The organism is Streptomyces sp. NPDC051315 (genome assembly GCF_044455165.1).
Lineage (GTDB): Bacteria > Actinomycetota > Actinomycetes > Streptomycetales > Streptomycetaceae > Streptomyces.
Genome location: NZ_JBITEN010000032.1, coordinates 1 through 57671, shown reverse-complemented (window position 1 = coordinate 57671; position 57671 = coordinate 1). Strand labels below are relative to the sequence as shown.

At 73.1% G+C, this 57671-nt stretch carries 43 protein-coding genes (1 of these 43 running past the window's edge); 17 read left to right on the top strand and 26 right to left on the bottom strand.

Translation table 11 applies throughout. The features are described from left to right. From ACIBBD_RS37805 to ACIBBD_RS37775, 7 genes are all read right to left on the bottom strand, one after another. Positions 1–866: the 5' portion of an amidase family protein gene (locus ACIBBD_RS37805; RefSeq protein WP_399424412.1), read on the bottom strand. Its footprint begins 655 nt before the window's first position; only the first 866 of its 1521 coding nucleotides appear in the window; the start codon lies at positions 864–866; its stop codon lies off the left edge, out of view. After that, positions 859–2430, bottom strand: a complete 1572-nt coding sequence (locus ACIBBD_RS37800; RefSeq protein WP_399424411.1) for an MFS transporter — start codon at positions 2428–2430, stop codon at positions 859–861. Before ACIBBD_RS37800 ends, ACIBBD_RS37805 begins: the two co-directional genes overlap by 8 nt. Beyond that, on the bottom strand, positions 2427–3770 hold the full coding sequence (locus tag ACIBBD_RS37795) for a glutamate synthase-related protein (RefSeq protein ID WP_399424409.1): 1344 nt from the start codon (positions 3768–3770) through the stop codon (positions 2427–2429). The genes ACIBBD_RS37800 and ACIBBD_RS37795 overlap by 4 nt, the downstream gene beginning before the upstream one ends. Further along, positions 3767–4786 carry an asparagine synthetase A gene (locus tag ACIBBD_RS37790; protein WP_399424407.1) on the bottom strand — a complete coding sequence of 340 codons (1020 nt, stop codon included), beginning with the start codon at positions 4784–4786 and terminating at the stop codon, positions 3767–3769. Before ACIBBD_RS37790 ends, ACIBBD_RS37795 begins: the two co-directional genes overlap by 4 nt. A 7-nt stretch (positions 4787–4793) precedes the next feature. Continuing rightward, positions 4794–6245, bottom strand: a complete 1452-nt coding sequence (locus ACIBBD_RS37785) for a methylaspartate mutase (RefSeq protein ID WP_399424405.1) — start codon at positions 6243–6245, stop codon at positions 4794–4796. After that, on the bottom strand, positions 6242–6718 hold the full coding sequence (locus ACIBBD_RS37780; protein ID WP_399424404.1) for a cobalamin B12-binding domain-containing protein: 477 nt from the start codon (positions 6716–6718) through the stop codon (positions 6242–6244). Before ACIBBD_RS37780 ends, ACIBBD_RS37785 begins: the two co-directional genes overlap by 4 nt. A 331-nt stretch (positions 6719–7049) precedes the next feature. Continuing rightward, positions 7050–8360 (bottom strand): helix-turn-helix domain-containing protein, encoded by a 1311-nt coding sequence (locus ACIBBD_RS37775; protein ID WP_399424402.1) that lies wholly within the window; start codon positions 8358–8360, stop codon positions 7050–7052. 320 nt (positions 8361–8680) lie between these two features. On the opposite strand from ACIBBD_RS37775, the gene ACIBBD_RS37770 reads away from it, so the two are divergent. The 4 genes from ACIBBD_RS37770 (at position 8681) to rsgA (ending at position 16625) form a co-directional block, all read left to right on the top strand. Continuing rightward, positions 8681–11938, top strand: a complete 3258-nt coding sequence (locus tag ACIBBD_RS37770) for a type 2 lanthipeptide synthetase LanM family protein (RefSeq protein WP_399424400.1) — start codon at positions 8681–8683, stop codon at positions 11936–11938. Positions 11939–12035: 97 nt separating this feature from the next. Further along, entirely contained in the window at positions 12036–12269 is a 234-nt protein-coding gene (locus tag ACIBBD_RS37765; protein ID WP_399424399.1) for a hypothetical protein, read from the top strand. 196 nt (positions 12270–12465) lie between these two features. Continuing rightward, entirely contained in the window at positions 12466–15387 is a 2922-nt protein-coding gene (locus ACIBBD_RS37760; RefSeq protein ID WP_399424397.1) for an AAA family ATPase, read from the top strand. A gap of 140 nt (positions 15388–15527) precedes the next feature. Further along, positions 15528–16625, top strand: coding sequence for a ribosome small subunit-dependent GTPase A (gene rsgA, locus ACIBBD_RS37755; RefSeq protein ID WP_399424395.1), 1098 nt, complete (start codon positions 15528–15530; stop codon positions 16623–16625). Between the two features lie 138 nt (positions 16626–16763). Here rsgA and ACIBBD_RS37750 read toward each other — a convergent pair whose 3' ends face one another. After that, positions 16764–17414 carry a histidine phosphatase family protein gene (locus tag ACIBBD_RS37750; protein WP_399424393.1) on the bottom strand — a complete coding sequence of 217 codons (651 nt, stop codon included), beginning with the start codon at positions 17412–17414 and terminating at the stop codon, positions 16764–16766. A 38-nt stretch (positions 17415–17452) separates the two neighbouring features. Then, the gene (locus ACIBBD_RS37745) at positions 17453–18205 is read right to left on the bottom strand and encodes an SDR family NAD(P)-dependent oxidoreductase (RefSeq protein ID WP_399424391.1); all 753 of its coding nucleotides are present in this window, start codon (positions 18203–18205) and stop codon (positions 17453–17455) included. Positions 18206–18382: 177 nt separating this feature from the next. Here ACIBBD_RS37745 and ACIBBD_RS37740 point away from each other — a divergent pair, with 177 nt between their 5' ends. From ACIBBD_RS37740 to ACIBBD_RS37720, 5 genes are all read left to right on the top strand, one after another. Next, the gene (locus tag ACIBBD_RS37740) at positions 18383–19699 is read left to right on the top strand and encodes an aspartate aminotransferase family protein (protein ID WP_399424389.1); all 1317 of its coding nucleotides are present in this window, start codon (positions 18383–18385) and stop codon (positions 19697–19699) included. Continuing rightward, complete coding sequence (locus tag ACIBBD_RS37735) at positions 19696–21135, top strand: class I adenylate-forming enzyme family protein (protein ID WP_399424387.1); 1440 nt, start codon at positions 19696–19698, stop codon at positions 21133–21135. Before ACIBBD_RS37740 ends, ACIBBD_RS37735 begins: the two co-directional genes overlap by 4 nt. Before the next feature lie 12 nt (positions 21136–21147). After that, positions 21148–22209 (top strand): ketoacyl-ACP synthase III family protein, encoded by a 1062-nt coding sequence (locus ACIBBD_RS37730; RefSeq protein WP_399424385.1) that lies wholly within the window; start codon positions 21148–21150, stop codon positions 22207–22209. Then, entirely contained in the window at positions 22206–27590 is a 5385-nt protein-coding gene (locus ACIBBD_RS37725; protein WP_399424383.1) for a type I polyketide synthase, read from the top strand. Before ACIBBD_RS37730 ends, ACIBBD_RS37725 begins: the two co-directional genes overlap by 4 nt. A 126-nt stretch (positions 27591–27716) precedes the next feature. Beyond that, positions 27717–28487 (top strand): alpha/beta fold hydrolase, encoded by a 771-nt coding sequence (locus ACIBBD_RS37720; RefSeq protein WP_399424381.1) that lies wholly within the window; start codon positions 27717–27719, stop codon positions 28485–28487. Positions 28488–28494: 7 nt separating this feature from the next. Here ACIBBD_RS37720 and ACIBBD_RS37715 read toward each other — a convergent pair whose 3' ends face one another. Genes ACIBBD_RS37715 through ACIBBD_RS37685 form a run of 7 tightly spaced genes read right to left on the bottom strand, consistent with a single transcriptional unit; the run spans position 28495 to position 37842 of the window. Further along, the gene (locus ACIBBD_RS37715; RefSeq protein WP_399424379.1) at positions 28495–29460 is read right to left on the bottom strand and encodes a Gfo/Idh/MocA family protein; all 966 of its coding nucleotides are present in this window, start codon (positions 29458–29460) and stop codon (positions 28495–28497) included. Positions 29461–29464: 4 nt separating this feature from the next. Continuing rightward, positions 29465–31201: a B12-binding domain-containing radical SAM protein gene (locus ACIBBD_RS37710; protein ID WP_399424377.1), complete on the bottom strand. Its 1737-nt coding sequence runs from the start codon at positions 31199–31201 to the stop codon at positions 29465–29467. A 49-nt stretch (positions 31202–31250) separates the two neighbouring features. Beyond that, positions 31251–32978, bottom strand: coding sequence for a B12-binding domain-containing radical SAM protein (locus ACIBBD_RS37705; protein WP_399424375.1), 1728 nt, complete (start codon positions 32976–32978; stop codon positions 31251–31253). Next, on the bottom strand, positions 32971–34674 hold the full coding sequence (locus tag ACIBBD_RS37700; RefSeq protein ID WP_399424373.1) for a beta-ketoacyl synthase N-terminal-like domain-containing protein: 1704 nt from the start codon (positions 34672–34674) through the stop codon (positions 32971–32973). Before ACIBBD_RS37700 ends, ACIBBD_RS37705 begins: the two co-directional genes overlap by 8 nt. After that, positions 34671–35573, bottom strand: coding sequence for a glycosyltransferase family 2 protein (locus tag ACIBBD_RS37695; RefSeq protein ID WP_399424372.1), 903 nt, complete (start codon positions 35571–35573; stop codon positions 34671–34673). The genes ACIBBD_RS37700 and ACIBBD_RS37695 overlap by 4 nt, the downstream gene beginning before the upstream one ends. Before the next feature lie 59 nt (positions 35574–35632). Continuing rightward, the gene (locus ACIBBD_RS37690) at positions 35633–35908 is read right to left on the bottom strand and encodes an acyl carrier protein (RefSeq protein WP_356564319.1); all 276 of its coding nucleotides are present in this window, start codon (positions 35906–35908) and stop codon (positions 35633–35635) included. 32 nt (positions 35909–35940) lie between these two features. Continuing rightward, a complete protein-coding gene (locus ACIBBD_RS37685) occupies positions 35941–37842 on the bottom strand; it encodes a KedN5 family methylcobalamin-dependent radical SAM C-methyltransferase (RefSeq protein ID WP_399424370.1) in 1902 nt (633 codons plus the stop codon). 563 nt (positions 37843–38405) lie between these two features. On the opposite strand from ACIBBD_RS37685, the gene ACIBBD_RS37680 reads away from it, so the two are divergent. The 3 genes from ACIBBD_RS37680 to ACIBBD_RS37670 are packed head-to-tail and all read left to right on the top strand — an operon-like array spanning position 38406 to position 40562. Then, on the top strand, positions 38406–39329 hold the full coding sequence (locus ACIBBD_RS37680) for a PIG-L deacetylase family protein (protein WP_399424368.1): 924 nt from the start codon (positions 38406–38408) through the stop codon (positions 39327–39329). A 55-nt stretch (positions 39330–39384) separates the two neighbouring features. Next, positions 39385–40017 carry a transcriptional regulator gene (locus ACIBBD_RS37675; protein ID WP_399424367.1) on the top strand — a complete coding sequence of 211 codons (633 nt, stop codon included), beginning with the start codon at positions 39385–39387 and terminating at the stop codon, positions 40015–40017. After that, positions 40017–40562 carry a hypothetical protein gene (locus ACIBBD_RS37670; RefSeq protein ID WP_399424365.1) on the top strand — a complete coding sequence of 182 codons (546 nt, stop codon included), beginning with the start codon at positions 40017–40019 and terminating at the stop codon, positions 40560–40562. The genes ACIBBD_RS37675 and ACIBBD_RS37670 overlap by 1 nt, the downstream gene beginning before the upstream one ends. Before the next feature lie 43 nt (positions 40563–40605). Here ACIBBD_RS37670 and ACIBBD_RS37665 read toward each other — a convergent pair whose 3' ends face one another. Together ACIBBD_RS37665 and ACIBBD_RS37660 are read right to left on the bottom strand one after the other, a co-directional pair. Beyond that, positions 40606–41685 (bottom strand): methyltransferase, encoded by a 1080-nt coding sequence (locus ACIBBD_RS37665; protein WP_399424363.1) that lies wholly within the window; start codon positions 41683–41685, stop codon positions 40606–40608. A gap of 58 nt (positions 41686–41743) precedes the next feature. Further along, positions 41744–42862 (bottom strand): radical SAM protein, encoded by a 1119-nt coding sequence (locus ACIBBD_RS37660; RefSeq protein ID WP_399424362.1) that lies wholly within the window; start codon positions 42860–42862, stop codon positions 41744–41746. 274 nt (positions 42863–43136) lie between these two features. Here ACIBBD_RS37660 and ACIBBD_RS37655 point away from each other — a divergent pair, with 274 nt between their 5' ends. The 4 genes from ACIBBD_RS37655 to ACIBBD_RS37640 all read left to right on the top strand — a co-directional run bounded on the left by ACIBBD_RS37655 (position 43137) and on the right by ACIBBD_RS37640 (position 47968). Further along, on the top strand, positions 43137–44843 hold the full coding sequence (locus tag ACIBBD_RS37655; protein WP_399424360.1) for a carbamoyltransferase: 1707 nt from the start codon (positions 43137–43139) through the stop codon (positions 44841–44843). Then, on the top strand, positions 44840–46039 hold the full coding sequence (locus ACIBBD_RS37650) for a DegT/DnrJ/EryC1/StrS family aminotransferase (protein WP_399424358.1): 1200 nt from the start codon (positions 44840–44842) through the stop codon (positions 46037–46039). Before ACIBBD_RS37655 ends, ACIBBD_RS37650 begins: the two co-directional genes overlap by 4 nt. Positions 46040–46152: 113 nt before the next feature. Next, positions 46153–46641, top strand: coding sequence for a glutathione peroxidase (locus ACIBBD_RS37645; RefSeq protein WP_399424357.1), 489 nt, complete (start codon positions 46153–46155; stop codon positions 46639–46641). Between the two features lie 43 nt (positions 46642–46684). After that, positions 46685–47968, top strand: a complete 1284-nt coding sequence (locus ACIBBD_RS37640; RefSeq protein WP_399424355.1) for a cytochrome P450 — start codon at positions 46685–46687, stop codon at positions 47966–47968. Here the strand turns inward: ACIBBD_RS37640 and ACIBBD_RS37635 are convergent. From ACIBBD_RS37635 to ACIBBD_RS37600, 8 genes are all read right to left on the bottom strand, one after another. Continuing rightward, the gene (locus ACIBBD_RS37635) at positions 47943–48935 is read right to left on the bottom strand and encodes a phosphotransferase family protein (RefSeq protein WP_399424353.1); all 993 of its coding nucleotides are present in this window, start codon (positions 48933–48935) and stop codon (positions 47943–47945) included. The two genes, ACIBBD_RS37640 and ACIBBD_RS37635, sit on opposite strands and share 26 nt — an antisense overlap. Positions 48936–49270: 335 nt before the next feature. Further along, positions 49271–50407, bottom strand: coding sequence for a pyrroloquinoline quinone biosynthesis protein PqqE (pqqE, locus tag ACIBBD_RS37630; protein ID WP_399424352.1), 1137 nt, complete (start codon positions 50405–50407; stop codon positions 49271–49273). Further along, a complete protein-coding gene (pqqD, locus tag ACIBBD_RS37625; RefSeq protein ID WP_399424350.1) occupies positions 50404–50667 on the bottom strand; it encodes a pyrroloquinoline quinone biosynthesis peptide chaperone PqqD in 264 nt (87 codons plus the stop codon). The genes pqqE and pqqD overlap by 4 nt, the downstream gene beginning before the upstream one ends. 5 nt (positions 50668–50672) lie before the next feature. Continuing rightward, positions 50673–51401 (bottom strand): pyrroloquinoline-quinone synthase PqqC, encoded by a 729-nt coding sequence (pqqC, locus tag ACIBBD_RS37620; protein ID WP_399424348.1) that lies wholly within the window; start codon positions 51399–51401, stop codon positions 50673–50675. After that, entirely contained in the window at positions 51398–52312 is a 915-nt protein-coding gene (gene pqqB, locus ACIBBD_RS37615) for a pyrroloquinoline quinone biosynthesis protein PqqB (protein WP_399424346.1), read from the bottom strand. Before pqqB ends, pqqC begins: the two co-directional genes overlap by 4 nt. Before the next feature lie 9 nt (positions 52313–52321). Beyond that, positions 52322–52462, bottom strand: coding sequence for a pyrroloquinoline quinone precursor peptide PqqA (gene pqqA / locus ACIBBD_RS37610; RefSeq protein ID WP_399424344.1), 141 nt, complete (start codon positions 52460–52462; stop codon positions 52322–52324). A 76-nt stretch (positions 52463–52538) separates the two neighbouring features. Then, on the bottom strand, positions 52539–53660 hold the full coding sequence (locus ACIBBD_RS37605; protein WP_399424343.1) for a PQQ-dependent sugar dehydrogenase: 1122 nt from the start codon (positions 53658–53660) through the stop codon (positions 52539–52541). Positions 53661–53951: 291 nt separating this feature from the next. Continuing rightward, the gene (locus ACIBBD_RS37600; RefSeq protein ID WP_399424341.1) at positions 53952–55106 is read right to left on the bottom strand and encodes a PQQ-dependent sugar dehydrogenase; all 1155 of its coding nucleotides are present in this window, start codon (positions 55104–55106) and stop codon (positions 53952–53954) included. A gap of 582 nt (positions 55107–55688) precedes the next feature. On the opposite strand from ACIBBD_RS37600, the gene ACIBBD_RS37595 reads away from it, so the two are divergent. Beyond that, complete coding sequence (locus ACIBBD_RS37595; protein WP_399424339.1) at positions 55689–57344, top strand: FAD-dependent oxidoreductase; 1656 nt, start codon at positions 55689–55691, stop codon at positions 57342–57344. Positions 57345–57671: the final 327 nt, after the last annotated feature.

The following is a 57671-nucleotide window of genomic DNA, read 5'->3' as shown; positions in this document are numbered from 1 at the left end:
GCGGCGCGTTCGGCGACCTCGCGCGCGTCGGGTGACATGCCCTGGACGTGCCACAGGCCCACCCGGACCGTCCCCGGCGGGGCGGGGTCACGGGGAAGCGGACGGCCGGTCAGGACCGCCAGACACAGCGCCGCGTCCCGCAGCCGCGACGCCAGCGGCCCGATGGTGTCCTGCACCGCGGAGACCGGCACGACTCCGGCAGACGGCAGGGTGCCGGGGGCCGGTTTGATCGCGGCCACTCCGCAGACGCCGGCGGGGCAGACGAGCGAGCCGTCGGTCTCGGTGCCGATCGCGAGCGGGGCCATCCCGGCCGCGACGGCGGCGGCCGAACCGGCGGAAGAGCCCCACGGGCTGCGCGTGGGGTCGTACGGGTTGCGGGTCTGGCCGCCGACGGCGGACCAGCCCTCGATACTGCGTGTGGAGCGGAAGTTGCCCCATTCCGTGAGGTTCGTCTTGCCGAGGATCACGGCTCCGGCCGCGCGCAGCCGGACGACGACCTCCGCGTCCCGGTCGGGCGGGGTCCTGGCGAGCTGCCGGGAGCCGGCGGTGCCGGCGAGTCCGGCCGTGTCGATGTTGTCCTTGACGAGGACGGGGATGCCGTCCAGCGGGCTCAGGGGACGGCCCGTGGCGTGCCGGTGGTCGGCGGCGCGGGCCTGTGCCCGGGCGGTGTCGTCGATCGCGAGGACGGCACGGACCACGGGGTCCACGGCGGTGACGCGTTCCAGGCAGGCGGTGACCAGGTCGGTGCTGGTGAGCGCGCGGGAACGCAGCAGCCGCGCCAGCTCGGCGACGGGACGGTCCTGGATGTCCGGAAGACGCCGGGTCGGGGCATCGACCGTGCCGAGGGCCGGGAGGCGGTCAGTCAAGGCGGGCCTCCCGCAGGAGGGGCGTGAGGGCCACCGTGACGACGGCGGTCAGCGCGACCAGCGCGTGCAGCAGCAGCGCCCAGGTCATTCCGGCCCACTCGGCGAGCACGCCGATGACCAGGTTGCCCAGGGGGGCGGCGCCGAAGATGAGGAGCGCTTGGATGGACACCACCCGGCCGCGCACGGTGTCGGGGGTCCAGCGCTGGACGCACGACACCAGCACGGTGCCGACCAGGGCCGAGACGAGTCCCAGGCCGGCGTAGGGGGCCAGCGCGGCGGCCATGGACGGGGCCCAGGCCAGTGCCGCCAGGCACGCGGTCTGCCCGGCGGTGCCCAGGACCATGACGCGTCCCGCACGGTGGCGGGCCGGCCACACCAGGGACAGCAGGAACCCGGCGGCGGCGCCGGCGGTGAAGGCGGTCAGCAGCAGGCCGGCGCCGGCAGCGGCCGAACCGTTGCGGTCCGCCATCAGCGCCACGCCGATGTTGATCGGTCCCGCACCGGCGAACTCGGTCAGTCCGATCACGGTGATCACGGCCCGCAGTCTCGGCTCGGCGGCCACGGCCCGGAGCCCTTCGCCGATGCGCGCCGCCAAGGACACGCGCGGCCCGGGGCGGCGGACGGTGCCGCGGCCCGCCGTGTCGGCCCCTTCGCCCTGTGCGGCGGCGTCCGCGCCGTCGACCGGGCCCACGGGAACCTGTTGCGCGCTCCCCGCCTCGGCGGTCCCGGGCGGCACCCCCGGCGTCGCGGAACTCGGGCCCGCCGGGGCGGTGTCCGGAACGGCAGGGCGCCCGCCCGCCGCCGTCTCCCGCAGGGCAGCGGGCCCGCCGGTCCCCGTCGCCGCCCCGGGCGCGGCGGAACTGCCGTCGGCACCCGGCGCGCCAGGGCGCCCGCCCGCCTCCGGCAGGGCCTTCGGTCCGTTCGCCTCCGGCGCCGTGTCCGGCGTGCCCCGTACGCGTACGCGCAGGACGGCCACCACCGACACCGCGTACGTCACGGCGTTGACGGCCGCGACCAGCGGGACGCCGCCGAGGGCCATCAGCACCCCGCCGAGCGGGCCGCCCGCCGCCTGGCCGCCGCGGAGGGCGCCCAGGTACAGCGCGTTGCCACGGACCAGGTGGTGGTGGGGCAGAAGTCCGGCGCGCAGCGATCCGGAGGCCGGGACGAAGAACGCCCCGAACAGCGCGAGCCCGGCCGCCGCCGCCACGAGCAGCGGCACCCCGGGGCCCAGGGCGAGGGCTCCGGCGGTCGCGAGCACCATGACCGCGCAGCGGGCCAGGTCGGCGCCGGCCATGACCCGGCGGGGGCCGACGCTGTCGACGACGGCGCCCGCCCCGAGCAGGGTGACCATTCTCGGCAGGGAGGCGAGAGCGAGGACCGCGCCCGCCCGTGCGGGGCCGGTGTCGGCGGTGACCGACCAGGCGAGGGTCACGTACCAGGCGGCGTCGCCGAGCGCGGACAGGCCCATGGCGAGGGCGAAGCCGAGGTAGCCGCCGCCCGTGAGGCCCGCGCCCTCCGTCCGGGTGGCGGCGGGGACCGGCCCGGTGGCCGTGGCCCCGCTCATGGCTGGGTACCCAGCGGCGCGTGCAGCGAAGGATCCGGGTGCGGGAGCCCCGTCCCGGCCGCCCACACGTCTTCGTGCCCGAGCGCGTCCGCCCGGTACTTGCCCAACGCGCTGATGAGCAGGCGCAGTTCCAGGGCCAGGGCCTCCACGAGACGGACGAGGCCCCGCTCGGGGTCCTCTTCGACCGCGAGGAGTGCCGCCCGTCCGAGTCCGACGGCGGTGGCTCCGAGGGCGAGTGCCTTGGCGGCGCGGGTGCCCTCCCACATCCGGCCGGACGCCAGCAGCCCGGCGGCGGGGCGGCCGACGCGGCGCAGGCATTCGCCCAGCGGCAGTCCGACCCCGCCGAGGAAGCCCAGCGGGGCCCAGCCGGTGCCGCCCTCCGCGCCGTCGACGGTGACCGCGTCGGCGCCGGCCGCCCAGGCGACGGCGGCGGCCTCCCCGACGTCCCGCCCGGGGTGGAGCTTCACCCACACCCGGACGCGCGGGAAGTTGTTGCGCATCAGGCGGATCTGCTGGCGCAGGATCTCCTCGGTGAAGGTGCCGGGACTGCCGCAGCGCAGGATCCGTCCGTCGCCGCCGAGGACGTCGTCGACGGTGTACTGGTCGGCGACGCGGTCGGCGGCGGCGCGGTCCAGGACGGTCATGCCGCCGAGCCCCGGCTTGGCTCCCTGACCCACCTTCAGTTCGAAGGCGAGCCGCCCCGTCTCCAGCAGCGGTCGGGCGGAGGGGTCGCTGTAGACGAGGTTCCACACCTCGGCGTCGGCGTCCTCGGTGCTCTGCTGCACGGCGACGCCGCCGGTGCCGTCGGGGACCTCGTCGAGGTAGGCGCGGATGCGGCCGAGCAGGGACCGCTCGGTGTCCTGGGACGGCGGGGTGGCGAGCCGCCCGTAGCCGTTGACGGGGACGACGTTCTCGCCGATCACCATGGGGATGCCGAGCCGTCCGGCCTGGCGGCTGGCGGCCGTGCCGAGGTCGGCACTGGCCACCTGGGTGGACCCGAAGGCGGAGAGGTAGGCGGGCAGCGGGGAGTGGAGGGCACCGACGGCGGTGGCGAGGTCCACGTCGTGGTGCATCGGCTCGCGGGCGAGGTCGATGAGTTTCTCCAGGCGCTGCGGCATGAAGACGGGCGGCACCAGGCGGAGCTCGTCCAGGAGGTCGGCGCCCGGGGCGGCGGACGCGGGCCTCGGCGTGGCGCCGAACAGGGTCCGTCCGTACGTTTCCCCGTGCGGGAAGAGGGCGGCGGTGCCGCGGCGGGCCCGGTCGCGTACGGCGTCGTCGGGGAAGCCGTCGGCCCGGAGACCGGAGCCGTCGGAGGTCCCCCCGGTGGGTCGCGGGTTCACGGGGCGACCACGCCCGGGACCTTCGGGTAGGCGCTGGCCTGCCATACGGCGTCCAGTCCCGCGAGGTAGCGGGTGAAGCGTTCCAGGCCGATGCCGAAACCGGCGCTGTCCGGTATGCCGTCGCGGACCATCTGCAGATACCAGCCGTACTTGGCGGGGTTCTCGCCGGTCTCCCGCATCCGGGCGACGATCCGGGCGTACTCGAACTCCCGCTCACTGCCGCTGCACAGTTCGCCGTAGCCTTCGGGCGCGATGATGTCGAAGTTGCGCAGGGTGCCCGGCTCGACGCGACTCTCGCGGTCGTAGAAGCCCCGGGAGCCCTTGGGGTAGTCGGTGACGAAGAAGGGGCCGCCGGACTTGGCGGACAGCAGGGCCTCCCCCTGCCAGTCGATCTCGGCGTCGGCGCTCTGGTCGTGGCCCATGTCGCGCAGTTCGGCGACGGCCTCGGCGTGCGTGCGGTGGCCGAAGGGCTCTCCCAGCAGTTCGGCGAAGGCGCCGGTGTCGCGGCCGAGCCGCTCGAACTCCTCGGAGTGGTGCTCGATGACCTCACGCACGACGTGCCGTACGAGGTCCTCGCCGAGCCGGGTGATCTGTTCGCGGGAGGCGCCCGCGACCTCCACGTCGATCTGGTGGAACTCGGCGAGATGGCGGCTGGTGTTCGCGGTCTCCAGGGGTTCCAGACGGACGCAGGGCGCGATGCAGAAGATCCTGTCGAAGGCGAGCAGGGAGGCCTGCTTGTACAGGATGGCGCTCGTCATGAGCTTGTAGCGGTGGCCGTAGTAGTCGACGTCGACCTGCTTGGAGCCGCGTACACCGGGGTCGGTGACGGGACCGATCATCGGCGGCAGCATCTCGGTGAACCCCTGCGCGCGCAGAAAGGCGCGGGCAGCCGTCAGCATGCCGTTCTGGAGCCGTACGACGGCGCGCGTCGTCGGATCGGTCAGGTGCCGTGCGGGGGCCTCGGGCAGGCGGTCCGTGACGGCGGGGCCGGCCGTCGGGTCCGTGGTGTGCGGCATGGGGTGTCTACCGTCCTTCTTCGGGGAGGGCCGCGCGGGCCGGCGGGCGGTGCCCGTCGTCGAGGGGCCGGTGGGCGGGCGAGGGGTCGAGGGCCGCGGCGTCGAAGCGCCGTTCCACATGGCTGAGGGCGGTGAGGAGACCGCTGGAGGTCAGGCGTGGCGCGTGGGCGAGTTCGGCGATGCCGCCGAGCGGCATGGCGCCGATGGCGGACCAGCGCAGCCGTCCGTCGGTGTCGAGGTAACTGCGCGTCCGCTGGGCGTTGTCGGGATGGAGGCAGTACGGGACGTCCAGGTAGCCGCGTGCGAAGGCCCGCGGCAGGGCCCGGCCGAGGTCGGGCGAGATCTCCAGGACCGCCTGGACGAGAGCGGACGCCTCGGCGTGGATACCGGTGTCGGGGACCGGTCCGGCGGCGCGTCGGAATGCCGACGCCGGCGTCTGTCCGGCGGGTCCGGCCGTCGGCCCCGCGGCCGTCGGCAGCGCGGCCGTCGGCAGCGCGCGGGCCGTCTCGGTCTCGGCGGCGCGCGCAGCGGCTTCCAGGGCCGCCACGTTCTCCCGCACGGTCGGGATGCGGTGGGCCTCGGCGACGGTCTTCACGATGAGGCGGGCCGCGCCGGTCCGGACCGCGAGCCGGGCCGACTCCTCGAGGAGGAGCCGGGCGCCGTCGGGGGTGCGCGGGTACACGCCCATGTAGGTGTAGACGACGATGTGCCAGTCGAGGTCGGGCAGGAGCCGCTCCGCGAGTCGCCGCAGGGCGTGCAGGGCCTCCTCGTCCTGACCGGGGTCGGTCTGCTGGGCGTAGCTGAGGGAGACGCTGCGCAGTCCGTGCTGGGCGAAGAACAGGGCTTCCAGCACGCTGAGCGCCACGAGCAGGCTCGGCGGGCACAACTGGCCCATCATGCAGCCGCCGAAGGTCTCCAGGTGGGGTTCGGCCCCGAGGTCGCGGGTGCGGGCGAGGAGGTCGCAGCTGCGTGCCCAGTTCTCGACGGAGGCGGTCAGCGGGGTACGGCCGTAGGGCAGGCAGTAGGAGACGGGTCCGCCCTCGGTGGCGTCGAGCCCGGCGAGGACCAGTGCGGCGACGATGTCCTGGGGGGCGGCGGAGCCGTGGCGCACCTGCACGGGGAAGGCGTGGTCCTGGATGCCGTCGAGGACCGAGCGGGTGACGGCGGTGCCGTGGGTGACGAGGGGGTAGCCGTTGAGCGGTACGCCGTCGGCGAGGGCGCGGCGGGCGGCGGCCTGGTCTCCCACGCGGGTGTAGCTGTCCAGGGTGACGGTGCCGACGGTGGTGGCGTCGGCGGCCCTGGTGGCGGCGAGACCGGCCCGCATGGCACGCGGGTCGCTCATGCCCATACGGGGCTGGACCACCAGGCGGCCGGCGTGCCGCGCGGCGGAGACGAAGGCTCCGAACGACGCCGGGGACGACGGCCGGCCCGTGGTGGCCGGGAGCTCGGCGAGGGTCATGTCGTCACGCCCGCCGGGACGGATCTCAGGAAGGACCCGAACGACGCCAGGCCCGTGCCGTCCTCGAAGACGGCGTCGAAACCGGCTTCGAGGAGGCCGGCGTGTTCGGTGCTGCCGGCGCCGCCGATGCCGAGCTTGCCGCCGATCACGACCGGGATGGCGGCGGTCTCGGGATGGCCGCGCAGTTCACGGACGACCCGCCGTCCGTCGTTGGCGCCATGACCGTTGACGCTGCTGATCACCACCAGGTCGGGGCGGTGGCGCCGGCATTGCTGGACCAGGAGCTCGTCGGGCACGCACGCCCCGAGGTTCGCGACCCGGTGCCCCAGCTCCTCCAGCAGCAGCTGCAGGAACACGAGGTTCCAGGTGTGCGCGTCCGACGCGACGCTGGAGACGACCACCGTGAGTTGGGAGTCCGGCCGTGTCTCCGCACTCGGGGTCTGTACCGGGATGACCGGGGTGCCCACTTCCATAGCCTGCCTTCGCTCGACATGACGGATGACGTCTTTTCGCCCGCGTTTCCCGGTCGTCTCCCGGCGTGGTGCGCCGGGAGACGACGTCCGGCGCCTGCCCGCCGTTTCCACGGCGTTTTCCCGGCACTTTCACGGCGTTTTCCCGGTGTGGCTTCCCGCGCTGTTCCTGACGTGTTTCTCGCGTTGTTTGCGAGGTCTCGCGTACGGGACGTGTGGCGAAGCGGCCAGATGGTCCGGTCGGGGCGTGCGTTCAACCTAGGAGGCGCCCCGGGGCGTGGGCGGAAGAACGGGCGGCAGGTGTCCGGCAGAATCGGCTGGGGCCGTGGACGCGTCAGGCCACCGCGCGGACAGTTCCGGGTGCCGGGTCGTATTCCGTCCGCATCCCGTGCCCGGTGGGGAGTTGGGCGGGGTGGCCCCCGAGGGCCGACCGGACCCGGTTCAGGACGCGGAAGCGGTCCGGGCCGTCCTCGTCGGCGGTGCGGACCAGGCCGTGGACCAGCAGGCCGTACACGGTGTCGGCGAGGGAGGCTCCGGCGAGCAGTGCCGCCTCCTCCAGCGTCCAGCTTCCGGGCAGCGCGGTCAGCGCGGTCAGCCGCTCCCGCAGCGGCGGTTCCAGTACGGCGAGGCCGCGCCGGACGGCCTGGGAGCCACTCGCGGATGCGGGACCCCAGGCGGCGGGAGGCGCCGAAAAGCGCTCGGGGTCCCGAACGAGGGAGCGCAGCAGCTCTTCCGGGGAGTGCACCAGTCCCCAGGCGGCCGTGGTCTCCAGGGCGCCGGGGACGCCGTCGAGCGTGCGGCACAACTCGGCGACGGCGGCGGTCGCGGCGGGGCGCGGGGCGTGCGGACGCAGCCGTCGCAGATGCGACAGGAACAGCCGGACGGCGGAGAACCCGGCGAGCGCGGCGGCATCGTGGTCGAGTGCGCGCCCGGGCACGGGCAGCGGGGCGACCGGCATGACCTGTTCACCGGTCAGGCAGGACGGAGTGGGCGCGGTGAGGACGATGCGCAGGCCGGGGCGGCGTTCGAGGAGGTGGTGGGCCAGGGGTCCCTCGGCTCTGTGCCCGAGACCGTCCAGGACCAGCAGGACGTCGTGGCCGTGACCGCCGCCGGTGTCGGTCACGGCCGGTTCGAGGCGGCGCAGTTCCCGAAGGTCGGGCGCGAGGCCCGCGGCCGGGACCCAGAGCACGTCCCAGCCGTGGCCGTCACGCAGGACCCCCGCCGCCTCCCGTACCAGGCGGGTCTTGCCGACTCCGCCCAGCCCGACGACGCTCACCAGTCTCTGCCGGTCCACCGTCAGCGACTCGATGAGGGAGTGGACCTCGTGCTCCCGCCCGACGGTCGTGCCGAGCAGCACGGGCGGCGGGCCGGCCACGGGTGCGGCGGCGCCGGAGCCGTCGGACGGGAGGTGGCTGCGCGCCACGTCGTGGAACGCGTCGCGGGACGTGCCGGTGAGCCGCAGGACGTCGGCGAGCAGCCGGACCGTCTCCTGCCGGGGCCGGCGGGCGCGGCCGCTCTCCAGGTCCCGTATCGCCCGGACGCTGAGTGTGGCCAGATCGGCCATCTGCTGCTGGGTCATGCCGATGCGTCTGCGGTGGGCGCGCAGCAGCCCGCCGAACTGGTCCGTGACGATGGCTGTGGTCATGGTCCCCTCCCCTGGTCGGTCCTGACGTCACCCATGGTCGGAACGGTTCGGTGCGCACCACATGGGTCGGCCGCCCCCAGATTCGGGCGGCGGTCCGCTCGGGGGTGCCGGGCGTGTTCCCGGGGCGGTACGGGTGTCGAGGGTGGCCGTCGGGGTGCGAGGGGCGCGGGCTCGCGGCGCGCGCGGGCCGGTGAGCCGGGCGGGGGGCCGGGTGTCGCGCCGGATGCGACGGGTCCGCGCGGGTGGGCGGGGACACGGGGCAAAACATGGGGGCGTTGCCCCCATGTGGAGCCGGGGTGCTCCCTGCCACCGTTGTCCACGTGACCATCACACCCTCCTCACAGGAGACCACGACGGGTCTGGCCCCGCACTGGTGGGCTCCCGCCCTCCATCTGCGGGAGCGGCTCGCGGCACCCGGCGCTCCCGCCGCCGACCCCTTCGGTCCGGCGGCGGCGCGGCTGGCGGACCGGGTGACGGCCCTGGGCCAGGACGAGGCGTTCCGGGCGCGGCTGGCCGCGCTCGGCGTCGATGTGCCGACGGTCGCCGCGCTGGCGGCGGAGCCGGCGGCACGGCTGGCCGCCCGGGCGGAGCAACCTGTGTGGGCGGAGTTCGTGGAGCGTGCCGTGGCCTCCGCACCGCCCCGTCCGGATCCGGGCGTGGGGTACGGCCCGGACGCGGCCGGGCGCCACACGCCCACGGCCCACGCACCGGACGGAGCCGGGCACCACGCGCCGCACGCGGCCGTGGCTCCCGAACCGGACACGGGGCTGGGGCACGACGCGTGGCGGCGGGCGTTCGCCGGTGCGCTGGCTCCCCTGACGCGGGCGGCCGGCCGTACGCTGGCCGAGCGGCTGCGGGCCCTGCCGGGCCTGGCCGACCAGGTCGATCCGGACTCCGTACGGGCGCGGTTCGAGCGGCAGCTCGGCCACCGGCTGGTGGGCCCGGCGGCGCGCACCCTCGTCCTGGAACTGAACCGCGCCCGCGCCGAGGGACGGCTGGACGGGGCCACGCCCGAGCGGCGCTTCGCCCGCTTCGCGGCGGACCTCGGCACGCGCGGCCCCTTGGCCGGGCTGTTCGACACGTATCCGGTGCTGGCGCGGCTGCTGGGCACCGAGTGCGTGCACGCCACCGCCGCCGTCGCCGAACTGCTCGAACGCTTCGTCACCGACCGGGCCACCCTCGTGAAGGAGCTCCTCGGCGGCATCGACCCCGGTGCGCTGACCGGTGTGGACCTCGGTCACGGGGACACCCATCAGCAGGGCCGGGCGGTGGCGCTGCTCCGCTTCACCGACGGCCGCACGGTGGTGTACAAACCTCGCCCGCTCGGCCAGCACGCCTGCTTCGACCGGCTCGTGGCCTGGCTCGACGACCGGCTGCCCGGCCTCGACCTGCGTACGGTGACGGTCGTGCGCCGCGACGGCTACGGCTGGCTGGAGTTCGTCGGCCACCGGCCCTGCCGGTCGGTCGCTGAGGTCGACCGGTTCTACCGGCGGCAGGGCGCGCTCCTGGCGCTGCTGTACGCGGTGGACGGCGCGGACATGCACCACGAGAACCTGGTGGCCTGCGGGGACCAGCCGGTCCTGGTCGACGTGGAGACGCTGCTGCACCCCTCGGTGCCGGTGGCCGCCACGGCGGGCCCCGATCCGGCCGCGCTGGCCCTCTCCTCCTCCGTGCACCGTACCTGTCTGCTCCCCCAGCTGCTCATCGACGAGCACGGGGCGCTGGACATCTCGGCGGTCGGCGGTGGTCAGGCCGCCCTGTCGCCCTGCGATGCCGTCGACTGGGCGGACGCCGGCACCGACACGATGCACCTGGTGCGCCGCCCGGTCCCGTCCGCCGGCAGTCCCAACCGTCCGTCGCTGGACGGCCGGGAGGCCGACCCGGGGGCGTACGAGGCGGCGCTGCTGACCGGTTTCCGGGCGGGCTACGACGCCTTGGTCGCGCACCGCGGAGAGCTTCTCGCGCCGGACGGTCCGCCGGCCGCCTTCGGCGCCGTGCCGGCCCGCTTCGTGGGCCGGGCGACCCGGCTGTACGCGACGCTCCTGGACGAGTCGGCCCACCCCGACGTGCTCGGCGACGCCGTCGACCGGGACGTGCTGTTCTCCCTGCTGTACGCCGAGTCCGCGGGCGACCCGGTGCGGCGGATGCTGGTCGAGCACGAGATCGCGGATCTCTGGGACGGTGACGTCCCGGTCTTCTTCCACCGGCCCGGAGGCGCCGACGTCTGGTCGTCCCGTGGGGTACGGCTGCCGGACCTGCTGGCCGCGCCCGCGCTGATCGCCGCCGAGGAGAAGATCTCCGCGCTGGGCGAGGTGGACCGCCACGACCAGGAATGGCTGATCTCCGCTGCGCTGTCCACCCGCCGGGCCCGCCGCGCCACGCACCGCGCCGACGCCGCGGGGCTGCCCACCGCGCCCGCCTCGGTGCCGGAGCCGCGGCGCCTGCTGGCGGCGGCCTGCGGCATCGCCGACAAAATCGTGGGACGCGCGGTCCACGACCGCACCCGGGCCAACTGGATCGGTCTGGAGCTGGTCGACGGCAGGCACTGGGCGGTGACCCCGATGGGGGCCGGTCTCGCCGACGGCTACACCGGGGTGGCGCTGTTCCTCGCCCAGTTGGGCCGTCTGACCGAGGTCGGCCGCTACACGGACCTGGCGTCGCGGGCGGTACGGCCGCTGCCGCGGCTGGTCAGCGCGCTCGCCGCCGACCCGGAGCTGAGCCGTGCGGTCGGGCCCGGCGGATTCCACGGCCTGGGCGGGCTCTGTTACGCGCTCGCCCGGCTGACCACCCTCCTCGGCGACGACCAACTCCGCGACTGTCTGCCGCTCGCGCTGCGGGCGCTGGCCGCCTCGGCCCGTCCGGGCGACCCGGCCGGTCCCCCGGCGGACGTCGCCACCGGGCTCGCCGGAGGACTGGCGGCGCTCCTCGCGGTGCACCGGGAGTCCGGGCTGCCTCAGGCCGCCACGCTCGCCGCGGAGTTCGCCGACCGGCTGCTCCCGGCGGCCGGGGCCCTCCCGGACGGGTTCCTGCGGGGGCGGGCCGGGGCGGGCTGGGCGCTGTGCCGCCACGAGGCGGCCGCTGCCTCGCCGGAGGGCGCGTACGCCGCCGCCGGGCGGACCCTGCTCGGCCCGGCACCGGTCGGCACCGGCCCGGACACGGACCTCGGCTGGTGCTCGGGGCTCTCCGGCACCCTCCTGGCCACGGTGACCGGCACCGGGCCGATGCGGACCCGCGCGACGACCGCGCCCGCACCCGACGCCCTCTGGTCTCGACTCGGCGCGGACCGCCCGCTGTCGAGCGATCTCAGCCTGTGTCACGGGGAACTCGGCACGCTGGAGACCCTGGCCGCCGCCGCCGCGCACGGACTCCCCGGCGCCGCCGACCGGCTCACCCACCGGGCCGGGCTGGTGCTCGGCGCGCTGGACCGGTACGGACCGCGCTGCGCCACCCCGGACGCGGTGCCCTCTCCCGGGCTCCTCACCGGACTGTCCGGCATCGGCTACTCCCTGTTGCGGCTGGGCTTCGCCCGGACCGTCCCCTCCGTACTCCTTCTCGACCCCACCCCAGGGGAGCGGTGACCCCGCCACCCCGCACGGCGCGCACACCACCCATCCCCCTCCGCCTCCGCACCGCATCCGCATCCGCATCCGCATCCGCATCCGCGAAAGGATCTTCATGAACCCGCAGACGCCGTCCCGCGAGACCGTCACCGCGCTCACCGACACGACCACCGACGGGCTTGCGGGTGACGCCCGCGCGGCGGAGCCGGCCGGGCGCATCACGCTCTCCGGGCGCGGCCGGGCCACGGCCCGCACCCGTGTGCTCGCGGGCCTCGCCCTCGGCACCGGACTCGTGGCGCTCCTCAACGACATCGACACCACCGTGAGCGTCCCCATCCTCCCGATCTGATGTCACGCCCCCGGGCCTCCCCGCTCCGCCGCCGGCCGCCTCCGTCCCTCACGGAGGCGGACGCCGCCGCCGTCGCAACGGCGCGCGGGTACACGGTCCGGGTCCAGGACATCGGTGGCGCAAACCTTTCGTGGCGTCACGGGCACCTGTGCGGAGCGGCGCTTGTGCCCTGCCATGAACAGGTAACTTCGCGGGTATGCATCCCCAAGCGCCCCTCCTCGTCGGACGTGACGCGGAAATCGCCCAGTTGGAGCGCGCCCTCGACACCGCACGCGAGCAGCGTGGCAGCACGGTGTTCCTCGTCGGCGACGGAGGCATCGGCAAGTCACGGCTGGCGGCCGAGGCGACGGGCCGGGCCTTCTCCGCCGGAATGCGGGTGCTGCGGGGCCGGGGCAGCACGATCGGGCCCATGGTGCCGTTCCGCCCGCTCACCGAGGCGCTGATGTCGCTCTTCCGCGGCGGTGAGCCGTTGGTCCAGGCCGAACTGGGCCCGTACCGGCCGGTGCTGGGGCGCCTGGTCCCCGACTGGGCGGGCGAGGCACAGAACGGCGGCTCGCTGGTGGTGCTCGCCGAGGCCGTCCTGCGACTGCTCGCCGTGGTCGCCAGGGAGCGTGGCGCCCTGCTGGTCCTGGAGGACCTGCACGACACCGACACCGAGACCCTGGTGGTGCTCGAATACCTGGTGGACAACCTGGAGCACCTGCCGGTGGTGCTGCTCGCCACCACCCGGGCGGAGCCGTGCGCCGCCCTGGACCTGGCGCACTCGGTGACCCAGCGGCGCTCCGGTGTCCTGCTCGGTCTGGGGCCGCTGGACCGGTCCGAGGTCGCCCGGATGATCGCGTCCTGTCTGGACACCGAGGCCGACCAGGTGCCCCACGAGATCGTGGCGCGGCTGTGGGACACCAGCGTCGGCAACCCGTTCGTCGTCGAGGAGCTGCTGCACAGCATGCTCGGCAACGGATCGGTGGTCCACCGTGGCGTCTCCTGGGAGGTGGTCGGCCCGCTGCGCACCGAGGTGCCGAGCACGCTGGTGCGGGGCATCGCGCACCGTACCGACCGGCTGGGGCCGCAGGGCAGGATGCTGCTGTCGGCGGCGGCCGTGCTCGGCCACCGCTTCCCGCTGTCGGTGCTCCAGCGGATGTGCGGCATCGACGACCACGGTCTGCTCAGCCATCTGCACGCCGGTGTGGCCGCCCAGTTGGTGGTGCCGGACGAACCGGCGCCCGACTGGTACGCGTTCCGGCATCCGCTGACCGCCGAGGCCCTGCTGGCGCAGCTCACCCCCACCGACCGGGCGAAGCTGTCCGGCCGGGCCGCCGAGGTGGTGGAGGAGCTCCACCCCGGACTGCCGGGTGAGTGGTGTCCGCTGATGGCCGCGCTGCGCCGGGACGCGGGTGATCCGGTCGGTGCGGCGCGGCTCTTCACGGAGGCGGGCCGTCGCGCGCTGGCGGACGGCGCCGTGGGCTCGGGAGTGTCCCTGCTGCTGGGCGCCGACGAGCTGCTGGCGAAGCGTCAGGACTGGGCCGCCCGGGCCGAGGTGCTGGAGTCGCTGCTGCCCGCGCTGGCCGAGAGCGGTGAGTTCGACCGCGCCTTCGAGCTCGCGGAGGGCCTGCACGAGCTGGTAGGCGCGGGGATGGAGGCCGGCCGGCTCGCCGCGCTGCACACCCGGCTGGCCAAGGTGGCCCACCTGGCGGGCCGCTGGGCCGACGGCAACGCACAGATCGCCGAGGCCAGGGCGCTCCTGGAGACCGTGCGCGACCCGGCGCAGCGGGCCGCCGTCGACGTGGTGGCCGCGTACCTGGCGCTGGACACGCCGGGACCGGACCGTACCGAGACGGCCGAGAGGCTGGCCCGTGACGCGGTTGCGGCGGCCGGCGCCGGTCCGCTGCCGGTGGTGGCCTGCCAGGCCTGGGAGCTGCTCGGGGTGCTGGCCCGGGAACGCGATCTGGAGGAGGCCCAGTCGTGCTTCGAACGGGCCCGGCGGATCGCCGAGCAGCACCGGCTGCCGATACCGCGCGTCTACGCGCTGGTGCGCATCGGCGGGAACGAGTGGCTGGCGGACGGGGACACGCGCTCCCTGGAGCTGGCGCGCGACGAGGCGTTGCGGCTCGGCGCGGTGACCATCGCGTACTCGATCGACGCGATCCTCGTCCTCCAGGCGGTGCTCGGCGCCCGGTTCGAGGAGGCCGCGCGGCTCGGCGACGAGGTACTGACGACGGCGGCCCGGCTGCGGCTCGCGCCGGTGGCCCGGTATGTGCTGATGGCCCGGGCGACGCTGGCGGCGCACCAGGGCGACCGGGCCGCGATGGAGGAAGCCCTGCGGGAGTTCACCGGCTGGGACGGGGCGGGCTCGCAGGAGGAGCCGCTCTGCCTCGGCCTGGCACGGGCGTTCTGCGCGCTGCTCGAGGAGAACCGGCCGCTGGCGCTCAGCGAGCTGGACCGGGCGCGCGCCCAGGAACGGGACAGTCCGACGACCTTCCATCTGAGCGGTCTGCACGGGCTGCGGCTGCTGCTGGACGTGCTGGCCGGCGAGGCCGACTGGGACCACTACCACCGGACGGCCGCCACCTCGGCGAGCCGGATGCGCTGGAACCGGCATTTCGTCCTGCTGGCCCACGCGGTGCTGCTGGGCCGCTCGGGCGAGGCGTCGGCGGCGGCGTCGGCGGTCGCCGAGGCGGAGCTGCTGGCCGCCCCCTATCCGACGGCGCTCCATCTGGGGCTGCGGCTGACGGCCGAGGCGGCACTGGAGAACGGCTGGGGTGATCCGGCCACGTGGCTGCGCCGGGCGGAGGAGCATTTCCACGCCGCGCCCGTTCCGGACGTCGCGGGCGCGTGCCGGGCCCTGCTCCGCCAGTCCGGTGTCTCGGTCCGGCAGCGGCGCAGCGGCGCGGACCGCATCCCGGCGCCGCTGCGGGCGCTGGGGGTGACGGTCCGTGAGTACGAGGTCTTCCAGTTACTGGCGGAACGTTTGAGCAACAAGGCCATCGCGGGCCGTCTCTACATCTCGCCCCGTACGGTCGAGAAGCATGTGGCGGCCCTGCTGACCAAGACCGCGCGGGCGGACCGCGAGGCGCTGTGCGACCTGTCCGCGTCGGACGCGGTGGCCGGAAACCGCTGACCCACCCCCGCGGGCGGTGCTCGCTGGGTACGCGTCCCCTCAGGTGCCCGGCGTGCGGGGACTAGACTGCGGGCCCGAGCAGCCGGTGCACGCACCCTTCGCCGGTTCCACTGCCCCCACACCCCTCTGGAGGGGCGAGCTTGACCGCATCCACTGCCTCCCATCCGCTCGACCGGTACGGCTGGAACGACGCGTGGGCCACCGACTTCGCCCCCCACGGGGCCGGCGGTCTCCGGCCCGGCCGTGTGGTGCGGGTCGACCGCGGGAGCTGCGAGACCGTCACCGCCGCCGCGGACGGGCGGGTGACGACCGTTCGGGCGGGCACGGGGCCCGTGGCCTCCTCCGATCCCCTGCTCACCCCCTGCACCGGGGACTGGGTGGCGCTCGACCCGGACCAGGAGGTCGTCCGGGTACTGCTGCCGCGGCGCACGGCGTTCGTCCGTGCCGTCTCCTCGCAGCGCTCCGACGGCCAGGTCCTGGCCGCCAACATCGACCAGGTGCTCATCGCCGTCTCGCTCGCCGACGAGCTGGATCTCGGGCGCGTCGAGCGTTTCCTCTCCCTGGCGTGGGAGAGCGGCGGGCAGCCGGTGGTGGTCCTCACGAAGGCCGACCTGGTCCCCGACCCGGTGACGCTGTCCCATCTCGTCGAGGACACGGAGAGGGTGGCCCCCGGCGCGCGCGTGCTGCCCGTCAGCGCGGCCACGGGGCAGGGCATGGACGCCCTCGCGGCCCTCGTCGACGGCACCGCGGCTCTCCTCGGCCCATCCGGTGCCGGCAAGTCCACCCTCGTCAACGCGCTCACGGGAGCGGACGCGCAGCGGGTCGTCGCCACGCGTGACAGTGACGGCAAGGGACGGCACACGACGACGACCCGCGACCTCCTGCCGTTGCCGGGCGGCGGTGTCCTGATCGACACCCCGGGGCTGCGCGGGGTGGGGCTGTGGGAGGCCGACCACGGCGTCGCCCAGGCCTTCACCGACGTCGAGTCCCTCGCCCGGGACTGCCGTTTCCCCGACTGTTCGCACCGCAGCGAGCCCGGGTGCGCGGTGCTCGCGGCGGTCGAGGAGGGCGAGTTGCCCCTGCGGCGGCTGGAGAACTACCACAAGCTGCTCCGCGAGAACGAGCGGATCGCCGCCCGGAGCGACGCGCGGCTGAACGCGGAGATCCTGCGGAGCTGGAAGCGGAAGAAGGCGCTGGGCCGCCACATGATGGAACGCAAGCGCGGCCCGCAGCAGTGAACCCTGCCCGCCCGTCGGCGGATTGGGGCGCCGCCGTCCGCTTCCGGGGCGGTCGCCGGCCGGACGGACCGGCTGTCCTCGTACGGCCGAGACGAGGTGCCACTGTCCTCGTACGGCCCCGTCGAGGTGCCGCTGTCCTCACACGGCCGTGTCGAGGTGCCGCGCGTCGTCGAACCGGAGCAGGCGCCACCGTGAGCCGTCGTGGACGAACTCGTTGATCGATGTCGCGGCGGGCGTCGAGTCCGTGAACAGCACGGGCGGGACGACGTCCAGCAGCGCGGACATCACCGCGACGATGAACCCGGCGTGGCACACCACGAGGACCGTTGCGCCCCGGTGGCGGGAGACCAGGTCGTCGACGACACGGCCGGCCCGGTCCCGGAACCGGTTCCAGGTCTCACCGCCGGGGGCGAACGGGCGGTCGGGATGGGCGGTCATGTCGAACGCCCCGTGCACACGCTGGTATTCGTCGATGGAGAGACCGTCGGCCGCCCCGAAGTCGAGTTCCCGCGCCTCCCTCTCGACGACCGGCGCCCCGAGCTCCAGCCCGCTCGCCAGGACCTCGGCGGTCTCGCGGGCTCTGCGCACCGGGCTGGTCAGCAGCGCGTGCGGCCGCGGTGGTTCGGCCGCCAGCCGTGCCGAGAGCTGTGCGGCCTGTTCCCGCCCCAGCTCCGTGAGGCCGGGACAGGTGCGGCCCCCGGCGATCAGCTTCTTCACGCTGGCATGCGACTGGGCGTGCCGCACCAGCAGTACCCGGGTGGTGGAGTTCTGTTCCTGTTCGTGCGCCATTCGCGTCATGGTTCCTTGGATCGGCCTGCGCGGGCAGGTCAGTGGAGATCCCAGCCGCCGTCGACGGTCAGACTCTGGCCCGTGATGAAACCGGCTCCGGGAGAAGTCAGAAACGCAACGGCCGCGGCCACGTCCTCGGGGCGTCCATGCCGTTTGATGCATTGCCGGGCGAATTCCCGTTGCCGCCAGGAAGGGTAATCCGGGTGGGACCTCTGCTCGGCACTCAGTTCGATCGGCCCCGGTCTGACGGAATTCACGGTAATGCCGTGCGGGCCGAGTTCGCGGGCCAGGGCGCGCACGAATGCCTCCAGGCCCCCTTTCGCCGCGATGTACGGGGCGAGTTCCACGCGCCCGATCCGTGTGAGCACCGTGGAAACGGCCACGATCCGGCCGGTTCCGCGCGCCACCAAATGGGGTGTGGCGGCACGGGCGCAGGCGATGTGCGCCAGGAGATTGACGTCCACGGCCGAGCGCACGTCGTCCCAGGTGGTGTCCTGCCAGGGGGTGTACGTGTACGCCCCGGCGTTGCAGACGAGGACGTCCAGTCTCGGCCCGCAGGAGTCCATGGCCTGTCCGAGACGGTCCACGGTCTCCTTGTGTGTGAGGTCCCCGACCACGGTGGCGACGACGTCCGCGCCGGCCGCTGACGCCTGGTCAGCGGTGTCGGCGAGCCCGGTGTCCCGGGTCAGATGGGTCAGCACCAGGTCGTGGGTGGCGGCCAGCCGTACGGCGATGGCGGCCCCGAGGCCCGATCCCGCCCCCGTGACCACGGCGACGCCCCGAGACGACATCCCATTCCCCCCTCCGCGACGCGCGCCGATCAGCCCGTCCGATACTGCCATCCAAGACAGGCCGATCACCCCCGCGATCCGGCCATTCCGGCAACGACCGCTGTCGGGTCCGAAATCCCTGGGGCATTCTGTGATGCCGGATCAGGCCGACGAAGCTGGAGGATTTCAGTGGGTGCCATGGACGCCGAACGTCGGACGAATGCTGATTGTCTGGAGGACATCAAAGAGGTCATCGCCGGTGGTGTCAGCAGCAGCATGCGTGCGGCGGCCGTGCCCGTGCCACTGGTCGTGCGGCGTGCCGAAGGCTGCCTGATCCGCGATGTCGAGGACGGCGAGATCGTGGACTTCAACATGGGCTACGGTCCGAATCTCTTCGGTTACGCCGACCGCGACGTGGCCGACGCCGTGGCCGACCAGTTCACCAAGGGCCATATGACCGGCCTGCCGCACGAATTGGACGCCGAGGCCGGATCCCTGGTGGCCGAACTGGTGCCGGGCGTGGAGCAGGTCAGGTTCGCCAACTCCGGCACGGAGGCGGTCGCCTCCGCGCTGCGGCTGGCGCGCGCCACCACGGGCCGCTCCCTGGTGGTCACCTTCGAAGGCCACTACCACGGCTGGAGCGAGACCGTCCTGCGCGCGGGCAAGACCACGCTCCAGATACAGGGCACCCGGCCGACGGACGTCGTCGCGGGCGCGCCCGGAATGATCCCCGAGGCCCTCGCCCACACCGCGCAGCTGCCGTGGAACGACGCCGAGGCGGTCGAGGAGCTCTTCGCGCGGGACGGTGACCGGATCGCGGCCGTCATCCTGGAGCCGGTTCTGGCCAACGCCGGGGTGATCGCCCCGGTACCCGGCTTCCTCCAGCTGCTGCGCGACCTGACCGCCCGCAGCGGCGCGATGCTGATCTTCGACGAGGTGATCACCGGTTTCCGGGTCGCCCGAGGAGGGGCGCAGGAGCTGTACGGCGTCGAGCCCGACCTCACGGTCCTGTCCAAGGTCATGGGCGGGGGGTTCCCGGTCGCCGCCTTCGGCGGGCGGAAGGCCGCGATGCGGATGCTCGCCACGAACGAGGCGCACCACGCCGGCGTCTACGCCGGGAACCACGCGGCCCTGCGCGCGGTCGTCACCGTACTGACCAAGATCCGCGCGCTGTCCGGCCTCTACGAGGAGCTCGAGGCCATCGGCGCCGGCGCGGAGGACGCCGTGCGCGAGGTCTTCGCCGCGGAGAAGCGGCCCGTGCACATCAACCGGGTCGGCACCCTGATGTGCGTGGCCCTGCTCAGGAAACCGCTGGAGAAGGGCGAGACCCTGCGCGACCTCGCCGAGGCCGTCGACTTCTCCCGGCACCGCCGCTTCCAGACCCTCGCCCAGCGGGAGGGCGTCTACTTCCACCCGAACGCGCTGGAGCCGTGGTTCCTGAGCACCGCGCACACCGGGGACGTCCTCGACAAGGCGGCGGGGGCGCTGCGGCGCGCGCTGACCGGTCTCGGATGACCGCCGCGCGTGCGGAGCTGCTCTCCCTGCTGCGCGCCCAGGGCGCCCGTGCCGGGGACGCGCCGCTGATCAGCGACGACTCCGGGACCACCAGCGCGGCGCAGTTGGCCGAGCGCGTCGACGCCAGGGCCCGTGCCCTGCGGGAGGCCGGCGTCGGGCCGGGCACCCTGGTGGGAACCGTCGCCTGGCCCGCGGCCGAGTTCGTCGGCGACGTGTTCGCCATCATCTCCACCGGCGCGGTCGCGGTGCCGCTCTCGCGCCGGCTGACGCCGTGGGAGCTCCAGCGGATCCAGGAACGCTGTCCGCTCGACTTCCTCTCGGCCCCGAGCTCGTCGCCGGCCTTCCCGGTCACGGCCGCGGACTGGGGGGGAAGGATCCTGAGCGTCGGCCGGGAAGGAGCCCGCCGGCCCGCCTTCGAGGAGGCGGCGACGGCGCAGATCACGTCGGGCACCACCGGCTACCCCCGGGTCGCGCTGCGCTCCGCCGCCGCTCTGCTGGCCGAGGCGGAGCACTACCGTACGGCTCTGGGGCTGGGGCCGAAGAGCCGGTTGCTCTGCCCCGTACCCCTCCAGCACGCGTACGGCTTCGGCCTGTGCGCCGTCGCCGCGACCCTGGCGGGCGCGCCCGTCCGCTGTACGACGCCGGACAAGCCGCGCCTGCTGCTGCGCGAACTCGCCGCCGGGGACGTGACGTTGTTCGTCGGCGTGCCCCCCATGCTGCGGCTGCTCGCCAAGGCCGCCCGCACCCGCCCGCACGACGGCCCCGCGATCGGTTTCCTCTCCGCCGGCATGGCGCTGGACGCGCACACCGCCGAACTGGTCGCGACCCGGCTCGGCGGGCACGTCGGCCAGGTATACGGCACCACGGAGACCGGGCCGATCTGTGTGAGCCGCCCGGCCCCGTGGCAGCCCGGCGTCTTCGGGCCCGGCGCCCCCCTGCCCGGTGTGCGGGTCGAACTCTCCCCGGTCCCGGGGGCCGGGGACGGTGCCGGCGACGCCGTGACGGGGCTGGTGACCGTCAGGTCGCCGTCGATGATGCTCGGGTACGCCGAGGGCGGGGCAGTCGACGCGACCCCGCTGCGGGACGGGTTCACCACCGGTGACCTGGCCCGCTGGGAAGGACGGGACCTCGTCCTCGCGGGGCGCCTGTCCACCAGCATCAACGTCGCGGGCGCCAAGGTCAGCCCCGAGGAGATCGAAGCCGTCCTGCTCGCCTTCCCGGATGTCGCCACCTGTCTGGTGTCCGGTGTGGACGATCCCGTGCTGGGACAGCGGATCAGCGCGACGGTGACGCCCGACACGGTCGACCTCGACAAGCTGGAGCGCTTCTGCCGGGAGCGGTTGTCGCCCTCCTGGGTCCCCCACGCCTTCGCCTCCAGGGCGGAACTGCCGACCACCGAGACCGGGAAGGTCATCAGGCCCCGGACCGGTCAGTGAGGACATGTGAGAGTGAGAACAGAGAACATCTTCCTGGCAGGGACCGGGGCGTTCATTCCGCCCAGGGTGAGCGTGGAGGAGGCGGTCCGGCGCGGCGCGTACGACCGGGAGCGGATGGAGTCCTGCGGGTGGCGGAACATCGCCGTGGCCGACGGCACCTCCGCGCCGGACATGGCGGTGGCGGCCGTCCGGCAGGCGGTGGACCGCTCGGGCCTCGGCCCTGAGGACATCGACATCCTCGTCCACTCCTGTGCGTACCACCAGGGCCCCGACGGCTGGTCGGCACCGCACTACATCCTGCGCTCCACCCTCGGCTCCCCCGTCCCGGCGCTGACGGTGGAGCAGGGGTGCAACGCGTTCCTCGCCGCCCTGGAGATGGCCACCCAGTACCTGCTGTGCGCGCCGTCCCGCACCGGCGCCGTGGTGAGCAGCGCGGACAACTTCGGCGCTCCCTCGGTCGACCGGTGGTACGCCCACCGTGACGCGGTGCTCGCCGACGCGGCCACGGCGGTCGTCCTGTCGAAGCGGTCCGGCTGGGCCGCGCTGCGCTCCGTGGAGTCGGTGTCGCTGCCCCAGTTCGAGATCCTCAACCGCGGGCACGAGCCGATCTTCCCTCCGGCGGTCACCACCGGGCGCGCACTCGACATGAACGAGCACCTGGAGGCGATGGTCGAGGAGTTGGGCCCGAAGGCGTCCGAGATCGGCCAGGAGTACGGCGCGAGCGGCGCCAAGCTGGTCGAGCAGGTGACGGGCGAGGCGGGGATCACCGTCGCGGACCTGTCGAAGGTGCTCCATCTCGGCGCGGCCACCACGGACTTCCTGGACAGCCATCTGCGGCCGATGGGCCTGGACGCGTCACTGGGCGCGGTCGACTTCTTCCGCGACGTCGGCCACGCGGGCGCCGCCGACGTCGGGTTGCAGCTCAACCACCTCGTCGAGGACGGACAGGTGAACGCCGGTGACCACCTCCTGCTGCTGAGCGCCGGGCCCGGACTCATGATCACCGCGGCCGTGGTCACAGTGCTGGAACCTCCCGCCTGGCGCGCCACGGGCGCTGAGGGGAGCCCGGTGTGACGAGCCCGCTGCCCCCGCGGGGGCAAGCCGACGGGCCCGGGGAGCCCATCGCGGTCGTCGGGCTGAGCTGCCGGTTCCCCGGTGACGCCGACTCCCCCGACGCCTTCTGGGACCTCCTCGTCCAGGGCCGGGACGGCATCGGCGACGGAGCGGAGCGCTGGGCTCCGTACGCGGACACCGGGCACGAGCACGCGGCCGTCGTACGGGAGACCCCGACCCGTGGCGGCTTCCTCGCCGACATCGCCGGTTTCGACGCGGAGTTCTTCGGTATCGCGCCGCGCGAGGCCGAACTGATGGACCCCCAGCAGCGGCTGCTGCTGGAACTGGCGTGGGAGGCCCTGGAACACGCGGGGATCCCGCCCCTCGGCCTGGGCGGGACCGACTGCGGAGTCTTCGTGGGCGTCGGCTCGGACGACTACGGGCGCCGACTGCTGGAGGACCTCGCCCGTATCGAGCCCTGGACCGGCATCGGCGCGGCCCTGTGCGCCACCGCCAACCGCATCTCCCACAGCCTCGACCTGCGCGGCCCCAGCCTCGCCGTGGACACCGCGTGCTCCGCCTCCCTGGTCGGAGTCCACCTGGCGCGACGGAGCCTGCTCTCCGGGGAGTCCGACGTGGCGCTGGCCGCGGGCGTGAACCTCATGGTCGCGCCCGGCCTCTCGGTCACCCTGGCCCGCGCGGGCGCCACCTCGCCGGACGGCCACAGCAAACCGTTCGACGCCTCGGCGGACGGCTACGGCCGGGGCGAGGGGGCGGGCGTCCTCGTCCTGAAGCGCCTCTCGGACGCCGAGCGGGCGGGGGACCGGATCCTGGCGGTGATCCGCGGCAGCGGGGTGAGCCAGGACGGCCGGACCGCCGGCATCATGGCGCCCAACGGCGAGGCGCAGGCGGACCTGCTGCGCCGGACGTACGCGCAGTGCGGCATCGCCCCGGAGACCGTCGACTACGTCGAGGCCCACGGCACCGGAACCGTCGCGGGCGACCCGCTGGAGGCCGGTGCGCTCGCCGCGGTCTTCGGCGCGGGCCGGCCGGCGGACAGCCCGTGCCTCATCGGCTCGGTGAAGGGCAACATCGGGCACCTGGAGGCCGGCTCGGGGATCGCCGGGATGATCAAGACGATCCTCGCGCTCGTCCATGAGGAGATCCCGCCCAGCGTGCACTTCTCCACCCCCAACCCGCGCATTCCCTGGGCGGAGTCACGGCTGCGGGTGACGGAGGAGCGCACCCCGTGGCGCCGTGGGGAGCGTCCCCGCCGAGCGGGTGTCTCCAGCTTCGGCTACGGCGGCACCATCGCCCACGTCGTCCTGGAGGAGGCACCGGCGGCCTCGCAGGACGCACCGACGGTCCTGGAGGAGGCACCGGCGGTCCCCGAGGACACGCGGACGGTCCTGGAGGGCGCACCGCCGGCCGCGCAGGAGGTGCCCGCACGGCACGAGCCGTCCGCCGCGTCCGAGGCCGTCCCGGCACCGCCCCGCCTGTTCCCGCTCTCCGGCCGGTCCGGTGCGGCCGTCCGGGAGGACGCCGCCCGGCTCGCCGACTGGCTGGACGGGCCGGGCGCGGGCGTTCCGCTCGCCTCCCTCGCGCAGCACCTGGGAACCCGGCGCAGCCACCTGGACCGCCGGGTCGCCGTCGTCGCCGCCGACCGCGCGGAGCTGGAGGGCAGGCTGCGCCGCTTCGCCGCCGGTGACTCGGCGCCCGGCCTCGCCGAGGGCACGGTGACCGACGAGGGCCTGGACAAGGTGGTGTGGGTCTTCTCCGGGACCGGCGCCCAGTGGCCGGGCATGGGCCGCGAACTGCTGGCCACGGACACCGTCTTCGCCGAGGTGATCGACAGGATCGGGCCGGTCTTCGCCGAGGAGTTCGGCACGACGGCCCGGGATCTGATCGAGGACGGCGACGTCAGCCGCGTGGACGTGGCCCAGACGATGATCTACGCGGTGCAGATGGGCCTGGTCGCCGTCTGGCGGTCGCTCGGGGTCCGGCCCGCGGCCGTCATCGGCCACTCCATGGGGGAGATCGCGGCCGCCGCGACGGCGGGGATCCTGTCGCTGGAGGACGGCGCCCGGCTGGTGTGCCGGCGCAGTGTCCTGCTGCGGCGGGTGGCCGGCGCGGGCGGCATGCTGATGATCGGTCTGCCCGCCGACGAGGCCGCGGCACGGCTCGGCGGCACCGACGGCGTGGTGCCGGCGGTCCTCGCCTCGCCCACCACGACCGTGGTGGCCGGCGCGGTCGCGGAGATCGACGCCCTCGCCCGGGAGCTCGCCGCGGACCCGTCCCTGCTGGTGCGCCGCGTCGACAGTGACGTGGCCTTCCACAGCCCGCAGATGGAGCCCCTGATGAAGGAGCTCGCCGAGGCCGCGGCCGACCTCACCGTGCACGCCCCCCGCATCCCCGTCTACAGCACCGCGCTGGCCGACCCGCGCGACGCGGCCGTCCGCGACGGCGCCTACTGGGCGACCAATCTGCGCAGCCCGGTACGGCTGTCCGGCGCCGTGGCCGCGGCGGCCGAGGACGGGTTCCGGACGTTCCTGGAGGTGTCGGCCCATCCGGTGGTCCGGCACTCCGTGCAGGAGACGCTGGACACGGTCGGGGCCGACCGGCACTGTCTCGCCGCCTCCCTGCGCCGTGACGCCGGGGAGCGGGAACACCTGCTGCTGAACGCGGGGCTGCTGTACTGCCACGGCGTCTCCCTCGACTGGCCCTCCGCCCCGGGCACGCGGCCCCTGTCGCTGCCGGTCCGCAGCTGGCGGCGCCAGCGGTACTGGCGCGACCTGCCGGTCCACCGGGCCGACCGGGGACGGCACGACCCGGCGAGCCGCACCCTGCTGGGGCCGCGTACCACGCTGGCCGGGACCACGCCGCTGGACCTCTGGCGCACCCGCGTCGACCTGGAGTCCCGGCCGTATCCGGGCAGCCACACCATCCACGGCGTGGAGATCGTCCCGGCGGCCGTCGTCCTCCAGACCTTCCTGGACGCGGCCCGGGGGAGCCGGGCGGCGGGCGGTCTCTCCGACGTGTCGTTCGAGCTGCCGCTGACCCTGTCCACGGCCCAGGACGTCGACGTGATCGCGCAGGACGGCGTGATCCGCCTGCTGTCCCGGGCCGCCGACCCGAAGGAGCCGGGTCCCGGCGATCCGGGCGCGGACGGGCCGGACGGGGACGAGCGGTCGTCGCTGACCCACGCGGTGGCGTCCGTGTCCGGCGACGCCTCGCCGCCACCCCTTCCGCCGGCCGCGGCCGGACCGGGGACGGCGCTCCCCCCCGACCGGATCGCCACCGGCCTCGCCTCGGTCGGCGTGCCGAGCATGGCCTTCCCCTGGCGCGTGGACCGTCTGGAGCGGGTCCCGGACGGGCTGCGCGCGGACGTCGTCGCGGCCGACGAGCCGGCGTCCGCCCCGGCGACATGGGCCCCGCTGTTCGACGCCGCGCTGTCCATGGCGGCCGTCGCCTTTCCCGGGCCCGCCGCGCTGCGGGTGGTGGCCGGCGTCGGCCGCGTGTGGACCACGGGCGAGCCCCCGTCCCGCGCCCGCCTCGAGGCGTACGTCGACGGCAGGGGCTCGGTGGGTGTGCGGATCGCGGCGGAGGACGGACGGGCCGTGGCCGTGCTGGCCGGGGTCCGGTACGCGGGCGGCGAGGTCGAGGCGCGTTCGGCCCCGCCCGGGGAACTGCTGTTCCGGACGGACTGGAAGCCCCTCCCCCTCGACGGCTCCGGCGCCCCCCGCCCGCACCGGTCCCTGGTGCTGGTCGGCGCGGACGGGGAGCTGGCGGCGGCACTGCGCGCCACGGCCGACGAGCGCGGGATCCCGTGCCTGGCGGCGGAGGATCCGGACGGTCTCGACGGCCTGCGCGGGCAGGTTCCCGGTCCCGTGGACGTGCTCCTGCTGCCCCTGACGGACCGTCCGGCCGGGGAGACCGAGGCCGCGGACCGTGCCGTGCGCGAGGCGTGGCAGCTCGCGTCGGCGGCGCGGCGGCTGGGCACGTGGCCGCCCGGTACGGCGCGGCTCTGGTCACTGACCCGCGGTGTCCGCGAGGCGGACCGGCTGGAGGCGGTGGCTCAGGCGGCCCGGTGGGGTCTCGGCCGGGTCGTCGGGGGCGAGCACCCCGGACTGTGGGGCGGCACGGTCGATCTCGGCCCGCGGCCCACCAGGGACGACCTGGTCGCCGCGCTGCGCGTGGTCGCCGCGAACCCGGGCGAGGACGTCGTCGCCGTCCGTGAGGGCGGGGCCTGGGCGAACCGGCTGGTCCGCTCCGTGGGCCCGGGTGCGGACCGCGCCCCGCTGCGGTGCCGGCAGGACGGCACGTATCTCGTCACGGGCGGCCTGGGCAGCCTGGGCGGCGAGATCGCCCGGTGGCTGGTGGAGCGGGGCGCACGCCGCCTCGTGCTGGCCGGACGCGGTGCCCTGCCGCCCCGTTCGGAGTGGGACGCCGTCACCGACGAGGTGCAGGCGCGCCGCGTCGCGACCGTCCGCAGGCTCGAGGCCCTCGGGGCGACCGTACGGGTGCTGTCCCTGGACCTGTCCGACACCGAGGCGGCGGCCGCCGCCCTGACCCCGGACGCGCTGGGCATGCCCCCGGTCCGTGGGGTGGTGCACGCGGCCGGCGTGCTGCAGGACCAGCTGGTCGACCGGCTCGACGCCGACGCCCTGGCGGCGGTGATGCGGCCGAAGGCCGGCGGTGCCCTGACCCTGCACCGGCTGTTCCCGCCGGGGACCCTGGACTTCCTGGTCCACTTCTCGTCGTGCGGACAGTACCTGGGCCTCACCGGCCAGGCCGCCTACGCGTCGGCCAACGCCTTCCTCGACGCCATGGCCGGGTACGACCACACCCTCGGTGCCGTCGGCAGCATGAGCCTGGCGTGGACGTCCTGGCGGGGCATGGGCATGGCGGCCAACGCGGCGGTGGACGCCGAGCTCCAGGCGCACGGTGTCGGCGACATCACGGCACCCGAGGCCCTCGCCGCCTGGGACCTCGCCGGCCGGACCGGCGCCGCCTCCCTCGCGGTGCTGCGCACCGTGCCGCTCCCGGACGGGGTCCGCCGTACGGGTCTGCTGCGCGACCTCGCCGACGAGGACCCGGCGGGGCCGGCGCGGGAGGGGACGGCGGCCGGGGCCCGGCCGTCCGAGGAGTTGTCGGAGGAGGCGCTGCGGGCTCTGCTGCACGAGCAGACGGTCTCCGTCATCGTCAGCGAGATGAAGCTGGACCCGGCCGAACTCGACCCCGACCGGTCGCTGTTGAAGACGGGCCTGGACTCCGTGATGGCGATCGTCATCCGCCGCCGCCTGGAACGGCTGCTGGAGCGCAAGCTGCCGGCCAACCTGGTCTGGCACCAGCAGACGGTCACGGCCATCGTGGACTACCTCGTGACCAGTTCACGCTCCTGAAGGACGGAAGGACGGATCGGTCGGCCGGGCGGACGCCCCGGCCGACCGGCCGAAATCCGCGCACCGCCGGCCGGGCCCCGCTCCTGGCCTCTGTCTGTCACGGCCCCCGGCGGATAGCATCGCGGGGTGCTGCGTGACGTGGATCAGACGCCGGGCCGGGGTGGGGCGAGCGAGGCAGCGTTGACGCTGAGCTGCCGGGTCACCGGTGATCCGGCGGGGAGACCGGCGGTTCTGCTCCACGCGCTGGGGAACACCGGACGGAACTGGGACCGGCTCGTCTCCGCGCTGCTGCCCCGGGGACGCCGGTTGTTCGTACCGGACCTTCGCGGACACGGGCGCAGCCCCCGGGCGGACGCGTACACCTTCGAGCTGATGTACCGGGACGTGCTGTCCCTGCTGGACCGGCACCGCCTGGACGAGGTGGACCTGGTGGGCCACTCCATGGGGGGTCATGTGGCCTGGCTCATCGCCCAGCGCCATCCCTCACGGGTCCGCAGGCTGGTGATCGAGGACACGCCTCCGCCGCCACGGGACGCGGCGGCGGAGGCGGAGCTGCGGGCGCGGTCGGGGCCGGCCGACGGACAGGCGCACGTCATCTCGCTGTATCAGGAGTTCCGCGAGCTGCGCCGGTCGGGAGAGCTGGACAGCGCCGCGGTACGCCCCGTCATCGACGACCTCCGGAAAGCGGACCCCGTGTGGTGGCGGCGGCTCGCCGACGTCACCGCCGAGACGCTGGTGATCAGCGGCGGACTGTCCAGTCCGGTCCCCCGCTCCCTGCTGGCCGAGGTCGCCGAGACGGTGCCCCGGGGACGGCTGCTGGCCATCGACGCGGGCCACTACGTGCATCGCACCGAACCGGAGCGTTTCTGCGCCGAAGTGGCCCGCTTCCTTGGATGACCCTCCGTCACCTGCCCTGCGGCAGGGGCGCCGCCGCGACGCCGGCGCGCCGGTAGGCCGACTCCACGACGAGCTGGACCTCCAGGGCCTCCTGGGCGGTCACCTTCGGATGCGGGGCGGGAGCGCCCGTCACCAGATCGAAATAGGCCGAGATCGCGGCGAGTTCGGGTCCCTGTCCGGCCGATTCGACCGTGCCGTCCGCCCGGCGCAGTTCGTTGCGGCGCAGGTCCAGGACGTGATCGCCGTCCGCGGTGGTGACGGTGACCGAGGTCTCCAGTCTGCGCGCGGCCCGGTCGATGCGCAGCGTCGCCGGCACGCCCTGGAACGACAGGTCCAGCCGGACCCGCTCCTCCACGCCCGGCGCGTCCACCTCGCACGCCTCCACGTCCGGCGGTCCGAAGACCGTCATGAGCAGGTCGAGGGCGTGCGGCCCGAGGTCCAGGAGCGCGCCGCCGCCGGCCCGTCGTGCGTCGCCGTACCAGGGCGTGCAGGCCCGCCACACCCTGTTGCCGGGGGTGGCGAAGGAGAAGTCGACGCGCTGCGCGCCGGGCCGTGCCGCGTCGGCGAACGCCTCCAGCAGCGGATGGAAACGGAAGGGCATGTTCACCCCCAGCAGCTTCTCGGCCGCCGGATGGGCCGCCATCCGCCGCGCCTCCTCCACCGTGGCGGCGAGGGGCTTCTCGCACAGCACCGCGATGCCGGCGTCCAGCGCCGCCAGCACCGGCTCGGCGTGGGCGTCGTTGGGCGTACAGACACTGATCAGGTCCGGCCGCGTCTCGTGGATGAGGCGGTCGACGGAGGTACCGGTCCACACCTGCGGGCGGTCCGCCGTCAGCGACCGGGCCCGTTCGACGTCGGCGTCGACCAGACCCACCAGTTCCATGGTGTCCCGGTCGTCGGCGCACGGCAGGTGGTAGCGCTGGAAGACCCTGCCGCAGCCCACGGCCGCGAACCGGATTCGCTCGCGGGTCATCGCCTCAGCCCCTCACCTGGGCGAGGGCGTGCTCGCCGCACGCCTTCGCCGTCTCGACGACGAAGTCCGGGAAGGTGTGGCCGAGGTGTTCGCGGTCGTACGCGGTGATCATGGCGCGCAGTTCGGTCTCCAGCCGGTCGGCGAGTCCGGGCGGGTTCTCGTCCGCGAGCAGCAGCCCCGCGTTGAGGAAGGCGATCAGCAGCCCGGCGAGCCCCTGGTCCCAGCGGCGCAGCCGGCCCAGCAGGGGGCGCAGGGATTCCGCGCCGGTGCCGCGTCGGGCCCGGACGGCGTCCGCGATGCTCTGCGCGAGGAACGGGACCTCGTTCTCCTTGCGGTCGTTGATCTCCGAGGAGACCCGGCTCCAGGCCGTCCAAAGGTGTTCCACCCGCTCGTCCTCGACACGGTAGTCGCGGCGGGCGTGCCGCAGCACCTCCCAGGCGGCGCCCTCCACTCCGGGGATGTCGGGCTCCTCGTACCGCGTGGCCTTGTCGTAGATCTCGGTTCCGCGCAGTGCGATGGCCCGGTTGATCAGGAAGAACGGGTTCTCGCTCTCGTGCACCCGGGCGGCCACGATGAACTTCAGGTTCTCCCAGAGCTCGTCGAGGGTCGTGCCCGGCTCGATCATGATCCAGCCGGGTTCGAGCTCGATGCCCTCCTGCTTGAACAGGCGGGCGGCGTCGAAGTTGTACTCGACGGTGGTCCCCTTGCGGAACCGCTTCATCATGCCGGGCGACCCGGTCTCCATGCCGAGGAGTGCCAGGTCCATGCCGGCCCTGCGCAGGGTGCGCAGGGCCTCCCGGTCGATGAGGCCGGTGTCGACGCGGAACTCGCAGTGGAAGGTGATCTTCAGGTCGCGGCGGAGGATCTCCTCGGCGAAGCCGACGGCGTGGTGGTAGCCGTCCTGGAAGGCGCCGCCGAAGTTGTCGTCGTTGAACCACAGGAACCGGGTGCCGAACTCCCGTTGCAGGTACTCGATCTCGTCGACCGCGTCCTCCACCGGCCGCACCCGCCAGGGTCCGTCCACCACTCCGGGCTGCCGCGGCGCGTAGCAGAAGGTGCACTTGGCGTGGCACCCGCGGCTGGTGTACGTGGACGCGCGCGGTGTGGGGATGCCGTTCTTGCGGTGGTGCACGAGCAGGTCGCGGGCCGGCCAGGGCTCGTGGGCGAGGTCGGGGAGTTTGGGCGGGCCGCTGCTGCGGACCCGGCCCTCCTGCCAGAACCACAGGCCGGGCACACCGCGCCAGTCACGCCCCGCCGCCAGGCACTCCATCAGGCCTTCGACCGTCAGCTCACCCTCACCGAAGGCCACACAGTCCGCCTCCGGGATCCGCTCGGCGATGAGCTTGGCGTTGTACGTGCAGAACGCCCCGCCGATCGCCACGAACACCGACGGATCGGCCTCCCGGACACAGCGCAGCAACCGCACCGCGTCGACGATGTGCAGGTCGTACATGATGCTGATCCCGACGAACTTCGGCCGCTCACGCCGGATCAGGTCGATGATGGCCTCGTCGCTGGGGTTGCGCCCGTGCAGGTTCAGCGCCCGCACCGAATAGCCGCACGACCTCAGGTGACCGGCGATGCAGGCCACCCCCAGGTTCTCCCGGACCCGCTTGTAGAACAGCCGCATCGCAGGGTCCAGGGACAGGTACTCCTCGTCGTTGATCAGGACGTTCTGGTTGTTCAGGCTCGCGGCGCCGGTGGGGATCTCCCGGGGGGTCAGCAGGACCACATCCGCCATGACCGGTCTCCTCTCTCGTCTTCACGTGCGCGTCCCGACACCGGCCGGGTCAGCCGGCCATGGCCTGCTCTCCGCACAGCCTCTTGGTCTCTTCGACGAACACCTGGTAGGGCTCGCCCAGGACCCTGCGGTCGTAGGCGTCGACCAGCGTGCGCAGCTCCGCCTCGAGCCGCTCGGCGAGCCGCGGCGGGTTCTCGTCCGCGAGGAGCAGCCCGACGTTGAGGAAGGCCACCAGCAGGTCCGGCAGGCCGTCGGCCCACCCGCGCAGCCGGCTCAGCAGCGGGCGCAGCCCCTGCTCCCCCCGGGACCTGCGTGCCCTGGTGGCGTCGACGATGATCTGGGCGACGAAGGGCAGCTCCTCCTTGCGGTCGGCGACCTCCGCGCTCACCTTGCTCCAGGCCGCCCACACGTCCTCGACCCGCGGGTCCGGGATGCGGTACTCCCGGCGGGCCTCCAGCAGGACGTCGCGGGCCGGCCCCTCGACGCCCGGGAGTTCCGGAGGAGTCGGGTCGGCGATCTTGTCGTACATCTCCGTGCCGCGCAGTGCGATGGCGCGACTGATGAAGGAGAACGGGTTCTCGCTCACGGCGATGTCGGCGGCCACGATGAACTTCAGGTTCTCCCAGAGCTCGTCGAGGGTCGTCCCCGGCTCGACCATGATCCAGCCGGGCTCGAGCTCGATGCCCTCCTTCTTGAACAGGCGGGCGGCGTCGAAGTTGTACTCCACCATGGTTCCCTTGCGGAACCGCTTGGCCATCCCCGGGGCCCCGGTCTCCATGCCGAGCAGCGCGGAGGCCATGCCGGCCCTGCGCAGGGTGTGCAGGGCCTCCCGGTCGACGAGGCCGGTGTCGACGCGGAACTCGCAGTGGAAGGAGATCTCCAGGCCGCGGCGGAGGATCTCCTCGGCGAAGCCGACGGCGTGGTGGTAGCCGTCCTGGAAGGCGCCGCCGAAGTTGTCGTCGTTGAACCACAGGAACCGGGTGCCGAACTCCCGTTGCAGGTATTCGATCTCGTCCACGACGTCGACCGGCGAGCGGACCCGCCAGGCGTTGCCCGTCACGACACCCGGCGCCCGGGGCACGTAGCAGAAGGTGCACTTGGCGTGGCAGCCGCGGCTCGTGTAGGTCGACGCCACCGGCGTGGGGATGCCGTTCTTGCGGTGGTGGACGAGCAGGTCGCGGGCCGGCCAGGGTTCCTTGGTGAGGTCGGGGAGTTTGGGCGGGCCGCTGCTGCGGACCCGGCCCTCCTGCCAGAACCACAGGCCGGGCACACCGCGCCAGTCACGCCCCGCCGCCAGGCACTCCATCAGGCCTTCGACCGTCAGCTCACCCTCACCGAAGGCCACACAGTCCGCCTCCGGGATCCGCTCGGCGATCAGCTTGGCGTTGTACGTGCAGAACGCCCCGCCGATCGCCACGAACACCGACGGATCGGCCTTTCGGACACAGCGCAGCAACCGCACCGCGTCGACGATGTGCAGGTCGTACATGATGCTGATCCCGACGAACTTCGGCCGCTCACGCCGGATCAGGTCGGTGATCACCTCGTCGCTGGGGTTGCGCCCGTGCAGGTTCAGCGCCCGCACCGAATAGCCGCACGACCTCAGGTGACCGGCGATGCAGGCCACCCCCAGGTTCTCCCGGACCTTCTCGTAGAAGAGGCGCATCGCCGGGTCCAGGCGGAGGTACTCCTCGTCGTTGATCAGGACGTTCTGGTTGTTGACACTGGAGAACCCGGTGAGGATCTCCCGTGGTGTCATCAGCACCGCGTCAGCCATCCGTACTCCACTCCATGCGCCCGGCCGCGCCCCCCGTCAGGAGGAACGCGGCGTTGTTGCCGCCGAACCCGAAGTTGTTCACCAGCACGGAACGAATCCCGTCACAGGGCTCCGGATCGCGCAGCACCCGCACATGCCGCGCGTCGAGGGGCTTGCGCAGCCCGGGGGTTCCCGGAAGCACCTGATGACGCAGGGCCCGGACCGCCGCCACGACACCGGGAAACACCGAGGCGTGCAGCAGATGGCCGGCCGCCCCCTTGTACGAACTGACCGGGACGCCCCGCCAGTCGTGCTCGGCGCCGACCTGGTCCAGCGCCAGCAGCTCGGCCTCGTCGCCCTGCCGGGTGCCGGGGGCGTGACCGTGGACGTAGTCGACGGTGGTGAGGCCGGCCATGGCCAGCGCGTCGCGCATGCACGCGGCGCCGATGTGCGCGTTGAGCCGGCTGATGCCCTGCCCCGCCACCCGGCAGGAGATCCCGCTGAGCGTCGCCAGGGGCGTCTGCCCGCGGGCCGCCGCGCGCTCGGCGGTCTCCAGCACGATCACCCCGGCGCCCTCCCCGACGGTGACGCCGGAGCGGTCCTCGTCGAACGGGCGGGCGGCGGTCGTACTCGTCGCGCGCAGCACGTCGAGGCAGGCGTAGTCGTAGGCGTTGAGGGACGACACCCCGGTGACGACGGCCGTGTCGGCCAGGCCGCACAGCAGCCATTCGCGTGCCATGGCCAGCCCGAAGGCGCCCGACGCGCAGGCGTGGGCCATCAGCACCGCGTCCGGCGGGGCGACACCCGATCCGTCCCCGTCCCAGTCGGGCTCCACCGCGATCTCGTCGATCCGGGGGGCGTCGCCGACCTGCGGGAGGTGCGGGACCACCCCGGCCGACACCAGCAGGGTCCGGCCCGGCAGTTCGTCGAGTCCTGCCTCCCGCAGCGCCTCCGAGCGCGCCCGGTCCAGCAGCGCGCGGCGTGTCGGGCGCCCGGGCGGCGCCTCCACCCGCGTCTGGCACACCGTCCTGCTGCGGAAGCGGGACGCGTCGAACCGGGTCAGCTCGGACAGTTCCCGCCGGCCGTCCAGCAGGCCCTGCCAGAACGCGGTCCCCCCGTCGCCGAAGGCGGTGACCAGGCCGGTGCCGGAGACGACCACGGACGATCCGCCGGGTCCGCCGGTGCGGGGGGCGCGGGCGCCGTCGGCGGCGGTCACCGGGACGGCCGCGACCCGGTAGCCGTCCTCGTGCGCGGCCCGTACGACCTCGCACACGACCATCGCCTCGTGCAACCCCGCGGAGACGGCGCCCCACGCCCAGCGCACCGCCTGCAGGGTGGCCGCGCGCGGGCTGATCAGCACATGGCCCGTCCCGTTCCAGCCACTGGCCTCCGCCAGCTCCTGGATCAACTGCGCCGGCTCCGGGGTCATGGCCTCGGACGGCCGCAGCCTGCGGCCCCCCGCCTCCGCCTCCACGCACCGGCCGACGTACTGGGAGGTGGCCGACACGCAGTAGTCCGTGGCCGCCATGACCACGGGCACACCGCCCCGCAGGGCGGCGGGCAGGCGGTCCAGCGCCGCGGACAGCACGTCGACGAAGGCAGCGGGCAGGGTCTCTCCGGCGGCGAGGACGGACAGGTCCCGCCGGGAGCGGAGACCGTCCAGCGACCGCGGCGCCGTACCGCCCACGATCACCGCGCCTGCCTTCGGGTGCGTCATGACACCGCCGTTCCGGGTGCCAGGGCACGGTCGGCGGGACCGAGCCGCGCGGCCAGCTCGTCGAGGGAGAGCCGGCCGGCGAGGAAGGGGCCGACGTCCGCGAGGCGCGCGTCGCCGTGCCGGTCGGCGACCCGCCGCCAGAACCTCGGCAGGAGGTCGCCGGTGTCCCGGCGGGCCGTCGGCAGGTGGTACGCGGTCTCGTCGAGCAGTTCGAAGGTGGCGCCCGCGGCGGCGAGCCGCAGTCCCAGTTCGAGGTCCTCGCCGCCCCACAGCTGTCCGTAGTGCTCGTCGAAGCCACCGACCCCTTCGAACACCGTGCGCCGGACGCTGGTACTGGTGCCGATGCAGCTCAGCCAGCGCAGCGGGGCGTACTCGGGCGACCGCGTCACCCGCCGGGCGGTCCTCTCGATGAACGAGCGGCGCGGCCCGAGCAGGGGGACGGCGGAGTCGAGGTCGGCGACGGTGGCGGGCTCGATCGTGCGGCCGCGGGCACCGGTCAGGGCCGTCCGCAGGGGCCGGGGTTCGGGCGTCAGGGCGAACGCGGACAGGTCGGTGACGGCGCCGTGCACCACGGTGGCACCGGCCCCCCGGTGGGCCGCGAGATGCGCCTCCAGGAGCCCCGGTGTGGCCATGGTGTCGTCGTCGAGGAAGAGCAGGAGCTCCCCGCGCGCCAGCCGGGCCCCGGTGTTGCGCGCGCAGGCCACCCCGCGCCCGCCCGTGGTGGCGGGCCGGACCGGCAGGCCCGCGGGAAGGGCGGACAGCACCTGTTCCACCGCACCGCGCTCCGGTGCGTCGTCGACCAGGACGACCTCGAACCGCTCACGGTCCAGGGTCTGGTGTCCCAGGGCCGTCAGGGTGAGCAGGAGTCGGGTGGTCCGGTCGCGGGTCGGAACGACCACGCTGACCGCCACCTCCCCGGGCGCTCCACCCGGCCGCGCGGCCGCCGGTGTCATGGCCGTCACGTCAGGGAGCGGCTCTCGCCGGCCCTCTGCTGGAGGATGTAGGTGGCGAGGCCCTCGATGGAGAAGAGCGTCTCCTCCGTCAGGTCCTCGTCCTCGAAGACGACATCGAACTTCTCCTCGAGGATCAGCAGGTACTCCAGGGCGTCGAGGGAGCTGAACCCGTACTGGTCCACGAGGCTGGCGTCGCCCTCCTGGGGTGCCAGCCGGTGCTCGCCCTTGGTCATGCCCGCTGCGATCTCGTGGAGTTCCCGAATGAGCCCGGCGCGGTCCATCGTCTCTTGTCTCCCGTGGTGAAGGATCTCGGTCAAACCTTGGTGAACTGTTCGTCGAGCTGCTGCTCGGTCAGCCCGCGGAAGCGGTCCATGCGGAAGTAGTGCTGGAGGTCCCCACCGAACTCGGTCCGGTAGTAGAAGTCCGCGGTGTGGCGCTCCGGCTCCGTGCTCACCGTCTCCCCGCGCCGCAGCGCGGCGATCAGCCGGGGCACGGGGTGGGTGAATTCCGTGTCGCTGCGCAGATACCAGCTTTCGCCGTACTTGGTGACGACCGGGAGGTCCTCCTCGGGACCCGATCCGTCGGGCAGCTGGCGGACCGGCTGGCACAGCAGGTCGTAGCGGAACACCTCGTCGAGGACCGGCAGCAGGTGCTCGGGCAGAACGGGGCGCATGGCCTCCTCCCACCACTGCCGCAGCAGCCGCTTGGTGAGCAGTCGCCAGACGTTGGGGTCGACGAGTTCACTGGCGGAGCTCGTCGGCCTGGCCACCGCGTGCAGTTCCCTGGCCTCGGGGTCTTCGCTCTTCTCGACCCAGTCGGAGAAGCTGAGGAGCACCTGTGACTGGGGGACGTCGGCGAGCTCGCGCAGGGCGACCCAGATGTTGTGCAGGAACAGACTCCGGGCCAGGACCCGGTTCCAGCAGATGAAGCGGAGCATGCGCTCGTTGTCCGCGAGCGTCATCGTCTTGTGGGCGAGCACGTAGTCGAAGTCGTCCTGCTCGCCGCGCACGGTCACCAGTCCGTGCTGTTCGCGCTTGTCGTGGTATTCGGTGTTCGGCAGCAGCATCAGCGGGTGGACCGCGATGAACGGCGTGTGCCGTGCCGCCCGGTCATAACCGTCCAGGAACGAGGTGACCGTCTCGCCCGGCGCTCCCCAGATCAGCTCCAGATACGGTGTGATGCCGTGGTCGGTCAGCCAGGCGACGAGGCTTTCCCAGTCGTTCAGCTTCATGTTCCGCCGGCGCATGAGATCCAGGACGGAGTCATCCATCGTCTGCAGGGCGAGGATGAAGGCACTGTGCATCCCCGACTGCTTCATCTTCTCCATGATGCGGTAGAAGCCGGGAGACTTGTTCTTGGCCCAGGAGGTTTCGAGCCTCTTCGGGAACCCGTATTTGCGGCGCACCCGGAGCAGATCGTCGAGGAATTCCTCGTCCTGGCGCAGGAGTCCGAAATTGGAGTCGGCGAGCATCAGAATTTCCGCGCCGTGCCGTCCCAGCAGCTCAAGTTCCTCACGCAGCCGCTCCCGGGAGAACGCCCGCATCTTCTGCCCGGTGGCGCCTCCCCAGTAACAGAAGGCGCACTTGTACGGACATCCGCGGTTCGTCTCCATCAACGCGTAGTCGTAGCGGAAACGACCCTTTTCGTCGACCAGCGGTACCGCTCCGGTCAGAATGGGGGACGGCAGGATCTCGAGGTCCTGAATGCGCTCGCGTTCGGGGGTGGTGACCAGGTTCCCGTCGGCCTCGCGGAAGGAGATGCCGCTGATCTCGTGGAGTTCACCGCGGTGGGCGCCGTCGAGGTAGCCGTTCAGCAGGTCCCGGAAGATCAGCTCCCCCTCGCCGTTCACCACCACGTCGACCTGGGGGAACATACGGAAGACCCGCTCGGCCTGGTGGGCGACGTGGTTGCCGCCGAAGACGACCCAGCCCTGCGGGTTCATCTGCTTGAACGTCTCCGCGAGGGTCCCGAAGGCCCGGAAGTTCCAGCCGAGGACGGAGAAGCAGAGGATGTCGGGACAGCCGTCCCGTATCAGGTCCCGGGCCATGGCGTTCAGGCCGGCGTCGCCCGGGTAGTTCCTGATGGAGATGTCCATACGGCGTCGAATGCGGTCGTCGGCCTCGGCGTAGGCCTTGAGGTAGCCGATCGCCAGCGGCATGGAGGCCGCGGAATTCCCCCAGACTCCTTGCTGAACAAGCAGTACGCGAGTCTCCATTCCCTGCCTCGTCCTCTAATCGCCCGACAGGTCAAATCGCACTTTGAGGCTACAGCAGAAGATCCCCGGCGCAATGGCGCCTCCGAAACCGGGCCGTCGGCATGGCCTATTCCCTGCGTTTCGCACGTGTTCGGCCAGGCCGACGGCCTGATGACGGCCACCGTCCGGGCCCGGGCCGGACGCTCGCGGCGCCTCCGGAGACAGGGGTGCTGACATGGGAATTTCGTCGCGCCCGCGCCGGCGCGGCGGCGGCCGCCGCCGCGGTCCGGGGCGGGTCCCCGGAAGTGACCTGCGAAGCGAAATGAATGACCGGAAAGCTATCGTCCCGGTGGTTCCCGAAGAAGATGGGACCACCCGGGCAAGGTATTTTCGGCCACCCCTCCCCCCATTTTCTGCCTCTTTGGATCGGGCTCTGGGCGCACGTGGAGGCGATCTGTATGCTCCGGCCATATGGCGTCTGTCATTCGTCACCGCGGGCTCGGAGTTACATGACGGAGATTCCTGACACTTGGTGCCCGACGGCCCTGCCGCACGTGGAAACAGCCGACGGGGAGCTCCGTTTCATGGGGCGTCGGGTCGAGGGGTACGGCCACCTGTCGGACCGTGACGCCGCCCTGCTGTCCCGCTGCGACGGCAGTCGGCCCCTCGACGGGTTCCCCGCGGCGGACCGCGAGACCGTCGGCCTGTGGCGCCGGCACGGGCTGCTGCTCATGGCACCCCCGCTCACGCCCGGCCCCCCGGCCACCGAACCCGCGGTGGTCGTGTCCCCGCATCCGGACGACGCCGCGCTGGCCCTCGGCGGGACGGTGGCCCGGCAGGGCGCCCGGTTCCTCGACGTCTTCAGCGTCGAGACCTGGACCAAGGACCCGTACTACGCCGAACGCCCGGCACTGACCCAGCGCCTGCTGCTGGACGAGGAGGGCGTCGCCGCCCGTGTGCTGCGCGCCCGGGTGGAGCTGCTGGGATTCGTCGACGCCGCCGACCGCGACCTGAGACGGGACCGGTTCTTCACCGACCCGGCCTGGTCCGACGGGTTCGCACGGGAGGAACCGCAGCTCTTCGACGCCCTCACCGAACGGCTCGCCCCCCTGCTGGACGGCGCCGGCCGGATCTACGCGCCCCTCGGCGTCGGCGGCCACGTCGACCATGTCGCCTGCCGGGAGGCGGTGCTGGAACTGGCCCGGACCGGCCGGCTCGGCACGGCGCGGGTCGCCTTCTACGAGGACCAGCCCTACTCCCTGTTCTCCTCCGCGGAGGAGACCGCGAAGAACCTCGGCGCGCGCCTGGCCGAGCAGGGACTCGGCGCACTGCGCCCGGAGCTGCTGCCCGTGGACGACGAGGCGGCGCTCACCAAGTGCGAGGCGCTGGGCGCCTATCGCATCCAGGTACGCAAGGGCATCATCCAGCGCATCCGCCGGCACGGCGTGCGCCTGGCGGAGGGCTCCGGGTTCCCGGCCGCCGAGCGGATCTGGCTGATGCGCCTCTGACCCTCTCCCCACCCGACAAGCGACCGCGGCCCCGCCGCTCTGTGAAGGGTTTCCCATGTACGCACTGGCTCAGTCCCTGACACCGGCGGACCTCGAGGTCCTCGCGGAGGCATGCGCCGAGGTGGGTCTCACCCTGCATGTCACGGACCCCGCGACGGGCCACGCCCCACCGCCCGGCGCGCTGCTGGTCTCCTTCCACCGGGTCGCCGCCGCCCGGCCGGACGACCTGTCCGTGGCGGACCTCAAACGCAGGGGCGGTTACGCCGTCGCCGTGCTGGACGGCGTTTCCGCCACCGAGGTCCTGGCGGCGGTCACCGCCGGATACAGCTTCACGCTGGCCAGCCCCCTGCGGCGGTCCCGGCTCGTGGAGACCCTCAGCTACCTCAAGACGGTCACGCCGTCCGAGAACACCCAGGTGCTCACCCTCGCGAACGGCTCGCTGAGCTCCGCCGCGAAGTCGTTGCCCGTGACCGACGCCGAGGCGGAGCTGCTGCGCCTGCTGTCCAACCGGCCGGGCCAGATCGTCTCCCGCGAGGAACTCACCGAGGCCACGGGCGGGGAGGACGTGAACAAGGTGACCTCGGTCCTGAAGCAGAAGTTCCTGGACATCGACTCCGGTGCGAAGCTCCTGAAGATCCCCCACCTGGGCTTCCGCCTGGTCGGCACGGTCCGCGAGGGGGCCAACTGATGCGCGCCGTGGTGATCACCGGTGCCCCGGGCGTGGGCAAGACCCGGCTGGGGCACCAGTTGGTGACGCGGTACGGCGTCCCGGCCGCCGCGATGGACTGCGATCCCATCGTCCATCCGTGGAACGGCGGCGAGGAGGTGTACGACCTGATGGCCTCGACCGTGCGCGCGGCCCTGCCCGTCTACCGGGAGTGGGGGGCACGCGTCGTGATCGTCACCGGGGTGGTCCTCGCGGGCCGTGCCTACGAGCGCTTCCAGAAGGTGTTCGAGGAACTCGGCGCGGAGGCGGTCTACTACGGCCTGCGGGCGGACGCGGAGGCGCTGGCCACCCGGATCGAGAACGACGCGGGCGGCCGGCTGTTCGTGGAGGGCCGGCTGGCGGAGCGTCACCTCGACGCGGAGGTGCCCGACGTGCCCGGCGTCCGGCTGGTCGACACCACGCACCTGACGCTGATGGAGGCGGCCGACGCGGTCGCGGCCCTGGAACGCGCCGAGCTCGGGCCGCGGTGGCTCGGGGCGGCCGGTGCTCCGACGGTCACCGGATGACCCGGGGGTGGAGCCGTGGGCCGGCTCCACCCCCGGTGCCGGGTCACTGGAAGCGGCCCACCGCCAGGCCCTCGCCGTCGAGTCGCACCGAGAGGACGAATCCGTAGTAGTGGGTGGCACCGATCCGAGTGACGTACTCCCGGACCTCGTCGCCGAGCGGGCCGGTGAGCTGCTGCTCCTCGTCGCGGGGCGCGAAGGCCGGCCAGCGCGGGGGCGTGGAGGGCCGCAGCAGCAGCCGCCCGCAGACCCCCAGGCGCCGCAGTTCGGCCTCCAGCTCCGGGACGAAGAACGGCCCGCGCTCGTCGCCGTAGGCCGCGGCCTGCAGCAGCGCCTCGCCTTCCTGGGTGAGGAGCCCGGGGACCTGGCGCAGGAGTTCCCAGAAGAACTCCAGGCCGTCCAGCCCCGCCTCGCCGGCCAGCCAGCCGAGCGAACCACGGCGCAGCGGGAGACAGGGCGGGTTGGAGACGACCAGGTCGAAACGGGAGTCCAGCGACAGGGACATGATGTCCCCCTCGATGGCGGTCAGCCGGTCCGCCAGCCCGTTGATGTGGGCGTTCACCGTCGCGGCCGCCGTGCACTCCGGGTTGACGTCGACCGACAGCACCTCGGCGCCGTTGCGGGCCGCCGACAGTCCGAGGATGCCGGTGCCGCATCCCAGGTCCAGGGCCGACCGGGCACCGCGGCGCGCCGCCACCAGCCGGGAGAGCGTCATCGAGTCGGTGCCGACCCAGGGCGCGTACGAGCCCGTGTCCCGTCCCGCCGCCCGCCAGGCGGCCAGCAGCGACATGCCGTCCCCGCGGACCAGGCAGTAGTCGGCCGACACCTTCCCGGACTCCTCGGAGAGCACCCGGGCGCGGAGCAGGAGGTCGAGCAGGGGTCCGGGGACCTCCGAGCGGACGTCGGACTCCGCCACCCGCTCCCCGAAGACGAACAGGGAGGACAGGACGGACTCGGCGGCCAGGGTGGTGGAGATCGCCGCCAGGGTCTCGGGGTTCCGCCACGGCGCCAGCTCACCGAGCCAGTCCCCGGCGAGCGTGAGCAGATCGTGCTGCGGGAGCGTGAGAAGCCTCTGCAGCCCGGCACCCGCGAAATCGTCGCCGGAAATCCCATCCACGGAAATCATTACGTCTCCTCGAGGCCTCGGTATGCTCTGGTCTTCTGGCATTCCGCCGCCCGCGGGATCAGCGGGGTGACGGTTCCCCGGCCGGCTCGAAGACCGGCGTGAACGCCGATTTCAACTCTCGTAGCCGTTCCAGAGCGCGGGGTCCGGCGTACGGGGCGCAGCGCGCGATTTCCTGCTCGGAGATGCCGCCGAACAGATAGAGGTTGACCACGTCGATCGGTCCGGTGCAGCTCTTGCAGTACGGAAAGCGCGGCCGGGGCTGCATGAACATATCGTAGTGCTGGTGTTTCCCGAACTGTTCGTGGATGAGTTCGGGATTCTCCTTTATGTTGCCCATGGGTTTGAGCCAGGCGTACGGGCAGCAGGAGACGTCTCCCTGTCCGAAGAGCTGCACCATGGTGGCCGTCGCGTAACACCGCAGGGTACGGACGCCGGTGCGCAGTTGATTCCCGATGTGTTCCACGAAGGCCCGCGGGGGAAGCACCGCGGACAGTTCGTCGTAACGCTCGAGGAGTGGCGCGAAATGGTCGCCGAGGGGTGGTGCGTGGGTGGTCCTGGTCTCGCCGCGCACCGGGAAGAAGTAGAGCATCACGCCGCGCCCGTACCGTTCGAGCAGGAACTCGGCGAAGTCCGCCTGGCCGGTGGCGTTGAGGTCGCTGATCACCGACTGGATCTCGATGGGGATGCCCAGCTCCACCGCGTGGTCCAGGTGCCGCATGATGACGTCGAAGAGCCGGTGCTGCTTCGGCGGCAGCCGGTGGCCGTTCATCTCCAGCGTGTGGCCGTCGAGGGAGAGGCACAGCTGGACGTTGCCCAGCGCGGCGAGCGCCTCCAGCCGGTGCGGCGTCAGGAAGGCGCCGTTGGTGATGACCTGCACGACCTCGTACTTCTCACTGCACTCCGCGACGAACTCGGTGGAGCCTTTCAGCCAGAAGAACTCACCGCCGCTCAGGCGCATGATGGGGCTGTCCACCTGACGGTGATAGGCGTCGAGGATCTCGTGCCAGTCCGCTCGCCGGTCGGTGGTCAGGCGCAGTCGGGCGTCCGGGACCTCCATGAGGAGGTTGAAGTCCTCGGTGAGGCAGTAGGAGCACCGCATCTGGCACAACTGCTCCTCGATGACCATGTCGTTCATCAGGAGTTTGAGACGGTCCTGCCCATCGCGATGCGCGAACATCGCATCACGATAATTACTTTTCAGGGCCATGCCTTATCACCGCACCCAGGTCGTATTCGCGCATGACTCTTCCGTCGAGCGACGATCCTAAGTTCACCTTGAAGACAGGGTCAATGAGGACTACCGGGGGTGCTGCCGTTCGGCTGGAACTCGACTTGATCCGGCCTGAGGATGGCTCATATTCGCCTGCTGACTGACACGTTGCGACCGGGTAGCGTTACGCCCCACGTACTCGCCAAATCCGCAGACCTGCAACGGGAGTAAGGACGGCAGTATGCTCGCTCTGGGGCTCGGCGGTTCCAACCACGACTTCTCGGCCTGCCTCGTCGAGAACGGTGAGATCGCCGTCGGTATTGAAGAAGAGCGGCTGACCCGCCGCAAATACGCGGTCAATGTGAATTCTCTGGCGAACCAGTGCTGGCGGTACTGCCTGACGACGCACGGGGTCCGTCTCGCCGAGGTGGACGCGATCGTCGCGGACGACACCCTGCTGCCCAGCTGCTACTTCCCGTTCCGCAGCCGGACGACGCTCATCCGCCATCACATGGCGCACGCCGCCAGCGCCTTCCTTCCCTCGCCCTTCCCCGAGGCCGCGGTCCTCGTGGTCGACGGGGCCGGCAGCCTGTTCGAGGGCCAGGGCGTCGAGACCATGACCATGTCGGTCGGCAACGGCACGGAGATCACCGAGATCTCCAAGGTGTACGGGACCAACTGGAGCACCGACGGCCTGCGGGAGACCCGGGTCTACCAGGCCGGTGACAGCGACCACTCGCTGGGCTTCATGTACAAGGCGGTCAGCAGGGCCATCGGCTTCACCCTCTACGAGGAGGGCCCCTGGTACCTGACCGAGGACGGCAAGACCATGGGGCTGGCGCCCTACGGGACCGACCGCTACCGGGCGGAGTTCCGGCGCCACCTCGACCTGCTGCCGGAGGGCCGGTTCGAGCTGCACCTGAAGGACGGCGGACTGCTGCACTTCGTCGAGCACGCCCTGGACGGACTCGAGGGGGACGAGCGCTTCGCGCGCGGCGCCGACCTCGCCTGGGCCGCCCAGGACCTGCTGGAGACCGCCGTCCTGCACGCCGCCGGCTGGCTGCACCGGGAGACCGGCCTCACCCGCCTGTGCCTGGCCGGCGGTGTCGTCCTCAACTCGGTCGCCAACGGCAAGATCCTGCGGAACACGCCGTTCACCGACGTCTTCGCCCAGCCCGCCGCGGGCGACAACGGCTGCGCGGTCGGCTGCGCCTACTACGGCTACCACGTCCTCGGCGAACAGCCGCGGCCGCGTGGTGCCAAGGCCCCGCGCACGGCCCCCCGGCCGCAGCGCCACACGTACCTCGGCCGCCGGTACGGCACCGAGGAGATCCAGCGCGCGCTCGACGCCTCGGGCCTGCCCTACCGGCGTGTGGAGCGGCCGGCCCGGCTGGCCGCCGGCCTGCTGCCGCAGGGCGCGCTCATCGGCTGGTTCACCGGAGGCTCGGAGTTCGGACCGCGCGCCCTCGGCCACCGCAGCATCCTCGCCGACCCCCGCCGCGCGGAGATGAAGGACATCCTCAACAGCAAGGTCAAGCACCGCGAGGCGTTCCGTCCGTTCGCCCCCGCCGTCCTGGCCCACCGGGCCTCCGAGTACTTCGAGCTCGACATCGAGTCGCCGTACATGCTGATCGTCGCGCCGGTGCGGGACGACAAGCGCCAGGAGGTGCCGGCCATCACCCACGTGGACGGAACGGCGCGGGTCCAGACGCTGACGCGGGAGGCGAACGGCGCCTTCTACGAACTGGTGGAACGGTTCGGCGAGCTCACCTCCGTGCCCGTGGTGCTCAACACCTCCTTCAACGACCGAGGTGAGCCGATCGTGGAGACCCCCGAGCAGGCGCTGGCCTTCTTCGGGCCGAGCCAGCTCGACTATCTCTTCCTGGAGGACTTCGTGGTGGCGCACAGCGCGACGGACCTCGACACGGTGACGGAGGCGGGCGCGTGACGGGCGACCCGGGGATGCGGTACGAGACGTGGCGGGCGCTCGCGCTGTGGGGTGAGGAAGAGGAGGCCGCCGCCCTGGAGGTGATCCGGTCACGGTCGCTGTTCCGTTACTACGGGCCGGACCTGCGCCACCGGGCCGACCTGTTCGAGGCCGCGTTCTCCGAGGTCGCGGGGGTTCCGCACACCGTCGCCGTGTCGTCGGGCACCGCCGCGCTCACCGCCGCGATGATCGGCCTCGGGATCCCGGCCGGGGCCGAGGTGATCGTGCCCGCCGTGACCTTCGTCGGCAGCGTCGGCGCCGTCGTCGCCGCCCGCGGCATCCCCGTCTTCGCCGAGGTCGACGACTCGCTGACCCTGGACCCCGCGCTGCTGGAGGAGCGGATCACCGAGCGGACCTGGGGTGTCATGCCGGTGCACCTCAACAACGTCGCCGCCGACATGGAGCCGATCCTGGAGGTCGCGCGGCGGCACGGACTGCGGGTGATCGAGGACGCGGCCCAGGCCGCCGGCGTCCGTTACCGGGGGCGGCCCGTCGGCAGCCTCGGCGACGCGGGCGCTTTCAGCTTCCAGCTCGACAAGAACATCACCGCCGGCGAGGGCGGCGCGGTCACCACGACCGATGCCGACGTGTACGACCGGGTGGCCCGGTACCAGGACCAGGGCGGCCAGTTCACCACCTCCAAGGGCGCGACGCGCGGAACGGGCGACAGCCCGCCGTTCGTCGGCGTCAACCTGCGCATGACCGAGCTGACCGCGGCCGTCCTGTCCGCGCAGCTCCCCCGGCTGGTCCCCATGTGCCGGCGTCTGCGGGACGTGGCACGCCATGTGCGCGGCGAGACCGCCGATCTGCCGGTCCGCTGGCGGAGGCTGCCGGACGAGGAGGGATCGGGCGGCGATCTCACGCTGTTCCTCGACTCCCGTCTCCAGGCGCGTGCCTTCGTCGCCGACCTCAACGCCGCCGGCGTCCCGGCACACACCATGTACCAGGGGCAGCCGGTCACGGCCAACCGCGCCGTACGGGAGGGGCGGACACCCTGGGGCGTGGAGTGGGAGCGCCCCCCGCGCTACCGGATCAGCGAGGGACTCCTCGGCCGCTCCGTCACCATCGGTCTGGGCGCCGCCATGACCGACGAGGACGTCGACGCCGTCGTCACCGCCTTCCGCAAGAGCTACCAGGACGTCACCGGGACCGGCTGAACGATCCCGGCCGACCGAAACCGTCCGGTCGAGCTGTCCGACCGAACCGTCCGACCGATGTGACCGAACGATCCGAACGACCGTCACCGAAACAAGCGGAGCGACGCGCCGACATGTCCCTGTACGACATACCCGTCCGCACACTCGCCGGGGAGCCCGGTGACCTGAGCCCCTACCGGGGCAAGGTCCTTCTCGTGGTGAACGTGGCCTCGCAGTGCGGGCGCACACCGCAGTACGCGGCGCTCGAGGAACTGCACCGGCGCTACGGACCCCGCGGGTTCGCCGTCCTGGGCTTCCCCTGCAACCAGTTCGGCCAGCAGGAACCGGGCACCCCCGAGGAGATCCAGGAGTTCTGCTCGACCATGTACGACGTCACCTTCCCCCTCTTCGAGAAGGTGGACGTGAACGGCGCGCGGCGGCACCCGGTCTACGAGATCCTCACCGCCGCCCCCGACGAACGCGGGGTGGCCGGGGACGTCGAGTGGAACTTCGAGAAGTTCCTCGTCTCGCCCGACGGCACGGTGGCCCATCGCATCGGGTCACGCGTCAAGCCGGACGCCCCCGACGTCATCGCCCGGATCGAAGCACTGCTGCCGTCCTGATCCACCGCCCCGCTCCGGGCCGCACCACGGAGAGCACACATACATGCGCACCCCCACGCTCGAGGACCTGACACTCCCCGGGACGGACCTCGCCGACCATCCCCATCCCTTCCTCGCCCGTCTGCGCGCCCAGGGACCCGTCCACCGCATCCCGACGGCGGACTCGGGGGAGGTCTGGCTGGTCGTCGGCCACGACGAGGCCCGGGCCGCCCTCACCGACCCGCGGCTGCGCAACGACGTCCGGCACTCGGCGGCCTGGGAGGACGACGGTGTCCACGCCGTCGGCCGGAACATGCTCCAGGTCGACCCGCCCCACCACACCCGTCTGCGCCGGCTCGTGGCCGGCCAGTTCACCGCCCGCCGGATCGAGGCCCTCGCGCCCCGCGTGCAGGCCATCACGGACGAGCTGCTGGACGCGATGGTGCCGCTCGGCCGGGCCGACCTCGTCGAGTCCTTCGCGATGCCCCTGCCCATGGCCGTGATCTGCGAACTGCTCGGCGTCCCCGCCGTCGACCGCAAGGTCTTCACCACCTGGTCGGCCGACATCGTCACCCCCGGCAGCCGTGACGCGGCCGCCTCCGCCGAGGCCATGACGGGCTATCTCACCGACCTCATCGACGACAAGAGCCGCACCGGTGGGGACGACCTCCTCGCCGCCCTGGTCGGCACGAGAGCCGACGACGGGGACCGGCTCACGTCCGAGGAGACGCTCGGGATGGCGTTCCTGCTGCTCGTCGCCGGCCACGAGACCACCGTCAACCTCCTGTCCAGCGGCGTGTGCGCCCTGCTCCTGCGGCCGGAGCAGCTCGCCGCCCTGCGCGCCGACCGCAGCCTCCTCGACGGCGCGATCGAGGAGATGCTCCGCCACGAGAGCCCCCTGGGCACGTCCGCCTACCGCTACACCTCCGAGGCGGTGGAGCTGGCGGGCACCACCATCCCCGCCGGAGAGCCGGTGCTGGTCGTCCTGGGCGCCGCGAACCGCGACCCCCGGCGGTTCCCCGACCCGGACCGCTTCGACATCCGGCGCGACGCCCGCGGACACCTGGCGTTCAGCCACGGCGTCCACCACTGCCTGGGCGCACCGCTCGCCCGTCTGGAGGTCTCCATCGCCCTCGGATCCCTTCTCGACCGCTGCCCCGACCTGCGCCTCGCCACCGATCCCGCCACCCTCACCTGGCGCTCCGGCCTGATGCGCGGCCTGCACCACCTGCCGGTGGCGTTCGGTCCCACCGACGCAGAGGGCCGGCTCCGCCGTCCGGGGACGTCGGTGACCCGCGGGCCTGCGTACGGTCCGCGGCTGCCTACCCCAGCGCGCGCAGACGGGTGACGGTGTCGGCGAGGGTGCGGCGGCAGAGGGCGAGGTGGTCGGGGCCGTAGCCGCGGGGGCCGCACTCGATGACGAGCAGCAGGCCCAGATAGAGGTGGTAGAGGGCCAGCCGGTGACGGAAGGCGGGGCCGAAGCCGAGGCTGCCGCCGGCCTCGGTGTAGCCGGCGACGAGGTCGCTGTCGGGGCCGGTGTCGCCGCCGAAGGCGAGGGAGACCAGTTCGGCGGCCGGATCGCCCCAGAACGCCCGCTCGTGGTCGATGAGTCCGGCGATCCGGGCGCGCTCCCCGTCGCCGGTGACGTCGACGAAGATGTTGCCCGGCCAGAGGTCGAAGTGGACCAGCCGGGGTGCCGTGACCTCGTCGAGGGCGTATCCGCCCTCCGCCACCAGCGCCCGTACGGCGTCCGGCGGTATGCCGAGCGGGGACCGCCAGCGCTCGGCGTCGTCCAGGAGGGCGTCCACCATGGCGGTGAAGGCCGTGCGCCAGTCGGGCGCGGACAGCGCGGACTCGGCGGCCGGGTAGCCGAACCGGCCGTCCTCGGGGGCGAGGGTGTGCAGGCGCGCGGTGATCGCGCCCAGGTCGCGGCGCAGGGCCGTCCGGGCGGCCGGGGACAGGCTGTCGGCCGCCTTGTCCCACGGGGTGCCCTCCAGGACGGAGACGGCGAGGAACTCCTCCCCCGCGTGCAGCAGGGCGGGTGTCGGCACGCCACCGCCCGGCAGGGCGGCGATCCGCCGGTAGACCATGGCCTCCGTCGCCAGGATGCCGCGCTCGTAGCGCAGGACCGCGGCGCCGGGCGGCGGGGCGACCTTGACGACGGCGGGCCGGCCGTCGTCGAGCAGGACACGGTAGGCCGTGTTGAACCAGCCGTCGGTCAGCTCGGTCTCCACACGGCACCCGCTACCGGTGGAGGCGCGCAGCAGGGCGTCGAGTTCACGGGGAGACAGGTGGCGCTTGGTCTGGCTCTGCATGGAGGCGCGCTTTCCGACGAGGAGTTGGGAGCGCTCCCAGCATGCCGACCGTCCGCCCGCCCGTCCAGGTCCGTGCCCCACGCGGTCCGGCCGCTCACCGTGCGGGGGGGGTTGGCTGCGGGTTTGGCTGCCCCGGGCGCCTCGGCCGCTGGACGTGTTGACCGGGGCTGCCCGGGCTCAGCGCGCCTCCACGCGGTCCGGGTCGCTCCCCTACGGGTCGGGTTCCGCTGCCCGGGCACCTCGACCGCACGCCCGGTACGGCCGCTCCCCGTACGGGTCGAGTCCCGCTGCCCCCGGGGCCTGGGCCGCTCGGCGGTGCCCGGGACTGCCCGGGTTCAGCGCGCCTCCGGTACCGCTCCGGGCCGGCGGTAGACGTACGGCGGCCGTTGCGGGGCGGGGTCGGGAGCGGGGTCGGCGAGGGTGCGTACGAGGTGGTGGTCGGGGGACAGCGCGCACGCCGGGTCGGTGCGGGTGGCGTCGCCGGTGAGGGCGTAGGCCTGGCAGCGGCAGCCGCCGAAGTCCTCCTCCCGGCGGGGGCAGCCGCCGCAGGGGCCGGTCATCCAGGCGGTGCCGCGGTAGCGGGTGAAGGCCGGGGACCGCTCCCAGATCCAGGCGAGCGGGCGGTCGCGGACGTTGGGCGGGTCGAGGTCCGGCAGGGAGGCGGCGGCCGGGCAGGGCAGGACGGTGCCGTCGGGCGCCACGGTGAGCGAGACCGCTCCCCACCCGCCCATGCAGGGCTTGGCGACGCCATCGAAGTAGTCGGGGACGACCCAGACGAGGTCGACTCGGCCGGCGAGCCGCTCGCGCCAGCGCTCGACGCACTCGTGGGCGCGGGCCAGCTGGTCGCGCGTGGGCAGCAGGGCGGCACGGTTGAGCAAACCCCAGCCGTAGAACTGGGTGTTGGCCAGCTCGATGCGGTCCACGCCCCAGGCCGCGCCCAGCTCGACGAGGGCGTCGACGGCGTCGAGGTTGTCCCGGTGCAGCACCACGTTGAGGCCGAGGGGGAGCCCGGCCCGGCGGACGAGGGCGGCGGCCCGCTCCTTGGCGGCGAAGGACGACGGGCGTCCGGCGATCCGGTCGTTGGCCGTGGGATCGGCGTGCTGGACGGAGAGCTGGACGCTGCGCAGCCCCGCCGTACGCAGCGCGGTCAGCCGGGTCTCGTCCAGGCCGGTGCCGCTCGTGACCAGCTGGGTGTAGATCCCGGCGGCCTCGGCGGCGGCGACGATCTCCTCCAGATCGGGACGCAGCAGCGGCTCCCCGCCGGAGAGGTGGGTGTGCACGACGCCCAGCGCGGCGGCCTGGCGCAGGACGTCCGTCCACTCGCCGGTGCTCAGTTCGCCCGACCGGCGGGCCAGTTCGAGGGGGTTGGAGCAGTACGGGCAGTGCAGGGGGCACGCGTGGGTGAGTTCGGCCAGCAGCGCCCAGGGGGGTGCGGGGGCCGTGCGGTCCGCGGTGGCCTGGGGAACGGTCACGTGAGCCAGCCCTCCTGGTGCAGGCGGTCGAGGAAGGAGGGGACCTCGGTGGCCACCGGGGCGCCCGGGTGGCGCGCGGCCAGTTCGGCGACGATCCCGCGCACGGTGCGGGTGCCGTCGCACAGGCTCACGATCTGGCCGGCGTGGCCCTCGAGGACGACCACGCGTTCGGGCAGGACCAGCAGGTCGGCGCCGCGCACGTGGTCGTGGCGCAGCATCAGGGCCGGGGCGAGGGCGGGGCGCCACTGGTTCTCGGACACCGGTGTCACCCCTGCCCCGGGTCCTGCTGACCGGCGTTCTGGACGGAGTCGAGCAGCGCCCACAGCACGTCGCACTTGAAGGTCAGCGCGGCCACGGCCCGCTGCTGGTCCTCGCGGGTGCGGGCCCACTCCAGGACGAGGGCGAGCGCCTCGCCGCTGTCCCGCCGGCCCTGGTCGACGCGGCTGCGGAAGTAGTCGAGCCCGGACGGCTCGATCCACCGGTAGTGGCGTTCGAAGGCGTCGATGCGCAGCCGCATCAGGTCGGGTGCGGTCAGCTCGGTGAGCGAGGCCGCGACGGCCTCCAACGGCGGGCGCAGCCGGCAGAAGTTGACGTAGCCCTCCACCGCGAGCCGTACGCCCGGCAGGACGGTGTCGCCCGCCAGCAGGCTCGCACGGTCCAGGCCGGCCGCCTCGCCGAGCCGCAGCCAGCGCTCGATGCCTCCCTCGCCGTCGCTGCGCCCGTCGTGGTCCTCGATCCGCCGCAACCACATGCGCCGCAGCCGCGGGGAGTCGAACTTCGCTGTGATGAGCGCGTCCTTGACGGGGATGTGGCGCTGGTAGTGGAAGCGGTTGGCGATCCAGCGGCGCACCTCCTCCGGGCTGAGGTCGCCTTCGTGCATACGGAGGTTGAAGGGGTGCCGGTCGTGGTACCGCTCCTGGCCCACCGCGCGCAGGCGGGCCTCGAACTCGTCGGTGCTCCAGGGCTCCGTCGGGGCGGCGAATGCCGTGGTCACAGCTCGATCACCATCTCGTCGTCGGCCACCTCGATGCCCAGTCGGGCCAGCCGCTTGTGCTGGGCCGCGGTCGGGTCGACGAGGGGGTTCGTGTTGTTGAGGTGCGTGTAGTAGCAGCGGGCGGACAGCGTGGCGAGGAGGCCGGCGGTGCCGCCCGGCCCGTCGATGGGCAGATGGCCCATGCCGGTCGCGGTGCGGGAGGAGATCCCGGTGCGGCGCGGCTCCTCGTCGTCCCAGAAGGTGCCGTCGACGATGACGCAGTCGGCCTCGGCGGCGGCCCGGTGCAGCGCGTCGGACCAGACGGCCACGGCGGGCGCGTAGACCGCCGACCTGCCGGTGGCCGGCTCGTACAGGCGCAGGGCCACGACCCAGGCGTCGTCCTCGGGGGCGTCGGCGGCGTACCGGGGACGCTTGCCGGACACGGGGACGGCGGTGATGCGGACGCCGGCGTCGGTGGGGCCGCGGGCGCCGCCGTGCAGGGGCTCCGCGCCGTGGCAGGGCAGTTCCCGCCAGGTCAACGCGGTGTAGGAGCCGAGCACCTGGTCGAGGCGCAGTCGGTCGGTGAGGGCCCGGCGGACCGGGGCGGTGGCCAGGATGTCCACGCCGTCCGCCTCGCGCAGTCGCGCGAGGCCCAGGGTGTGGTCGAGTTCGGCGTCGGTGAGGACCACGCCGGCGATCGGGGTCCGCCGGGACCCGGGCCCCGGCTGGAGCGCCGGGTGGGTCTCGATCTGGTCGCCGATGTCGGGGGTGGCGTTGACGAGGTACCAGCGGCCCTCGCCCGTGGCGACCGCGAGCGAGGCGTGGCGGCGGCGCCGCTCGGGATGCGCGCGTGCCCCGGAGCACCCGGGGCACGCGCAGTTCCACTGCGGGATGCCGCCCCCCGCCGCGGTGCCGAGCACCTGCAGCAGCATCGCGGCGGACTAGCGGGTCGCGAGGGAGTAGGCGGTGACCTCCAGCGCGGTGTCGACGACCGTGTACCCGGGGGTCTGCCAGGGGGTCCGGTCGGTCTGCTCCGTGGTGGTGGCCGCCGGACGCTCCGTCTGCTCGGTGGTTTCGGTCATGGTGCGTACCTTCCTTTCGGGGAGGTGGTTCACCCCTTCGGGAGAAGGGGAGTCGGAGGGACTCGGAGCAACGAGGTCACCTGACGGTGATCCTGAGGATGCGGTCCTTGTCGTCGCCGCGGTCGGTCGTGCCGAGCCAGAGCTCGTCGGCGCCGGGGACCTGGGCGATCGCGCGCAGCCGGCCGTAGGCGCCGTTGTAGTACGACCTCGCGGTTCCGACGCCCTTGCCGGTGCTGTCGATCGGCAGGGCCCACAGCCGCTTGCCGAGCAGTGTCGAGACGTACAGGACGTCGCGCGTGACGGCGAGCTGGGCGGGGACTCCGCCCTCGTCCGGATGCCAGACCTTCTTCGGGTTGGTCATCCCGGCCTTGGCGCAGGATCCCTCGCAGGTGGGCCAGCCGTAGTTCTTGCCCGGTTCGATCAGGTTGAGCTCGTCCCAGGTGGACTCGCCGATCTCGGTCGACCACAGCCGACCCCGGGCGTCCCAGGCGAGGCCCTGGGGGTTGCGGTGGCCGTAGCTGTAGACGCGGTTGCCGAACGGGTTGCCGGGCGCCGCGGCACCGGTCTTGGTGATGCGCAGGATCTTGCCGTTGAGCGAGGACCTGTTCTGCGCGAGGTGCCCCCGCAGGGCGTCGCCGACGGTGACGTACAGATAGCCGTCGGGGCCGAACGCGATCTTGCCGCCGTTGTGGTCGCCGCCGCGGGTGATGCCGCCGAGGACGACGGTGTAGCCGCTGAGCGAGGTGCCGTTGAAGCGCATCTTCGCGACCCTGATGTCGGAGGCCGCCGTGTGGACGAAGAAGACGTCCTGGTCCGTGGTGCCGTTCCAGGTCGGTGAGGGGGCGACGCCCAGCAGTCCGCCGCTGCCCAGCCGGCGGGTGGGAGAGGGGGCGACGGTGTGGGGGACGGTGCCCACCTTCCTCTTCGCCCCGTCACGTGCCTGGACCCACACCGTGGCGGTGCGGCGCTCCGTCACCAGTGCCTTCTTCCCGTCGGGCAGGAAGGAGATGGCCCAGGGCTTGGTCCACTTGTCGGAGAGGACAAAGACGCCCGACGGCCTGCTGCCGTCGGCCGGGGCGCCCGCCCCGGCCGTCGCCGCCGGCTGGAGGACGCAGACACCCAGGAGAGCGGTGACGACGGTGACGGCGGCCGTGCCCGGACGGACTCGACGCAGCGCCGAACGCGCCAAGCGTGACATGGTGAAGCCTTTCTGTCGGAGGGAAGCGGACGGCGTGCGTTGTTCGGGAAGGAGAGCCGCGGCCGTCTCGGAAAGCCGGAGAGAAGGAATCCGGGGACCCCGGGGAATTCGGGGAACGCGGGGAATTCGGGGAACGCGGGGAATTCGAGGGACGTGGGGGACGCGGAGAATTCCGGAAACGCGGGGTGAGATCCGGAACACGGGCCATGACTCCTGCGAGGAGTGTGTGCGCCCGCTCTCTCGCGGGCCACCCGGACTCCCCCGTCCCGCTGAGGAGGAGTCACCTACCGGTCAGCCGACGGTGACTTTGAGGATGAGGTCCTTGCCGGTGCCGCGGTCGCTCGTGCCGAGCCAGAGCTCGTCCGCGCCGGGGACCTTGACGAGCGCCCGCAGCCGGCCGTAGTCGCGGTCGTAGTACGACTTCGCGGTCTTGACGCCCTCGCCGGTGCTGTCGATCGGGAGCGCCCACAGCCGTCGGCCGCGCAGCGTCGACGCGTAGATGACGTCGTCGACGACCGCGATCTGGGCGGGCACCCCGCCCTCGCCCGGCTTCCAGACCTTCTTCGGGTCGGTCATCCCGGCCTTGGCGCAGGATCCCTCACAGGTGGGCCAGCCGTAGTTCCTGCCCGGCTCGATCAGGTTGAGCTCGTCGAAGCTGGACTCGCCGATCTCGGTCTCCCACAGCTTCCCGTCGCGGTCCCAGGCCAGGCCCTGCGGGTTGCGGTGGCCGTAGCTGTAGACGGCGGTGCCGAAGGGGTTCCCGGGGGCGGGTTCACCGGTCCGGGTGATGCGCAGGATCTTCCCGTTGAGCGAGTCCCTGTCCTGGGCGAGCTTCGGCTGGTACGCGTCGCCGGTGGTGACGTACAGGTACCCGTCGGGACCGAAGGCGATCCGTCCGCCGTTGTGCTGGGTGTCCCGGCGGATGCCGGTGAGAACCGGGGTGTAGTCGCTCAGGGAGGTCCCGTCGAAGCTCATGCGGACGACACGGTTGTCGATGGCCGTGGTCTCCATGAAGAACACGGCCCGGTCCGTCGTGCCGTTCCAGGTCGGTGACACGGCGACGCCCAGCAGCCCGCCCTTGTCCTGCGTCTCCTTGCGCCACACGGCGTTCGGCACCCCGCCGACCCGCCGCCTCGATCCGTCGGTCCCGGCCTTCCAGACGGCGCCGGTGTTGCGTTCCGTCACCAGCGCCGCGTCGCCGTCCGGCAGGAAGGAGATGCCCCAGGGCGTCGTCCACTGGTCCGACAGCGTGCTGATGCCGGAGGGCGCTCCGCGCTCGCGGTCGCCGGATCCGGGGTCCCCCGCGCGGGCCGTGGACGGTGCCGCGGCCGCGGGCCGTGCCGGGAGCACACCGGCGGTCGTGACGGCGGTGACGGCGGTGACGGCCGCGATCGCGGCCAGTCCCGGACGGAATCGATGCAGCGCCGAACGCGCCGAGCGTGACATGTGGTGCCTTTCCTGTCGTGGGGGGGAGGCGCGACCGGCTCCGTCGCGTGAACGCATTCGCCGCCGCATCCGATTGGTGCCCTTTGCTGCGCTGCATCGTGATGCACCCTCGGAAAGAGAAAGAAGGGGGCGATGGCCGAAGCATTGCAATGACTCCTGCGAGGAGTATCCGGGGCCCACTTTCTCGCGGGCCACCCGGACTCCCCCATCCTGCTGAAGGACACGCCGTCACGTTCGCCGGGGCGGGTGAGGACCTGTCCGGCCGTCATGCCGCGGACGCGGGGACTGGCACACCCCTGCGCGCCGTCGTCGTCGGTTGCCGGCTCCCCACGCTCGGCTGCGCTCACGTGGGAGGGAGCCCCGTCGCCTCGACGTCCTCCTCCGCCTCTCAACCGGACACACTCATCCCGCTCACCTGCGCCGACGCGTGACCGCCGGTCTCCTGCGACGTGATCCGCCGGACAGGCCCTAAGCGAGTGAAGCCTGAGCCGCCGTCCGCCGTGCGGGTGCCTCGTGGGGCATGCATGAGAATCCCGGCCGTATCCGGCCGAATCGGCGAACACGACGCGCTGGAGGCGAGTGATGAACGAAAGAGACGGCCAAGCCGACCGCACCGTCCACAAGGTCCCCGTCCTCATCGTCGGCGGGTCCCTGGTGGGCCTGTCGACCTCACTCTTCCTGGGCCGGCTGGGGGTGCGGCACACGCTGGTGGAGCGCCACGCCGGCACCTCCATCCACCCCCGCGGACGAGGCAACAACGTACGCACGATGGAGCTGTTCCGGGTGGCCGGCATCGAGTCGGCGATCCATGAGGCCGCAGCCACCCTGGCCGACAACCACGGCATCCTGCAGACACCCACCCTGGCCGGCGACGCGGGCGAGTGGCTGTTCCGGGAGATCGACCCGGGCGGCGGACTGGCCCGGTTCAGCCCGACCTCCTGGTGCCTGTGCAGCCAGAACGACCTGGAACCGGTCCTGCTCGACCACGCCGTCAAGCTCGGCGGCGACCTGCGCTTCGGCAGCGAGCTGATGTCGTTCGACAGCGATGCCACCGGTGTCACCGCGCTGGTGAAGAGCCGGGAGACGGGCGAGCACACCACCATCCGGGCGGACTACCTGGTCGCCGCCGACGGCCCGCGCAGCCCGGTGCGGGAGCAGCTCGGCATCGGTCAGAGCGGCCCCGGCGAACTGTTCCACAACGTCAGCATCACCTTCCGTTCCCGCCGTCTCGCCGACGTGGTGGCGGACCGTCGCTTCATCGTCTGCTACCTGACCAGCCCGGACGCCGACGGTGCGCTGCTGCCGGTGGACAACCGCGAGAACTGGGTCTTCCACGCGCCCTGGCACCCCGAGCGGGGGGAGACCATCGAGGACTTCACCGAGGAGCGGTGCGCCGACCACATCCGCCGGGCGGTCGGGGTGGCGGACCTCGACGTGCAGGTGACCGGCAAGGCGCCCTGGCACGCCGCCCAGCGCGTCGCCCGGTCCTACCGCTCCGGACGGGTCCTGCTGGCCGGTGACTCGGCCCACGAGATGTCCCCCACCGGCGCCTTCGGCTCCAACACCGGCATCCAGGACGCGCACAACCTCGCCTGGAAGCTGGCCGCGGTGCTCGGCGGCTGGGCGGGGGACGGGCTGCTGGACACCTACGACACGGAACGCCGCCCGGTGGCGGAGACCACCAGCGCCCGTGCGGCCGCCCGGTCGGTCGAGCACAGCCACCCCGGCTACGCCCCGGCGCCCGGCACCGGAGGCGCCCCGCAGCGCGGCATCCTGAACGTGACCCTGGGCTACCGCTACCCGCGCGGCGCCGTCGTCGACGCCGACCCCGCGACCCCGGTCGTCCCGGAGCGGCTCGCCCTGACCGGGGAGCCCGGCAGCAGGGCCCCGCACCTGTGGGTACGGCACCAGGACCGGCGGATCTCCACCCTCGACCTCTACGAGAGGTCCCTGGTCCTGCTCAGTGACGCGGACGAGGCGTCCGGGTGGCACAAGGCCGCCGTCAGCCTCGCCGAGCGGATGGCCGTCCCGCTCGTCTCCTACCGGGTGGGGACCGGCCTCGACGCCGAGCTCGTCCCGGAGGAGGGGGCGGACTGGGCGCAGACCCACGGCACGTCCCCCGCGGGTGCCGTACTCGTCCGTCCGGACGGATTCGTCGCCTGGCGGGCCCGGGGTGCGGTCACGGACGTCGAGTCGACGCTGCGTCAGGTGCTCGCCACGGTCCTGGCACGGGACTGACCCTCGCAGCCGGCGCGAACCGCGCCTCCTCCCCGATCGCGTCGCCCAGCAGTCCCTCTGTCGGCTGCTGGGCGACGCTTCTGTCCGAAGTGACGCAACTTGCTTGCGTGTCCTGCCGGTTGGGCCCGTCCGGATGGGTCAGGGCGGGGGAGGCGTTCACTCGGCTGAGCGTCCCGAGTGGTGGGAGACGATCACCTGGCCGACGGTGGAGCACGTCGGGGCCGAGTCACCACAGCTGACGAAGCGCCAGCTGCTCGGTCTTGGCGGAAGGATTCTCAGATGCGCTCTGCCCGCTTGCTCCTGGCCACCGCGGCAGCCTCGGCCGCC

Bases quoted from the DNA above. Each gene is read 5' to 3' on its own strand.
- ACIBBD_RS37735 (WP_399424387.1), top strand. From the start codon at position 19,696: ATGACCGCCGCGCGTGCGGAGCTGCTCTCCCTGCTGCGCGCCCAGGGC.
- ACIBBD_RS37740 (WP_399424389.1), top strand. From the start codon at position 18,383: ATGGACGCCGAACGTCGGACGAATGCTGATTGTCTGGAGGACATCAAA.
- ACIBBD_RS37765 (WP_399424399.1), top strand. From the start codon at position 12,036: ATGAACCCGCAGACGCCGTCCCGCGAGACCGTCACCGCGCTCACCGAC.
- ACIBBD_RS37800 (WP_399424411.1), bottom strand. From the start codon at position 2,430: ATGAGCGGGGCCACGGCCACCGGGCCGGTCCCCGCCGCCACCCGGACG.
- ACIBBD_RS37760 (WP_399424397.1), top strand. From the start codon at position 12,466: ATGCATCCCCAAGCGCCCCTCCTCGTCGGACGTGACGCGGAAATCGCC.
- pqqB (WP_399424346.1), bottom strand. From the start codon at position 52,312: ATGCTGCTGCAGGTGCTCGGCACCGCGGCGGGGGGCGGCATCCCGCAG.
- ACIBBD_RS37705 (WP_399424375.1), bottom strand. From the start codon at position 32,978: ATGGCTGACGCGGTGCTGATGACACCACGGGAGATCCTCACCGGGTTC.
- ACIBBD_RS37750 (WP_399424393.1), bottom strand. From the start codon at position 17,414: ATGGCGCACGAACAGGAACAGAACTCCACCACCCGGGTACTGCTGGTG.
- ACIBBD_RS37790 (WP_399424407.1), bottom strand. From the start codon at position 4,786: ATGCCGCACACCACGGACCCGACGGCCGGCCCCGCCGTCACGGACCGC.
- ACIBBD_RS37745 (WP_399424391.1), bottom strand. From the start codon at position 18,205: ATGTCGTCTCGGGGCGTCGCCGTGGTCACGGGGGCGGGATCGGGCCTC.
- ACIBBD_RS37595 (WP_399424339.1), top strand. From the start codon at position 55,689: ATGAACGAAAGAGACGGCCAAGCCGACCGCACCGTCCACAAGGTCCCC.
- ACIBBD_RS37700 (WP_399424373.1), bottom strand. From the start codon at position 34,674: ATGACGCACCCGAAGGCAGGCGCGGTGATCGTGGGCGGTACGGCGCCG.
- ACIBBD_RS37670 (WP_399424365.1), top strand. From the start codon at position 40,017: ATGCGCGCCGTGGTGATCACCGGTGCCCCGGGCGTGGGCAAGACCCGG.
- ACIBBD_RS37600 (WP_399424341.1), bottom strand. From the start codon at position 55,106: ATGTCACGCTCGGCGCGTTCGGCGCTGCATCGATTCCGTCCGGGACTG.
- ACIBBD_RS37690 (WP_356564319.1), bottom strand. From the start codon at position 35,908: ATGGACCGCGCCGGGCTCATTCGGGAACTCCACGAGATCGCAGCGGGC.
- ACIBBD_RS37710 (WP_399424377.1), bottom strand. From the start codon at position 31,201: ATGGCGGATGTGGTCCTGCTGACCCCCCGGGAGATCCCCACCGGCGCC.
- ACIBBD_RS37635 (WP_399424353.1), bottom strand. From the start codon at position 48,935: ATGCAGAGCCAGACCAAGCGCCACCTGTCTCCCCGTGAACTCGACGCC.
- ACIBBD_RS37775 (WP_399424402.1), bottom strand. From the start codon at position 8,360: ATGACCACAGCCATCGTCACGGACCAGTTCGGCGGGCTGCTGCGCGCC.
- ACIBBD_RS37655 (WP_399424360.1), top strand. From the start codon at position 43,137: ATGCTCGCTCTGGGGCTCGGCGGTTCCAACCACGACTTCTCGGCCTGC.
- ACIBBD_RS37675 (WP_399424367.1), top strand. From the start codon at position 39,385: ATGTACGCACTGGCTCAGTCCCTGACACCGGCGGACCTCGAGGTCCTC.
- ACIBBD_RS37605 (WP_399424343.1), bottom strand. From the start codon at position 53,660: ATGTCACGCTTGGCGCGTTCGGCGCTGCGTCGAGTCCGTCCGGGCACG.
- ACIBBD_RS37680 (WP_399424368.1), top strand. From the start codon at position 38,406: ATGGGGCGTCGGGTCGAGGGGTACGGCCACCTGTCGGACCGTGACGCC.
- ACIBBD_RS37780 (WP_399424404.1), bottom strand. From the start codon at position 6,718: ATGGAAGTGGGCACCCCGGTCATCCCGGTACAGACCCCGAGTGCGGAG.
- ACIBBD_RS37660 (WP_399424362.1), bottom strand. From the start codon at position 42,862: ATGTTCGCGCATCGCGATGGGCAGGACCGTCTCAAACTCCTGATGAAC.
- ACIBBD_RS37640 (WP_399424355.1), top strand. From the start codon at position 46,685: ATGCGCACCCCCACGCTCGAGGACCTGACACTCCCCGGGACGGACCTC.
- ACIBBD_RS37685 (WP_399424370.1), bottom strand. From the start codon at position 37,842: ATGGAGACTCGCGTACTGCTTGTTCAGCAAGGAGTCTGGGGGAATTCC.
- pqqA (WP_399424344.1), bottom strand. From the start codon at position 52,462: ATGACCGAAACCACCGAGCAGACGGAGCGTCCGGCGGCCACCACCACG.
- ACIBBD_RS37645 (WP_399424357.1), top strand. From the start codon at position 46,153: ATGTCCCTGTACGACATACCCGTCCGCACACTCGCCGGGGAGCCCGGT.
- ACIBBD_RS37665 (WP_399424363.1), bottom strand. From the start codon at position 41,685: ATGATTTCCGTGGATGGGATTTCCGGCGACGATTTCGCGGGTGCCGGG.
- ACIBBD_RS37785 (WP_399424405.1), bottom strand. From the start codon at position 6,245: ATGACCCTCGCCGAGCTCCCGGCCACCACGGGCCGGCCGTCGTCCCCG.
- ACIBBD_RS37715 (WP_399424379.1), bottom strand. From the start codon at position 29,460: ATGACCCGCGAGCGAATCCGGTTCGCGGCCGTGGGCTGCGGCAGGGTC.